The sequence below is a fragment of the Methylocystis sp. genome (assembly GCF_046349115.1).
Taxonomy (GTDB): domain Bacteria; phylum Pseudomonadota; class Alphaproteobacteria; order Rhizobiales; family Beijerinckiaceae; genus Methylocystis.
Map to the genome: position 1 here is coordinate 682,999 of NZ_JAXMCX010000001.1, position 55,492 is coordinate 738,490.

At 63.3% G+C, this 55,492-nt stretch carries 55 protein-coding genes and 1 riboswitch (1 of these 56 cut by a window edge); of the genes, 31 read left to right on the plus strand and 24 right to left on the minus strand.

What is annotated here, in order from left to right:
* A protein-coding gene (gene glyA, locus U1E20_RS03170) for a serine hydroxymethyltransferase (RefSeq protein ID WP_409979131.1) crosses the window boundary here: on the minus strand, positions 1–861 show its 5' portion. 399 nt of this gene lie to the left of the window's left edge; 861 of the gene's 1,260 nt are visible here — the first part of the coding sequence; it begins with the start codon at positions 859–861; its stop codon lies off the left edge, out of view.
* 178 nt (positions 862–1,039) lie between these two features.
* On the opposite strand from glyA, the gene U1E20_RS03175 reads away from it, so the two are divergent.
* Positions 1,040–2,896, plus strand: a complete 1,857-nt coding sequence (locus U1E20_RS03175) for a DUF262 domain-containing protein (protein WP_409979132.1) — start codon at positions 1,040–1,042, stop codon at positions 2,894–2,896.
* Positions 2,897–2,919: 23 nt separating this feature from the next.
* Here the strand turns inward: U1E20_RS03175 and gyrB are convergent, their stop codons facing one another.
* From gyrB to U1E20_RS03195, 4 genes are all read right to left on the minus strand, one after another.
* Positions 2,920–5,352, minus strand: coding sequence for a DNA topoisomerase (ATP-hydrolyzing) subunit B (gene gyrB, locus U1E20_RS03180; protein ID WP_409979133.1), 2,433 nt, complete (start codon positions 5,350–5,352; stop codon positions 2,920–2,922).
* 178 nt (positions 5,353–5,530) lie between these two features.
* The gene (gene recQ / locus U1E20_RS03185) at positions 5,531–7,330 is read right to left on the minus strand and encodes a DNA helicase RecQ (protein WP_409979134.1); all 1,800 of its coding nucleotides are present in this window, start codon (positions 7,328–7,330) and stop codon (positions 5,531–5,533) included.
* 71 nt (positions 7,331–7,401) lie between these two features.
* The gene (gene recF / locus U1E20_RS03190; RefSeq protein ID WP_409979135.1) at positions 7,402–8,550 is read right to left on the minus strand and encodes a DNA replication/repair protein RecF; all 1,149 of its coding nucleotides are present in this window, start codon (positions 8,548–8,550) and stop codon (positions 7,402–7,404) included.
* Between the two features lie 43 nt (positions 8,551–8,593).
* Entirely contained in the window at positions 8,594–9,142 is a 549-nt protein-coding gene (locus U1E20_RS03195) for a DUF3124 domain-containing protein (protein ID WP_409979136.1), read from the minus strand.
* A 255-nt stretch (positions 9,143–9,397) separates the two neighbouring features.
* Here U1E20_RS03195 and coaBC point away from each other — a divergent pair, with 255 nt between their 5' ends.
* The 6 genes from coaBC to dnaA all read left to right on the plus strand — a co-directional run bounded on the left by coaBC (position 9,398) and on the right by dnaA (position 15,201).
* Positions 9,398–10,663 (plus strand): bifunctional phosphopantothenoylcysteine decarboxylase/phosphopantothenate--cysteine ligase CoaBC, encoded by a 1,266-nt coding sequence (gene coaBC / locus U1E20_RS03200; protein WP_409979137.1) that lies wholly within the window; start codon positions 9,398–9,400, stop codon positions 10,661–10,663.
* A complete protein-coding gene (gene dut / locus U1E20_RS03205; protein WP_409979138.1) occupies positions 10,660–11,124 on the plus strand; it encodes a dUTP diphosphatase in 465 nt (154 codons plus the stop codon). The genes coaBC and dut overlap by 4 nt, the downstream gene beginning before the upstream one ends.
* Complete coding sequence (locus U1E20_RS03210) at positions 11,121–11,564, plus strand: RrF2 family transcriptional regulator (protein WP_409979139.1); 444 nt, start codon at positions 11,121–11,123, stop codon at positions 11,562–11,564. Before dut ends, U1E20_RS03210 begins: the two co-directional genes overlap by 4 nt.
* 42 nt (positions 11,565–11,606) lie before the next feature.
* Entirely contained in the window at positions 11,607–12,380 is a 774-nt protein-coding gene (locus U1E20_RS03215) for an enoyl-CoA hydratase (RefSeq protein WP_409979140.1), read from the plus strand.
* Between the two features lie 114 nt (positions 12,381–12,494).
* Positions 12,495–12,767 carry a 30S ribosomal protein S20 gene (gene rpsT / locus U1E20_RS03220; protein ID WP_409979141.1) on the plus strand — a complete coding sequence of 91 codons (273 nt, stop codon included), beginning with the start codon at positions 12,495–12,497 and terminating at the stop codon, positions 12,765–12,767.
* A gap of 931 nt (positions 12,768–13,698) precedes the next feature.
* Entirely contained in the window at positions 13,699–15,201 is a 1,503-nt protein-coding gene (dnaA, locus tag U1E20_RS03225) for a chromosomal replication initiator protein DnaA (protein WP_409979142.1), read from the plus strand.
* Positions 15,202–15,274: 73 nt separating this feature from the next.
* On the opposite strand, the gene U1E20_RS03230 is transcribed toward dnaA, so the two are convergent.
* Positions 15,275–16,360 (minus strand): polyamine ABC transporter substrate-binding protein, encoded by a 1,086-nt coding sequence (locus U1E20_RS03230; RefSeq protein ID WP_409979143.1) that lies wholly within the window; start codon positions 16,358–16,360, stop codon positions 15,275–15,277.
* 101 nt (positions 16,361–16,461) lie between these two features.
* Between U1E20_RS03230 and U1E20_RS03235 the strand changes: the two genes are divergently transcribed.
* Positions 16,462–16,935, plus strand: a complete 474-nt coding sequence (locus U1E20_RS03235) for an MmcB family DNA repair protein (protein WP_409979144.1) — start codon at positions 16,462–16,464, stop codon at positions 16,933–16,935.
* An 8-nt stretch (positions 16,936–16,943) separates the two neighbouring features.
* Here the strand turns inward: U1E20_RS03235 and U1E20_RS03240 are convergent, their stop codons facing one another.
* Genes U1E20_RS03240 through yajC form a run of 7 tightly spaced genes read right to left on the minus strand, consistent with a single transcriptional unit; the run spans position 16,944 to position 23,514 of the window.
* Complete coding sequence (locus U1E20_RS03240) at positions 16,944–17,537, minus strand: ActR/PrrA/RegA family redox response regulator transcription factor (protein WP_409979145.1); 594 nt, start codon at positions 17,535–17,537, stop codon at positions 16,944–16,946.
* Between the two features lie 58 nt (positions 17,538–17,595).
* The gene (locus U1E20_RS03245) at positions 17,596–18,930 is read right to left on the minus strand and encodes an ActS/PrrB/RegB family redox-sensitive histidine kinase (protein WP_409979146.1); all 1,335 of its coding nucleotides are present in this window, start codon (positions 18,928–18,930) and stop codon (positions 17,596–17,598) included.
* Positions 18,931–18,965: 35 nt separating this feature from the next.
* Positions 18,966–19,805 (minus strand): phytoene/squalene synthase family protein, encoded by an 840-nt coding sequence (locus U1E20_RS03250; protein WP_409979147.1) that lies wholly within the window; start codon positions 19,803–19,805, stop codon positions 18,966–18,968.
* A gap of 1 nt (position 19,806) precedes the next feature.
* Positions 19,807–20,184, minus strand: coding sequence for an Mth938-like domain-containing protein (locus tag U1E20_RS03255; RefSeq protein WP_409979148.1), 378 nt, complete (start codon positions 20,182–20,184; stop codon positions 19,807–19,809).
* Positions 20,181–21,257 (minus strand): protein translocase subunit SecF, encoded by a 1,077-nt coding sequence (gene secF, locus U1E20_RS03260; protein ID WP_409979149.1) that lies wholly within the window; start codon positions 21,255–21,257, stop codon positions 20,181–20,183. Before secF ends, U1E20_RS03255 begins: the two co-directional genes overlap by 4 nt.
* A gap of 13 nt (positions 21,258–21,270) precedes the next feature.
* Entirely contained in the window at positions 21,271–22,863 is a 1,593-nt protein-coding gene (secD, locus tag U1E20_RS03265; RefSeq protein WP_409979150.1) for a protein translocase subunit SecD, read from the minus strand.
* A 39-nt stretch (positions 22,864–22,902) separates the two neighbouring features.
* The gene (gene yajC / locus U1E20_RS03270) at positions 22,903–23,514 is read right to left on the minus strand and encodes a preprotein translocase subunit YajC (RefSeq protein ID WP_409979151.1); all 612 of its coding nucleotides are present in this window, start codon (positions 23,512–23,514) and stop codon (positions 22,903–22,905) included.
* Between the two features lie 235 nt (positions 23,515–23,749).
* Between yajC and U1E20_RS03275 the strand changes: the two genes are divergently transcribed.
* Positions 23,750–23,992 (plus strand): hypothetical protein, encoded by a 243-nt coding sequence (locus U1E20_RS03275; RefSeq protein WP_409979152.1) that lies wholly within the window; start codon positions 23,750–23,752, stop codon positions 23,990–23,992.
* A gap of 95 nt (positions 23,993–24,087) precedes the next feature.
* Here the strand turns inward: U1E20_RS03275 and argE are convergent, their stop codons facing one another.
* Positions 24,088–25,245: an acetylornithine deacetylase gene (gene argE / locus U1E20_RS03280; protein WP_409979153.1), complete on the minus strand. Its 1,158-nt coding sequence runs from the start codon at positions 25,243–25,245 to the stop codon at positions 24,088–24,090.
* A gap of 9 nt (positions 25,246–25,254) precedes the next feature.
* Positions 25,255–25,647, minus strand: a complete 393-nt coding sequence (gene apaG / locus U1E20_RS03285; protein ID WP_409979154.1) for a Co2+/Mg2+ efflux protein ApaG — start codon at positions 25,645–25,647, stop codon at positions 25,255–25,257.
* Positions 25,648–25,842: 195 nt separating this feature from the next.
* Between apaG and U1E20_RS03290 the strand changes: the two genes are divergently transcribed.
* From U1E20_RS03290 to U1E20_RS03315, 6 genes are all read left to right on the plus strand, one after another.
* Positions 25,843–26,211: a hypothetical protein gene (locus U1E20_RS03290; protein ID WP_409979155.1), complete on the plus strand. Its 369-nt coding sequence runs from the start codon at positions 25,843–25,845 to the stop codon at positions 26,209–26,211.
* 152 nt (positions 26,212–26,363) lie between these two features.
* The gene (locus U1E20_RS03295) at positions 26,364–28,796 is read left to right on the plus strand and encodes a TonB-dependent receptor family protein (protein WP_409979156.1); all 2,433 of its coding nucleotides are present in this window, start codon (positions 26,364–26,366) and stop codon (positions 28,794–28,796) included.
* 146 nt (positions 28,797–28,942) lie between these two features.
* Positions 28,943–29,308, plus strand: coding sequence for a DUF2946 family protein (locus U1E20_RS03300; RefSeq protein ID WP_409979157.1), 366 nt, complete (start codon positions 28,943–28,945; stop codon positions 29,306–29,308).
* A gap of 115 nt (positions 29,309–29,423) precedes the next feature.
* Positions 29,424–29,654, plus strand: a complete 231-nt coding sequence (locus U1E20_RS03305; RefSeq protein WP_409979158.1) for a hypothetical protein — start codon at positions 29,424–29,426, stop codon at positions 29,652–29,654.
* A 4-nt stretch (positions 29,655–29,658) separates the two neighbouring features.
* Complete coding sequence (locus U1E20_RS03310; protein WP_409979159.1) at positions 29,659–30,066, plus strand: hypothetical protein; 408 nt, start codon at positions 29,659–29,661, stop codon at positions 30,064–30,066.
* 112 nt (positions 30,067–30,178) lie between these two features.
* Positions 30,179–30,316 (plus strand): hypothetical protein, encoded by a 138-nt coding sequence (locus U1E20_RS03315; RefSeq protein ID WP_409979160.1) that lies wholly within the window; start codon positions 30,179–30,181, stop codon positions 30,314–30,316.
* Between the two features lie 2 nt (positions 30,317–30,318).
* Here the strand turns inward: U1E20_RS03315 and U1E20_RS03320 are convergent, their stop codons facing one another.
* Positions 30,319–31,524 carry an O-succinylhomoserine sulfhydrylase gene (locus tag U1E20_RS03320; RefSeq protein ID WP_409979161.1) on the minus strand — a complete coding sequence of 402 codons (1,206 nt, stop codon included), beginning with the start codon at positions 31,522–31,524 and terminating at the stop codon, positions 30,319–30,321.
* A gap of 78 nt (positions 31,525–31,602) precedes the next feature.
* A riboswitch (SAM riboswitch) is annotated at positions 31,603–31,681 on the minus strand.
* A gap of 95 nt (positions 31,682–31,776) precedes the next feature.
* Here U1E20_RS03320 and U1E20_RS03325 point away from each other — a divergent pair.
* The 13 genes from U1E20_RS03325 (at position 31,777) to U1E20_RS03385 (ending at position 43,181) form a co-directional block, all read left to right on the plus strand.
* The gene (locus U1E20_RS03325) at positions 31,777–32,889 is read left to right on the plus strand and encodes a 2'-deoxycytidine 5'-triphosphate deaminase (protein ID WP_409979162.1); all 1,113 of its coding nucleotides are present in this window, start codon (positions 31,777–31,779) and stop codon (positions 32,887–32,889) included.
* Between the two features lie 3 nt (positions 32,890–32,892).
* Positions 32,893–33,891, plus strand: coding sequence for a c-type cytochrome (locus U1E20_RS03330; RefSeq protein ID WP_409979163.1), 999 nt, complete (start codon positions 32,893–32,895; stop codon positions 33,889–33,891).
* Positions 33,892–33,988: 97 nt separating this feature from the next.
* Positions 33,989–35,179: an MFS transporter gene (locus U1E20_RS03335; protein WP_409979164.1), complete on the plus strand. Its 1,191-nt coding sequence runs from the start codon at positions 33,989–33,991 to the stop codon at positions 35,177–35,179.
* Positions 35,180–35,357: 178 nt separating this feature from the next.
* Positions 35,358–36,104 carry an outer membrane protein gene (locus U1E20_RS03340; protein ID WP_409979165.1) on the plus strand — a complete coding sequence of 249 codons (747 nt, stop codon included), beginning with the start codon at positions 35,358–35,360 and terminating at the stop codon, positions 36,102–36,104.
* Positions 36,105–36,393: 289 nt separating this feature from the next.
* Positions 36,394–37,122, plus strand: coding sequence for an outer membrane protein (locus tag U1E20_RS03345; RefSeq protein ID WP_409979166.1), 729 nt, complete (start codon positions 36,394–36,396; stop codon positions 37,120–37,122).
* 160 nt (positions 37,123–37,282) lie between these two features.
* Complete coding sequence (gene sdhC, locus U1E20_RS03350) at positions 37,283–37,690, plus strand: succinate dehydrogenase, cytochrome b556 subunit (protein WP_409979167.1); 408 nt, start codon at positions 37,283–37,285, stop codon at positions 37,688–37,690.
* Positions 37,691–37,703: 13 nt separating this feature from the next.
* Entirely contained in the window at positions 37,704–38,099 is a 396-nt protein-coding gene (gene sdhD, locus U1E20_RS03355) for a succinate dehydrogenase, hydrophobic membrane anchor protein (RefSeq protein WP_409979168.1), read from the plus strand.
* 102 nt (positions 38,100–38,201) lie between these two features.
* On the plus strand, positions 38,202–40,034 hold the full coding sequence (sdhA, locus tag U1E20_RS03360) for a succinate dehydrogenase flavoprotein subunit (protein WP_409979169.1): 1,833 nt from the start codon (positions 38,202–38,204) through the stop codon (positions 40,032–40,034).
* A 162-nt stretch (positions 40,035–40,196) separates the two neighbouring features.
* On the plus strand, positions 40,197–40,439 hold the full coding sequence (locus U1E20_RS03365) for a hypothetical protein (RefSeq protein WP_409979170.1): 243 nt from the start codon (positions 40,197–40,199) through the stop codon (positions 40,437–40,439).
* A complete protein-coding gene (locus U1E20_RS03370; RefSeq protein ID WP_409979171.1) occupies positions 40,433–40,879 on the plus strand; it encodes a type II toxin-antitoxin system VapC family toxin in 447 nt (148 codons plus the stop codon). Before U1E20_RS03365 ends, U1E20_RS03370 begins: the two co-directional genes overlap by 7 nt.
* Before the next feature lie 9 nt (positions 40,880–40,888).
* Positions 40,889–41,677, plus strand: a complete 789-nt coding sequence (locus U1E20_RS03375; RefSeq protein WP_409979172.1) for a succinate dehydrogenase iron-sulfur subunit — start codon at positions 40,889–40,891, stop codon at positions 41,675–41,677.
* 70 nt (positions 41,678–41,747) lie between these two features.
* Positions 41,748–42,110 carry a hypothetical protein gene (locus tag U1E20_RS03380; RefSeq protein ID WP_409979173.1) on the plus strand — a complete coding sequence of 121 codons (363 nt, stop codon included), beginning with the start codon at positions 41,748–41,750 and terminating at the stop codon, positions 42,108–42,110.
* Between the two features lie 36 nt (positions 42,111–42,146).
* Positions 42,147–43,181, plus strand: a complete 1,035-nt coding sequence (locus U1E20_RS03385) for an aspartate-semialdehyde dehydrogenase (RefSeq protein WP_409979174.1) — start codon at positions 42,147–42,149, stop codon at positions 43,179–43,181.
* On the opposite strand, the gene U1E20_RS03390 is transcribed toward U1E20_RS03385, so the two are convergent.
* From U1E20_RS03390 to U1E20_RS03415, 6 genes are all read right to left on the minus strand, one after another.
* On the minus strand, positions 43,178–44,134 hold the full coding sequence (locus tag U1E20_RS03390; protein WP_409979175.1) for a sodium:calcium antiporter: 957 nt from the start codon (positions 44,132–44,134) through the stop codon (positions 43,178–43,180). The genes U1E20_RS03385 and U1E20_RS03390 overlap by 4 nt on opposite strands.
* Before the next feature lie 3 nt (positions 44,135–44,137).
* Positions 44,138–44,968: an outer-membrane lipoprotein carrier protein LolA gene (locus U1E20_RS03395; RefSeq protein ID WP_409979176.1), complete on the minus strand. Its 831-nt coding sequence runs from the start codon at positions 44,966–44,968 to the stop codon at positions 44,138–44,140.
* A gap of 143 nt (positions 44,969–45,111) precedes the next feature.
* Entirely contained in the window at positions 45,112–45,396 is a 285-nt protein-coding gene (locus U1E20_RS03400; protein WP_409979177.1) for a pentapeptide repeat-containing protein, read from the minus strand.
* A complete protein-coding gene (locus U1E20_RS03405) occupies positions 45,393–45,791 on the minus strand; it encodes a hypothetical protein (RefSeq protein ID WP_409979178.1) in 399 nt (132 codons plus the stop codon). Before U1E20_RS03405 ends, U1E20_RS03400 begins: the two co-directional genes overlap by 4 nt.
* Before the next feature lie 6 nt (positions 45,792–45,797).
* Complete coding sequence (locus U1E20_RS03410; protein WP_409979179.1) at positions 45,798–48,263, minus strand: DNA translocase FtsK 4TM domain-containing protein; 2,466 nt, start codon at positions 48,261–48,263, stop codon at positions 45,798–45,800.
* 78 nt (positions 48,264–48,341) lie between these two features.
* A complete protein-coding gene (locus U1E20_RS03415) occupies positions 48,342–49,187 on the minus strand; it encodes a YihY/virulence factor BrkB family protein (RefSeq protein WP_409979180.1) in 846 nt (281 codons plus the stop codon).
* 60 nt (positions 49,188–49,247) lie between these two features.
* Between U1E20_RS03415 and U1E20_RS03420 the strand changes: the two genes are divergently transcribed.
* Positions 49,248–49,658 (plus strand): lysozyme inhibitor LprI family protein, encoded by a 411-nt coding sequence (locus U1E20_RS03420; RefSeq protein WP_409979181.1) that lies wholly within the window; start codon positions 49,248–49,250, stop codon positions 49,656–49,658.
* An 18-nt stretch (positions 49,659–49,676) separates the two neighbouring features.
* On the opposite strand, the gene uvrC is transcribed toward U1E20_RS03420, so the two are convergent.
* Positions 49,677–51,665: an excinuclease ABC subunit UvrC gene (gene uvrC, locus U1E20_RS03425; protein ID WP_409979182.1), complete on the minus strand. Its 1,989-nt coding sequence runs from the start codon at positions 51,663–51,665 to the stop codon at positions 49,677–49,679.
* Between the two features lie 179 nt (positions 51,666–51,844).
* On the opposite strand from uvrC, the gene U1E20_RS03430 reads away from it, so the two are divergent.
* Positions 51,845–52,954: a calcium:proton antiporter gene (locus U1E20_RS03430; RefSeq protein ID WP_409979183.1), complete on the plus strand. Its 1,110-nt coding sequence runs from the start codon at positions 51,845–51,847 to the stop codon at positions 52,952–52,954.
* Between the two features lie 41 nt (positions 52,955–52,995).
* Here U1E20_RS03430 and ung read toward each other — a convergent pair whose 3' ends face one another.
* Positions 52,996–53,664 carry a uracil-DNA glycosylase gene (ung, locus tag U1E20_RS03435; protein WP_409979184.1) on the minus strand — a complete coding sequence of 223 codons (669 nt, stop codon included), beginning with the start codon at positions 53,662–53,664 and terminating at the stop codon, positions 52,996–52,998.
* 403 nt (positions 53,665–54,067) lie between these two features.
* Here ung and U1E20_RS03440 point away from each other — a divergent pair, with 403 nt between their 5' ends.
* Positions 54,068–54,763, plus strand: a complete 696-nt coding sequence (locus U1E20_RS03440; RefSeq protein WP_409979185.1) for a hypothetical protein — start codon at positions 54,068–54,070, stop codon at positions 54,761–54,763.
* Positions 54,764–55,492: the final 729 nt, after the last annotated feature.

A 55,492-nucleotide genomic window follows, 5' to 3' on the forward strand; every position in this document is an offset into this window, starting at 1 on the left:
GAACTCCGGCCGCAGCGCTTCGCCGAGACACGCCGCCTTGCCGGCGACGCCATGCAGCAGAACCGAGCCCTGCACGCCGGGAAAAATGCCGGCGTTGATCCGGCTGCCGAGCGCTTCGTCGTTCCACAGAACCATGCCGCCGCGCGCGCCGCGCAGCGATTTATAGGTCGTGGTCGTCACCACATGCGCGTGGGGCAGGGGATCGGGATAGAGGCCCGTCGCGACGAGGCCGGCAAAATGCGCCATGTCGACGAGAAGATAGGCGCCGACTTCATCGGCGATGGCGCGCAGCGCAGCGAAATCGATCGCGCGCGGATAGGCGGAGCCGCCGGCGATGATCATGCGCGGGCGCTCGCGGCGCGCAAGATCGCGCACTTCGTCGAGATCGATAAGCTCTGTCTCGCGCGAGACGCCATAGGCGACGATTCGATAATCGCGCCCGGTGAGCGTCGCGGGATGACCGTGGCTGATATGGCCGCCGGCGGCGACATTCATGGAGAGAATCGTATCGCCGAGTTTGAGGAGGCCGAGAAAGACCGCGGCATTGGCGTTGGAGCCGGAATGCGGCTGCACATTGGCGAAGCGGCAGTTGAAGAGTTTTGTCGCCCGCTCGACCGCGAGCGCCTCGATGGCGTCAGCGAATTCAGCGCCGCCATAATAGCGCGCATAAGGCAGGCCCTCGACGGTCTTATTGGTGAGGATCGAGCCCTGCGCTTCGAGCACCAGCCGCGAGACGATGTTCTCGGAGGCGATGAGTTCGATGCCGTCCTGCTGCCGCCGCGTTTCGTCAGCGATGGCAGAAGCGAGCTCAGGATCGGCGGAGAGGCCGGAGGTGAAGTAGCAGCTGCGTGCGCCGTTCAATGCGTTAAGCCTTCTTGCTCGCGTTAGAATATTGTGCTTACTACGTTTATCCGTGTCCTAATGCAGTTCAATTCTTGACATCCTCCTCCAAAGTGCGGCCTTAATACGATAGTGTCGAGACGCTTTGATTTTTTACCATCTAGAACGCGTCGTGGACCTATCTCTCGGATTGCGACATATGACCCGCGTTGAATTCGACAGCACTAAGAAGCCGTTAGACGAAATTTTGAAGAAGGCCCGTGACGGGCTGCTTCAACTCCCTGATTTCCAACGCGGATGGGTTTGGGACGAAGAGGGCCTCCGGGGATTGTTAACGTCGGTCTCGCGCTCGTTTCCTGTTGGAGCGATTATGACGTTGCAGACGGGAGGAGAAGTTCACTTCAAGCCTCGGTTGGTTGAAGGTGCTCCGAGTGAAAACGCGAAGGTCATTCCGGATGCGCTTATTCTGGACGGCCAGCAGCGCATCACATCACTTTACCAAACAACGATGAGGCGTGCGGTTGTTGAAACGATTAATGCGAAGAAACAGAAGATTAAGCGCTTCTTTTATATCGACATGGCGAAGTCTCTCGACGAGACAGCAGATCGTGCCAATGCAATCGTCGGCATTCAAGAAAGCAAAGTCGAAACTCGCCACTTTGGCAAGGAAATCATCCGCGATCTGTCGACAGAGGAACGAGAGTTTGCTCAATGCATGTTCCCGACAAACCGCATTTTTGACTCAGATGCTTGGCAGATGGGATTCTTTCAGTATTGGAAAAATGATCTAGTTGAAAAATCAACGCTCTGGTTCAAATTCCAGAACGAGGTGCTCGCCGCCTTCCGGCAGTATCAAATGCCAGTGATACACCTCGGAAACAGCACCAATAGAGAGGCGGTTTGTCTCGTTTTTGAGAAGGTCAACACGGGAGGAAAGAAGCTCGATGCATTTGAGCTTCTGACGGCCATCTATGCGGGTGAAGAGGAAGGCTTCCTCTTGCGGGAACAATGGGCGGCCTGCGCCAAGCGGCTGTCCGATTCGATCGCTTTGCGAGATCATCCACTTACGCGTCTCCAAGCAACTGAATTTTTTCAGGCGCTAGCACTGCTTCATTCACTTGATCGCAGAAAAGTGTATGAAGCGTCGAGGAACGGCGGCGAGTCACCTCCTGTTACCTGCACGCGAGAAACTGTGCTTGGTATCCCGCTTGCCGCATATAAGATGCACGCGACTCGCGTCGAGGATGGCTTTCGAAAGGCCGGAAAATTCCTGTTTAGCCAGCATATTTATTGGTTCAAGGACGTGCCTTACCAATCGCAGATCGTTCCCTTGGCGGCGATCCTTGCGGAGCTCGATGATCGATGGGAGTTCGATGCAGTCCGTACAAAGCTTGCCCAATGGTATTGGTGCGGTGTATTCGGCGAATTGTACGGTGGCGCCATTGAAACACGCTTTGCTAAAGACTTGGTGGATGTCCTGGCCTGGATCGCGGGCGGTGCGGAGCCTTCGACGGTCAAGGACGCAGCTTTCCGCGCGGAACGCTTAGATACAATGACATCGCGCCTTTCAGCTGCATACAAGGGGGTGCATACACTACTGATGCAGAAGGGGGCGCGCGACTTCCGTTCCGGCCAGCCCTTCAACCAGGCAAGCTACTTCGAAGAGTCGGTAGACATCCACCACATCTTCCCGCGCGCTTGGTGCGACAAAGCTATGATAGCCCGTGCTCGCTACGACACAATCATTAACAAGACGCCGCTTAGTTACAAGACCAATCGCGCCATCGGCGGAGACGCTCCGTCTCAATATCTGTCCAACCTCTCAGCGCATGGTGGCGTATCAGACGCTGCGATCGACGATCATCTGCGTTCGCATCTCATCGACCCCCAAACTCTTCGTAACAACGACTTTGACGGGTTTATTTCTGTGCGCCGCGAAGCGCTCCTATCGCTGATCGAGCGTGCAATGGGAAAAACTGCCTATAGGGGAGAACCGACAGACGAACCAGAAGGTGAGATCGTACTCGACGAAGCCGATACGATAGAATTCGCCTGAGTTCACCAAAACACAATTCAAACTCACACATCCAAATTGGCGACGCTGAGCGCATTTTCCTGAATGAATTCGCGTCTCGGCTCCACTACGTCGCCCATCAGCTTGACGAAAATATCGTCGGCTTCCGCCGCCTCCTTCACCTTCACCTGCAACAGCGAGCGCGCCTCGCGGTCGAGCGTCGTCTCCCAGAGCTGTTCGGCGTTCATCTCGCCGAGGCCCTTGTAGCGCTGGAGGGTGAGGCCCTTGCGGCCGATCGTGTTCATCGCCTCGTAAAGCGCGAGAGGTCCGGAGAGCGGCGCTTCGTCGCCGCGCCGGATCAAGGTCGCCGGTCCGGCGAAAACCTCGCGCAGGCTTTCGGCGCGCTCATGGAGCTTGCGCGCCTCGCTTGAATTTAAGAGCGAAGCGTCGAGCGTCACCGCCTGCGTCACGCCGCGCAGGGTGCGCTTGAAGACATAACCGCCGTCGCGAAGCTCGCCTGACCAGCCGCGCTCGGTCTCCTCCGAAATCGCGTCGAGGCGTCGCACGATGTCGTCGGCGTAGCGCTTCGCCGCCGCTTCGTCGGCGTGCGGCGTCAGATCGCCGGCCATCGCCGCCTGTTCGACGACGGCGCGGTCATAGCGCGAATGGAGACTGAGCATCACATTGCGGAAGGCGCGCGCGTCTTCGAGAATGGCGCGCAAATCGGCGCCGGCGCGATCTTCCGCGCCCGCGCGCAGCACCGCGCCGTCGAGCAGGCTTTCGATCAGATAATCCTCAAGTGCGCGCTCGTCTTTCAGATATTGCGTGGACTTGCCGCGCGTCACCTTATAGAGCGGCGCCTGGGCGATGAAGACATGGCCGCGATCGATCAATTCCGGCATCTGCCGATAGAAGAAGGTCAGGATCAGCGTGCGGATATGGGCGCCGTCGACGTCGGCGTCGGTCATGATGATGATCTTATGATAGCGCAGCTTGTCGGCGTTGAATTCGTCGCGGCCGACGCCGGTGCCGAGCGCGGTGATCAGCGTGCCGATCTGCTCCGATGACAGCATCTTGTCGAAACGCGCGCGCTCGACATTGAGGATTTTACCGCGGAGCGGCAAGACGGCCTGGAATTCGCGATTGCGGCCTTGCTTCGCCGTGCCGCCGGCCGAGTCGCCCTCGACGATGAAGAGTTCGGATTTTGCCGGATCGCGCTCCTGGCAATCGGCGAGCTTGCCGGGAAGATTGGCGACATCGAGCGCGCCCTTGCGGCGCGTCAGTTCGCGCGCCTTGCGCGCCGCTTCGCGCGCCGCCGCGGCTTCGCACACTTTGGAGACGACATTCTTGGCTTCGGCGGGATGTTCCTCGAACCATTGGCCGAGCAATTCATTGACGACATTCTCGACCGCCGGACGCACTTCCGAAGAAACCAGCTTGTCCTTGGTCTGCGAGGAGAATTTCGGGTCCGGCACTTTGACCGATAATACGCAGGTCAGGCCCTCGCGGCAGTCGTCGCCGGTGAGATCGACCTTCTCGCGCTTGGCGAGGCCCGAGGATTCGGCGTAGCCGGTGATCTGGCGGGTTAGCGCGGCGCGAAATCCGGCGAGATGCGTGCCGCCGTCGCGCTGCGGAATGTTGTTGGTGAAGGCCAGCACATTCTCGTGATAGCTGTCGTTCCACCACAGCGCGACCTCTACGCTGATCTGTTCGCGCTGGCCATGGATGAGAATCGGCGCCGAGACGAGCGCTGTCTTGGCGCGGTCGAGCCAGCGCACGAAGGCCTCCAACCCGCCCTCGTAGAACAGTTCCTCGCGCTTGACCTCGGCGTGGCGCGCGTCGGTGAGAACGATGCGCACGCCGGAATTGAGAAAGGCGAGTTCGCGCAGACGATGCTCGATCGTCGCATAGTCGAACTCGGTCATCGTGAAGGTCGCGGGGGAGGGCAGAAAGGTCACCTCGGTGCCGCGCTTTGGCGCGCCGTCGACGACAGGCGCGTCGCCGACGACGGCGAGCGGCGCGACCGCGTCGCCATTGGCGAACTCCATGAAATGTTCCTCGCCAGCACGCCAGATGCGCAGCTTCAACCATACGGACAGCGCGTTGACGACGGAAACGCCGACGCCATGCAGGCCGCCGGAAACCTTATAAGAGTTCTGGTCGAACTTTCCGCCGGCGTGGAGCTGCGTCATGATGACTTCGGCGGCCGACACGCCTTCCTCATGATGGATGTCGGTCGGGATGCCGCGGCCGTTGTCATAGACCGTGCAGGAGCCGTCGGCGTTGAGCGTCACGGCGACATCGGTCGCATGGCCGGCAAGCGCCTCGTCGATGGCGTTGTCGACGACCTCATAGACCATGTGGTGGAGGCCGGTGCCGTCATCGGTGTCGCCGATATACATGCCGGGACGCTTGCGGACGGCGTCGAGCCCGCGCAGCACTCTGATGGACTCCGCGCCATATTCCGCGGGGTCGTTCCGTTGGTTTTCGTCGCTCATTTGGCCTGTTCGTGAGGGGGTCGAACGACCCTCGATTCGAGAACGGCTATTTTACCCCGGAACGGTTGCAAAATGCACGGAAATAACTGCGATTTCCCCCGTCCCACAGCCTTTCCGCCGGGAGGCGGGCCGGCGCCGGGTTCCCGGCAAGGCTTATGCCTCCGCTCGGGGAAGGAAGCTAACGCAGCGCCGCCGCGAGCGCCTCCAGAAAAGCGTCGCCGTAACGCGCGATTTTTCTTTCGCCGACGCCGTGCACGGCGAGCATCTCGTCGAGCGTCGCCGGGCGTTTCTCCGCCATGTCGATCAGCGTGCGGTCGGCGAAAATGACATAGGCCGGCACGCCTTCCGCCTGCGCGAGTTCGCGCCGCTTGCGCTTCAGGGCCGCGAGAATGCGATCCGTCGCCTCGTCGAGACTCGCGGCGGCTTCTTGGCGGCGTTCGCGGCGCGTCATCGGATCGCCGCGCAGCATAATCGTCTCGCGGCCGAGAAGAATCTGTTCGCCTTTCTCCGTCAGGGCGAATCCTCCATGCTCAGCGCTCGCGGTCCGCAGCGCGCCGGCGGCGAAGAGCTGACGCATGATCGACGACCATTGCCATTTGGAGAATTCCTTTCCGACGCCGAAGGTCTTGATCGCGTCATGGCCATGCCGGCGCACGGCGTCGCTCGCTTCGCCCCTTAACACGTCGGCGAGATGTCCGGCGCCGAAGCGCTGGCCGGTGCGATAGACAGCGGAAAGCGCCTTTTGCGCGGCGACGCCGCCGTCAAAAACCGCGACCTTGCCCTGGCAGACGTCGCAGCATCCGCAGGGCGACGCCTCTTCGGCGAAATAGGCGAGCAGCGTCTGGCGCCGGCAGCGCGGCGTTTCGCACAGCGTCGCCAGCGCGGAGAAACGCTCATGTTCGATCCGGCGGCGTTCTTCGCCGATCTGCTTTGCGTCGATCTGGCGGCGGCGGAACGCCATGTCGTCGAGCGAATAGAGAGTGAGCGTATCGGCCGGCAGACCGTCGCGGCCGGCGCGGCCGATCTCCTGGTAATAGCTCTCCACCGAAGACGGCATGTCGGCATGGGCGACGAAGCGCACGTCGGGCTTGTTGACGCCCATCCCGAAGGCGATGGTCGCGACGGCGACGACGCCGTCCTCGCGCAGAAAACGGTCGCCATTGCGATTGCGCGCCGTCTGATCCATGCCCGCATGATAGGCGAGCGCGTCGTAACCTTGCTCCTGAAAGTAAGAAGCAAGGTCTTCGGTGCGCTTGCGCGAGGAACAGTAGACGATGCCGCGTTCGCCTTTGTGCTTTTCGAGACAATGCGAGAGCTGGCGCTTCGGCTGGTCCTTCAACTCGAAATTGAGCGCGATGTTCGGCCTGTCGAAGCTGTGCAGAAACACCTGCGGCGGCGATACGAAAAGGCGTCGCGCAATGTCGTCGCGCGTCGCCGCATCGGCCGTGGCGGTGAGGCCGATTACCTGGATATCGCCCAGCGCCTCGGCGGCGCGGCCGATCTCGCGATATTCGGGACGGAAATCATGGCCCCATTCCGAAATGCAATGGGCTTCGTCGATGGCGAGGCGTCGTGCTCCCGCGCGGCGCGCGTCGGCGATGAGTCCGTCCATCAACAGGCGCTCGGGCGAAACATAGAGCAGCCGCAACGCGCCGTCCCGCATGGCCCGGCGGGCGTCGTCATTTTCATCCGGACCGTTCATGGAGTTGAGCGTTGCCGCCGTGACGCCGAGCGAGCGCATCTGCCGCACCTGATCGCGCATCAGCGCGATGAGCGGCGAGACGACCACCGTGAGCGCGTCGTCGATGATCGCCGGGAGCTGATAGCACATCGATTTGCCGCTGCCGGTCGGCATGACCGCAAGCACCGGCCCGCCTGCGAGCACGGCGGCGATGATTTCCGCCTGACCGGGGCGAAAATCGTCATAGCCGAATACGGATTTGAGCAGCGCGCGCGCCTGCGGGGGAAGCATGGCCATGGCGGCGGGATAGCACAGGCGCGGACGCGGCGGCGAACCAGAAGATGCGTCGGAGGATGAGTCTTATAAGCTCATTGGGGGAGAGGCGAAGCTCGCTCCACTTTTCCGGGCGTTACGCGCAATATTTCCGCACTTCCTGGCAATGACGCGAACAGCAGTGGGTCAGCGCCGGTCATCCAGATTTGCCCGCCCAGCGTTTCAAGCTCGTGAAACAGGGCCACGCGCCGCTTGGCGTCGAAATGGGCGGCGACCTCGTCGAGCAGCACCAGCGGCGCCTGGCCGGTCATCGCGGCGACGAGCTTCGCATGCGCCAGCGTCAGGCCCATGAGCAGGGCCTTCTGCTCGCCGGTCGAGCAGGCGCGCGCCGCTTCATTCTTGGGGCCGTGACGGACGGCGAGGTCGCTCGCCTGCGGACCGATCAGCGTGCGCCCCGCGGCGGCGTCGCGGCGACGCGAAGCCGCGAGTTCGTCGCGATACCATTCCTCGACGACGAGCGCCGACTCCTCCGCCAGCCGGCGCTCCAATTCTCCCTCGATCGTCACATTCGCCCAGGGGAAGGGGGAGGCCTCGTCGCGTCCGGACGCAATCAGCGCGGCGAGCCTTGAGACGGTCTCGCGTCGCGCGGCGGCCACGGCGACGCCGAGCGCCGCGATTTCCCGCTCCGCGGCGTCGAGCCAGCGACGGTCGGCGACGCCTTCTTCGAGCAGACGGTTGCGGTTGCGCAGCGCCCGCTCCAGCCGGTTGGCGCGCGCGCCATGCTCGGCGTCGACCCCGAGCGCCAGCCGATCGAGAAAGCGGCGACGGTCGCCTGCCGGACCGGAGAAGAGTCCGTCCATGGCGGGGGTGAGCCAGAGCACCCGCACATAATCCGCAAAGTCCCGCGCCGAAGTCGCCGGCGAGCGGTCGATGCGAAAAAGTCGCTCACCCGCCGGCGTCAACCCATGGCCGAGCTGGGCGACGGCGCCATCGGTTTCGACTTCGATCGACACGGCGAAGCCGCCGGCGCCGCCACGTCGCGCGCATTCGGCGAGTTCGGCGCGGCGCAGCCCGCGGCCCGGCGAGAGCAGCGACAGCGCTTCCAGCAGATTGGTCTTGCCGGCGCCATTCTCGCCAAAGAGGGCGATCATCGCTGACTCGAAGCGGCAGTCGAGCGTCGGATAGGAGCGGAAATCGGCGAGCGTCAGGCGGCGCACGCGCGGCGCGGTCGGAGCGGACGTCATGACGCTGTGGCGTCTGCGCCTGGCGGCGCGGGCGCGCGAGCGATCATTGCGGTCGGGAAACGCGGCGGCCCGGCGAGAGAATGGCGTAGCTGTGGGGTCCGGTGAAGGCTGTCATGATCGCTTCGATCAAGGGGTCGTCCGCGCCATCGACGGTCGACCAATCGACCGTGAAACTCGCGCCGGTTCCGCCGCGAACGTCGTCTTGCGCGATCAGGACCTGCAGCGAGGCGTAAGGCTTCAAATAGACGGGATCGGAAAGGTAGCTTTCGATCAGCTGACCGGCGCCGTTGCGATATTCGATCTTCTCGATCGCGAGAACATTGGTCGCTGACGCATTGTGAATCGACAGCGCGCCGGAAAAGTTCAGCCGCGTCACGCCGCCCTGCCCGAGAAGCGTCGAATGCAGCGGAATGAAACTGCGCCCGCGGACGCCGAGCTTCTCCGCCGGGGCGGATGTCGTGGCGTCAGGGCTGACGACGACCGGCTGAGCGGCGGGCAGCGGCGACCGAGCCGCGCCGTCCGTCGCGACAGCGCCCCAAACCAGAAAGAGCGCGAGAACTCGCAGGGTAGGGCTGAGCGGCTTTGCGCGCATCTTTTCCTTTCGATCTGACGATTGCGGCGACGGCGCACACTATCATCGCTCGGCGAAAGCTCTAATCGAATGTCTTCGGCCGCCCAACCGAACGACGGCGCGAGCGCGACGACGAGTCGCACGGCGGGACCGTCATTGCAAGTTCAGCCCACGCGCGGATGGGTTGCGGCGCGACAATCGATCGCGCGGCCGAAGTCGTTTGGCCTTGCGCATAAAATCTGTATTCTCCCGCCTGCGGCGATCGGAGTTTTTTCAGTGGCGGGCGTGGGTCATGCGCAAAGCCTTGGGGCAAGGCGCATCTTGCTGATCGTCGGCGGCGGAATCGCCGCGTACAAAGCGCTCGATCTCGTGCGTCGCCTGCGCGAGCGCGGCGCTTTTGTTCGGGTCGTCATGACGGCGGCGGCCAAGGAGTTCGTGACGCCGCTGGCCTTTGTCAGCCTAGCCAGTGAAAGAGTTTACGACGACCTGTTCTCCGCAACCGACGAGCAGGAGATGGGCCATATTCAGCTGTCGCGAGACGCGGATCTCATCGTCGTCGCTCCCGCGACGGCGCATCTTCTCGCGCGCGCGGCGCGGGGGCTTTGCGACGATCTCGCGACCACCCTGCTGCTGGCGACCGATAAGCGCGTGCTCTACGCGCCGGCCATGAACGTCCGCATGTGGCTGCACCCCGCGACGCAGCGCAATGTCGGGACCCTGCATGGCGACGGCGCCTGGTTCGTCGGTCCGACTGTCGGCGATATGGCCTGCGGCGAATATGGTCCGGGGCGCATGTGCGAGCCGCTAGAGATCGTCGAAGCGATCGAGACCGCGCTGAAGCATGACACCCGATTGCCTGCGCCCGAAGGGCTTTTGACGCGCGACGGCGCGCTTGAAGGGCTGCGCATCGTGGTGACGTCCGGCCCCACTCATGAAGCGATTGATCCGGTCCGCTACATCGCCAACCGTTCCTCCGGACGGCAGGGCCACGCCATCGCCGCGGCGGCGGCGCGCGCCGGGGCGCGGGTGACGCTGATTTCGGGGCCCGTCGCGCTCGCCGATCCGCCCGGCTGCGAGGTCGTACATATAGAGAGCGCGCGAGACATGATGACGGCCGTGGAGGCGGCGCTGCCGGCGGACATTTTCGTCGCCGCGGCGGCGGTGGCGGATTGGCGCGCAGCGCCGGAGTTTGAAAAGATCAAGAAGAGCGAGCGTGGCGCGCCCTCTCTGTCGCTGATTGAAAATCCCGACATTCTCGCGAGCGTCGCACGCGGTTCGCGGCGTCCGCGTCTCGTCGTCGGCTTTGCCGCCGAAACCAGCGATCTCATTCGGCGCGCGCAGGAGAAGCTCGCCAGGAAAGGATGCGATCTCATCGTCGCCAACGACGTAAGCGAGGGGTCGGGCGTTTTCGGCGGCGCGAGCAATGAGGCGCATCTCATCTCTCGCGCCGGCGTCGAGGACTGGCCGCGGCTGCGCAAGGAAGATGTCGCGGAACGGCTCGTCGCGCGGCTTGCGCAGATGATTGGCGAGACAACGCCATGAAAATAGCGATCCGCCGACTGCCCAACGCCGACGGCCTGCCAACGCCGGCCTATGCGAGCGACGGCGCGGCGGGCATCGATCTCTATGCCGCGCTCGCGCCGGGCCAAAAGCTGGTGCTGGAGCCTGGCGCGCGCGATCTCATCCCAACGGGTCTCTCGATCGCTTTGCCACGGGGTTATGAGGGACAGGTTCGGCCGCGCTCGGGCCTCGCAGCGGCGCAAGGCGTCACCGTGCTCAACGCCCCAGGGACGATCGACAGCGATTATCGGGGCGAGATCAAAGCGATCCTGATCAATCTCGGTTCGCAGGCATTCGAGATCGTCCGCGGCATGCGCATCGCGCAGCTCGTCATCGCGCCGGCGCCGCAGGCGACGCTGGTCGAGGTCGACGATCTCGACGCGACGGAGCGCGGCGACGGCGGCTTCGGCTCGACCGGATTTGGCGGAGAAGGCGCGCGATGAAGCTGCTCTCGCGCTCCGCCCGTTTCGCGCTGATGGCGACGCTCGACGTCGCGCTTTACGCGCGCGGCCGGCCGGTGTCGTCGAAACAGCTCGCCGCGCGTCACGGTCTGCCGCCGCGGCGGTTGGAGACGATCCTTCAGGCTCTGGTGCGGGCCGGGATTCTCAAAAGCGTCAGGGGACCTGCCGGCGGTTACGGGCTGGCGCGTGAGCGACGGCGTCTCTCGGTCGGCGAGATCGTGCGCGTCGCTCTGGTGGTAGAGGAGGAGGCGCCCGATATCGCGCCGCCGCTGCTTGCGGCGGTGTTGGAGCCGGTCATCGCCGAAGCTGAAGAGAGCGCGCTTCGCCGACTGGACGACGTGACGCTCGACGATCTCCATGCTCGCGCGCTCGCGCACGGATTTGGAGAAAGGCCGGACGCGAGCGGCGATTTTGAGATATGAAGCGCGCGATCCGGCGAGGCGCCGGATGGGCAGGAGGCGCGTATGACCTATCAGACGATCGAAGCCGAGACGCAGGGCCGAGTCGGATTGATCCGACTCAATCGTCCCGAAGCGCTCAATGCGCTCAATGCGCGCCTCATCGCCGAGCTTGATGAGGCTCTTTCGGCGTTCGAGTCGAATGACGGCGTCGGCTGCGTCGTTCTGACCGGCTCGGAAAAGGCCTTCGCCGCCGGCGCCGACATCAAGGAAATGCGCGACAAAGAGTTCGTGGACGCCTTTCTCGATGATTTTATTGGCCGATGGGACGTGGTGGCGCGGGCGCGCAAGCCGATCATCGCGGCGGTCGCCGGATTCGCGCTCGGGGGCGGCTGCGAAATCGCAATGATGTGCGACTTCATTCTCGCCGCCGACACGGCGGTCTTCGGCCAGCCGGAAATCAAGCTTGGCGTCATTCCCGGCGCTGGCGGCACCCAGCGGTTGACCCGCGCCGTGGGCAAGGCCAAGGCGATGGAGCTTATTCTCACCGGGCGGATGATGAGCGCGGAGGAAGCGGAGCGCGCCGGCCTGGTCGCGCGGATCGTGCCGGCCGCTGATCTTCTAGCGGAGGCGCTGAAGACCGCCGCGACGATCGCGTCGATGTCGCTTCCCGCTGTGCTTATCGCCAAGGACGCGGTCAATCGCGCCTTCGAGTCGACGCTCGCCGAGGGAATCCGCTACGAGCGGGGCCTCTTCTATTCCCTGTTCGCCACAAGTGATCAAAAGGAAGGCATGAGCGCCTTCGTCGAGAAGCGGAAGCCGGCTTTCGCGAACCGATAGGCGGCCATTGACGACGGACCGCGCCGCGCCTATAAACCCGCCACTTGGCCGCGACTTCGCGGCCCTTTGGTTTTTGGGCGGCTCGACGCCGTCTCTTTCAAGGACACGCAAAACATGGCCAATACGAGTTCGGCCAAAAAAGCCGTTCGCAAGATCGCGCGCCGCACCTCGGTCAATCGGGCGCGCCGCAGCCGCATGCGCACCTTTGTGCGCAAGGTCGAGGAGGCGATCGCTTCGGGCGACGCGGCGGTGGCGGCCGACGCGCTTCAGAACGCGGTGCCGATCGTGATGCGCGCCGCCCAGCGCGGCGTCATTCACAAGAACACGGCCTCGCGTAAGGTTTCTCGGCTGACCGCGCGCGTGAAGGCGCTGGCCGCGCAGGCATAAAGCGCGTCGCCGCGTGATGTGACGGAAACATTTCAAGCCCGGCGCGCGCCGGGCTTTTTTTTGCTCGACTGGCGTCCGCCAAATCGTCGCATGAAGCGCAGATGACACGTTCAAAAAATTTTTTTGCGCCCATAACCTGTGATCATTCAAAATTCTCGCGATTCAATCTCTTGCAATCAAGCTGTCACGAACGGGAAAAACTTCGCCACTTGACACTATTTATAGCGCTATTTTGTCGGGGCGCCGGCGCCCGTCGCGCGAGGTTAACACGCATTTCTCAAGCGAAATTTTAACGGCCGCGAATCATCGGCTTATAGCCAAATGCGACAAAATATTTGTGGCGCTCCGCCGGAAAACTGCAAACAATATGACAGTTGTCGTCATAAGCGTCGTTGCGCGTGATCGCGCTGACGTGTAGCCTTGGAGGGTCGAACGAAAGGCGGTCGGCGTCGGTTTTTTCAGCGGCGCGCAGCAGTGAGGGGAACGATCTGCGTTTCCTGGCGCGGATGGGCCGTAAAGCGAGACGTGTTTCCGCCTTCCAGCCGTTCGGTTGAATTCAAAGTGATCAGTTCGCAAGAGCGTAGCGTTCGGTCCGTTTCCTGCGACGCGCATCAATCCGGGATTGTGCAATCCCGGAGTAGGGAGACTTTGTCATGGCGAAGGGGCGGTTGGCCGAGACAGTCCAGGGAGTGCGCAGCGACAACGATCGTTTCATTGTGCGATCGTTCGCGGCGCATTGTTCGAGTTTTATGCTTGAGGCCGACCTTGGAAGATGCGCAAGGCTCGCGATAGGGCCGCCTTCGACATTTTTGATTTAGCGCCCTTCGCGGCGACGACTACTCGATCAAAACAGGTTCCTTCGATCAGCGCCTGCGGCGAGTTTTCGCCGGGGTTTCCTTTCTTGGCGCTCGTTTCGGAAAAAAGGTCTGATATGTCCGATCACACAGAAACATTGGCAAGCAGCGAAGTATCCGCCGAGGATCGCTCCAAATGGGACCGAGTTCGACATAGGCTGAGAACCGATCTTGGCGACGCTGTGTACAATTCCTGGTTCACCCGACTGGAACTCGAACGCATCGACGGCGGCGCGCTGCATCTGACGGTGCCCACCAAATTTCTCAAGAGCTGGATGCAGTCGCACTACGCGCCGCGGATCAGGGCGCGCGTGGCGAGCGAATTTTCAAAAGTGGAGCGTGTGGTGATCGACGTGCGCTCGCCGATGCGCAAGCTTCGGTCGCGAGAGGACGGCGCGGATCATGGTACGCCCGGCGCGCCGCACTTCGTCGAGCGCGCGACCGCGCCTCTCGCGCCGGCTCTCGAAATGACCCATGAAGCCGCTGGGCGGCGTACCGCCCGCGCGGCCGCGTCTCGTCACGAGTCCGACCCATTCGTCGGCTCGCCGCTTGATCGTCGGCTGTGCTTCTCGACCTTTCTGGTCGGTCCGTCGAACCAGCTCGCCTATGCGGCCGCCTGTCGCGTCGCCGAGGCGCGCGCCGGGGATCTTCCGCTGTTTAACCCGCTCTACGCCCATGCGGCGGTCGGGCTTGGCAAGACGCATCTCCTGCAGGCGCTTGCGCATGCGTCGAACGACAATCGCCGCCACACGATCTATCTGACGGCGGAGCGCTTCATGAGCGGCTTCGTTTCTTCGCTGACCGCTCAGACATCGCTGGCGTTCAAGGAGAAGCTGCGCGGAATCGACATGCTGATCATCGATGACGTGCAGTTCCTGCAAGGCAAATCGATCCAGCAGGAATTCTGCCATACGCTGAATGCGCTGATCGACGCCGGCCGTCAGGTCGTCGTCGCCGCCGACCGTCCGCCGTCGGAGCTCGACACCCTCGACGAGCGCGTGCTGTCGCGGTTCAAAGGCGGACTATGCGTTGACATTGGGCCGCTCGACGAAGCCCTGCGCATCAAGCTTCTCACGGCGCGCATCGCCGCCGCGCGGGAATCTCAACCCAATTTCAACGTGCCGCCCGAGGTTATCTCCTGCGTCGCGCGCATGATCGTGACCAACGGCCGCGATCTTGAGGGCGCGGTCAATCGGCTGCTGGCCCACGCCACGCTGACCGGCGCGCCGCTGACCGTCGAGACCGCGGAGGCCGCCATTCGCGATCTCGTGCGCGCGCAGGATCCAAGGCGCGTCAAGATCGACGACATCCAGAAGCTCGTGGCCAGCCATTACAATATTTCGCGCGCCGACATTCTGTCGTCCCGGCGCACCGCCAATGTGGTGCGGCCTCGGCAGATCGCCATGTATTTGTCGAAAGTGCTGACGCTGCGCTCATTGCCGGAGATCGGCCGCCGGTTCGGCGGGCGCGATCACACGACGGTGCTGCACGCGGTGCGCAAGATCGAGGAGCTTGCCGCCAAGGACAAGGGGCTCGCCGAGGTCATCGAGCTCCTGAAGCGGATATTGAGCGAGCAGTGAACCGCGGGACGCGTGGGCGCTTGCCCGCGCGTGGTCCGCCGGTCTCGGGTCCGATCGGCGCGAAAAAATCGGCTCACCGTCCGGTCTTCACCGTCGTCCACATTCTGGTGATCATTTTCTGAACCGCCTGATCGGGCGCCGTGACGGTAAACAGGCGTCGCATCGTGGGGTCGCTGGGATAGACCGAGGGATCGTTCGCCACCGCCTTGTCGATCAGCGGTCGCGACGGCGCGACGCCATTGGCGAAATTCGTGGCGACGGAATTGCGCGCCGCAATGTCGGGGCGAAGCAGATAGTCGATGAAGAGATAGGCTTCGTCGAGATGCCGCGCATCCTTCGGGATCGCCAGATTGTCGAGCGAGAGGAGCGAACCTTCGCTCGGTATCACATAGGCGATGTCGACGTCGGCGCCGGCCTCGCGGGCGCGATTGCGCGCCTGCAGACTATCGCCTGACCAGCCGATGGCGAGGCAGATGTCGCCGTTCGCCAATGCATTGATATATTCGGACGAGTGAAATTTCTTCACATAGCGGCGCAGGCTCGTCAGCAGGTCGGCGGCGCGCTTGAGGTCCTTGGGGTTTTTCGAATTGGGATCGAGCTTTAAGTAATTGAGCGCGATCGCGAACATGTCTTCCGGGCTGTCGAGCATATAGACGCCGCAGTCGGCCAGCTTTTTCAAGGCTTCCGGCCGTAGAACCTGATCCCAACTCGTGATCGGCTTGCCGAGCCGTTCCTTGATCTTGGCGACGTCATAAGCGACGCCCGTCGTGTACCACATATAGTTGATGGCGTGCTGATTGCCCGGATCGAAACGCGCCAGCCGATTGTCGATCTCCGGCCAGATGTTGCGCGCATTGACCAGCTTGCGCCGGTCAATCGGCTGCAGCACGCCCGCCGCGATTTCCCGCTGCAGGAATGTCGCCGAGGGCACGACGACGTCATAGCCGGTGTCGCCGGCGAGAAGCCGCGCCTCGAGCATCTCATTCGAGTCATAGGTGTCGTAAACGACCTTGACGCCCGTCTCCCGGGTAAAGTCTTCGAGCACGCTTGGATCGACGTAATCGCTCCAGTTGAAAACATTGACGACGCGCTCGCCGCCCAGCGCGGGCGTGGCCGCGGCGAGAAGCGCGAGGAAGCATGCGAGGAGAAGCCGTTTCATGCGACAAGCCGTGTGGTGGATCAATCGAGCGAACCTAACATGGTTGCGCGGGCTTTGGCGACGCGCCAAGCTGGGCGGGAGACGGGCTCGCAAGGAATTGCATGACGGCTTTTTCCGCAGACCGCGCGACGGCGCTCGAAGGGCGACCCGACGCCACCAAACGCGTGGCGCGCGGCGCGCGGCGCTATCTGCAGGCCTGCGGCTTCTCGGTTGTCTGCGAAGCGCCTTTGCCGAATGGGCGGCGCGCCGATCTCATCGCTCTCGCGTCTGACGGCGCCCTGCGCATCGTCGAGGTTAAGTCGAGCTACGCCGATTTTCGCGCCGATCTTAAATGGCCGCAGTATCGCGGCTTTTGCGACCGCTTCTATTTCGCGATTCCCGCATCGCTGGATCCCGAATTATTTCCCCAGGACGCCGGCCTGATTATCGCCGACGCGCATGGGGCGTTGCTCGCCCGTGAAGCCCCGGCGGCGGCGCTCGCGCCCGCACGGCGCCGCGCGATGCTGTTGCGCTTCGCGACGCTGGCGGCGAACCGCTATTGCGCGCTGGCCTTCGGCGACCGTCTGGCGGATTGAAGCCAGGGTTACCGGGGCGCGCGTTTGGCGAGAATGCGCTGCAGGGTGCGGCGATGCATGTTGAGCCGTCGCGCCGTTTCCGAAACATTGCGGTCGCAGGATTCGAAGACGCGCTGAATATGCTCCCAGCGGACCCGGTCGGCCGACATGGGATTTTCCTGCGCGTCCGGCTTGTCGAGCTGAGTCGCCATCAGCGCGTGATAGATTTCGTCGGCGTCGGCGGGTTTTGCCAGATAATCGAAGGCGCCGAGCTTAACCGCGGTGACGGCGGTGGCGATGTTGCCATAGCCGGTGAGAATGATGCCGCGCGCGTCAGGTCGCGAGGCCTTCAGCTTCGATATGACGTCGAGACCGTTGCCGTCGTTGAGCCGCATGTCGATGATGGCGAAAGCCGGCGGGTTCGACTCGAGCGCGGCGAGGCCCTCTGCAACCGTTTCGCATGGCGTCACGATGAAGCCCCGCGCCTCCATCGCGCGCGTGAGCCTTCCGAGAAACGGCTTGTCGTCATCCAGAATGAGCAATGAACGCTCATGCGGCAGAGCGGCAATCTGCTCGGCCTCCGAAACGCCTTCTCGATCCGACTTCAATTCTTCGGCCGACATCGCGCGTATCCACCCGTGATTTTTGTCAAACCTAGCTTATCGGCGGCTTGGCGTCGATCTATTTGTCCTGCTCTACAAGCTTGGCCCTGGCGGCGGCCGGCTCGAGCGCGGTCCGCGGCCAAGTGATCTTGATGATGGCTCCGGTTCTCGGCGGCGAAACATTTGTCGTTTCGACGACGGCGCCCGAACGTTCCAGGAGCGTCTTGGCGATGAAAAGACCGAGCCCCAGTCCCGAGTCAGGGTCGCTCTTGGTGCGCCGTTCCGTGGGTCGGCCTCTTAAGTAAGGGTCGCCGAGCCGGTCGAGAATATCGGGTGAAAAGCCGGGACCGTCGTCCTGGATCCAGATTGTGACGTAGCTTGGACTCCACCAAGCGTCGATCTTTACCCGCGAATCGGCGAAATCCATGGCGTTTTCGACAAGGTTGCCGAGCCCATAGAGGATGGCCGGATTGCGCGCGAGCACTGGCGCGTCGGGCGGACCGTGTTTGGAAACCTCGATCTCGACGCCGCTTTCGCGCTGCGGCTCGACCACTTCCTGAATCAGCGTGTCGATCGAGAGCAGATTCATGACGGCGCTCTGATCCGTCGCGCCAAGCGAGGCGAGCTTGCCGAGGATTTCCCGGCAACGCGCCGCTTCCTGGGCGAGGAGCGCAAGATCGTCGCGCAGCGCCGGCGCGTTCTCCGGCGCCGACTTCAGCAATTCCTTGATGATCAGCGTGATGGTCGCGAGCGGCGTGCCGAGTTCGTGCGCCGCCGCGGCGGCGAGGCCGTCGAGCTGCGAGAGATGCTGTTCGCGTTCGAGCACCAGTTCGGTCGCCGCGAGCGCATCCGCCAACAGCCGCGCTTCATCGGACACCCGAGCGGCGTAAATGCCGATGAAGGCCGCGCTGAGCGCCAGGGCGGCCCAGATGCCGGCGCGGTAGAGGAGCGGGAAGGTCAGCTTTTCGTTGGGATACCAAGGCAGCGGATAATATTCGACGGCGAGCACCGTCGCGACCGCGATCATGACGATCCCAAGCAGCAGCGTCAGATTGCTCGGCAGCGACACCGAGGAAATGATCACCGGCGTGAGGAACAGCATCGCGAAACTGTTGGTCAGACCGCCGGTGAGATAGAGCAGAAAACCAAGCTGGATGATGTCGTAGCCGAGAAGCACGGCGGCCTCGACGTCGCCAAGGCGGAAACTGCGCGGCGTGCCATACCGCATGCCGACGTTGAGCGTCGCCGACGCCGCGATGAAGACGAAGCAAAGGCCGACCGGAAAATCGAATCCGAGAACGAAATAGACGCCGAGACAGGCCGCCGTCTGGCCGGCGATCGCGACCCAGCGCAGCACCAGCAGCGTCTCCATTCGCAGGCGCCGGGCGTCATATTCATATTCTACGGTGGTCATTTCGGTAATTCCTGAGCGCAGTATTCCATTGGGTATCACAATCCGACGCCGCGCGACGCGCGCCAGATGCGCCATTGTCGGCGCAACGGCGAGGGTTCGCCAGCCGGGCGATCAGGATGGTACTCGCTTCGCGCCAGCCGCTCCAAATAGAGCGGCGTTACGGCCGCCGGAAGCAGGGCGGCGTGGACGGGGCCTAGATCAAGGGCCAGTCGTCGTGCTGCGTCATAGTGAGACTGCGCCAGCTTGCTCATTGCCTTTATCGCGGAGCGAAGCGCTGTGCGTTCGCTCGCCGTGTCGCCTGCTTTGGCGAATGCCTCGTCCGGCAAGAATTTCCGCTGACCGGAAGTTTCGGCGATGGCGCGCGCGATTCGCGTTAAGCCGAGCGCGACGCCCGCCTCGTCGAAAACGCGCGCCGACGGCGCTTGAAGATTTGCGCCGAGAATGCGCGCCGCCCAGCGCATCGGGGCCGAGGCGGTGACGCGGCAATAGTCTTCAAGCGCCGACCAGCTCGGCATCCGATCGTCATAGAGATCGAAAACATGCGCTTCCGCCAGCGCGATGAATTCGTCGCGGGGCAGGGCGAAAAGCTCGATCGTGTCGATGAGCGCGTCGGCGATCGGATTGGCGCGCGCGCCTCCGCCCGGCGTGGCGGCGCCCTCTAGCGCGTCGATCCACCATTGCAGCCGCATCTCGCCCAGCAATGGTTGCGTGACCTTGCCGCTGACGTCGGCGGCTTCCTGGGCGAAAGCGTAGAGGGCGTGAATATGTTTGCGCGCGTCCGGCGGCGCGAAGAGACAGGCGAGCCACAGGTCGCGGTCGCGCGACCTCAGCAGCTCTTCGCACTGCGCATAATTCTCCTCTGAGGCGGCGATCATGTCACACGGCGATCAGCAGCGCGCCGACCCGGCGATCCTCGTCGACGAGCATATTGTATGTGCGCACGGCGGCGCCCGTCGCCATGGTTTCGCAACCCACTCCCGCCGCGCGCAGCTTGGCGCGCAAGGCGGTCGCCAGCGGCAGCAGATCCTGCCCAGTACCGACGACAAAAACGTCAAGCCCGCCGCTTTCGGATAGCGCCCGATCGATCGTCGATTCGTCGATTTCCGCGGCGGCGCCTAGCGGCACGGCGCTCACGCCGGAGGGCAGGGCGAGAATGGAGCCTTTGTGGGACATATCGGCGAAGCGAAAGCCGCCGCCGCCATAATCGTCGATCTTGTGTCGGCCGGGGACATAGCCCCCGTCGCGAGCGGTCAAGCCGGCCTCGTCTTCGCCCGCTTGCCGGCCGCTTTCCGAGCCGGCGCGGGAGTCTTTTCCGGCGCCGCCGGCGGCGTCGTCGGCGCGGTGCCGGACGCCTCGGTCGCCTCGTCTTGCACGGGCGCAGTTTCTGCCTTGCGCTCGGTTTCGTGCTTCTGCCTGGACGCCTTGTCGGCGTCTTCATTGCGCAGGCCGAGATAGATCAGCATGGGCGAGCAGATGAAGATCGACGAATAGGTCGCGACGAAAATGCCCCAGATCATCGCAATCGAAAAGGAGCGGATCACCTGGCCGCCGAAGGCGACGAGCGCGAACAGAGCGAGCATCACCGTGGTCGCGGTCATGATCGTGCGCGGCAGCACGGCGTTGATCGACATGTCGACCATCTGAGCCGTCGCCATTTTCTTGTATTTGCGCATGTTTTCGCGAATGCGGTCGAGCACCACCACGGTCTCGTTCAAGGAATAGCCGACGATGGTCAAAATCGCGGCGATCGAGGTGGTGTTGAATTCGAGCTGGGTGATCGAGAAGAAGCCGACGGTGAGCAGCAAATCGTGCATCGTCGCGATCACCGCGCCGATCGCGAACTGCCATTCGAAGCGGAACCACAGATAGCTCAGTACCGCGATGATCGAGAGCACGACGCCCAGCGTTCCCGACTGCACCAGTTCATTCGAAACGCGCGGGCCGACGACTTCGACGCGCCGCAGATCGTAATAGGAGTCCACGGCGCCGCGCACCCGCTCGACCGCCGCCTGCTGGGCGACGTCGCCGCCGGGCTGCAATCCGAATCGCAAGGTGGCGTCAGCCGGATTGCCGAAGGCCTGCACTTCGATGTCGCCGAGATGGAGGCCCTCGCCGATCGTCCGCAGCGTGCCGACTTCCGCGGCGCCCGACTTCGCCCGCAGTTCGATTACCGTGCCGCCGGCGAAGTCGATGCCGAAATTCATGCCCTTGAAGACGAAGAGGGCGACCGCGATCAGCGACAGCAGAGCCGAGAAGGGATAGCTCACGCGGCGGAACCGCATGAACGGGAATTTGGTGTTCTCCGGGGCGAGGCGCAGAAGTTTCATTAAGGTCGCCCCTTCAGATCGGCAGTTTCGTCGGCCGCGCGTAATGATACCAGACGGCGATCATCATGCGCGTCATGGTCACAGCGGTGACGATGGTCGTCAAAATGCCGAGCGCGAGCGACACGGCGAAACCGCGCACCGGCCCCGAGCCAAGAAAATAAAGGATGGCCGCGGCGACGAACATGGTGACGTTCGAATCGACGATCGTCGCGAAGGCGCGGGTGAAGCCGGCGTCGAGCGAGGCAAGGATCGACCGTCCAGCGTGATTTTCCTCGCGGATGCGCTCGTAGATCAGCACGTTAGAGTCGACCGCCATGCCGATCGTCAGCACGATGCCGGCGATGCCGGGCAGCGTCAGCGTCGCGCCAAGCAGCACGAGGCCGGCGAAAATGAAGGCGATATGCACGAACAGCGCGAGATTGGCGAAGACGCCGAAGACGCCATAGGTGACGAGCATATAGATGACGACGAGTCCCGCGCCGACATAGGCGGCGCGTTTGCCGGCGTCGATCGAATCCTGGCCGAGGCCGGGGCCGACGGTGCGCTCCTCGACGATGTTGAGCTTCGCCGGCAGCGCGCCGGCGCGCAACAGGATCGCGAGATTATTCGCCTGTTCGACCGTGAAGCGCCCGGAAATCTGGCCCGAGCCGCCGGTGATCGGGGTCAGGATTCGCGGCGCGGAAATCACCTTATTGTCGAGCACGATCGCAAACAGCCGTCCGACGTTTTTCGAGGTGACTTCGCCGAAGGACTGGGCGCCGCGAATATTGAAGCGGAAATTGACGACAGGCTCGCCGCTTCTTTGCTGGTCGAAGCCGGGCTGCGCGTCGGTGAGGTCTTCGCCCTTGACCATTACCTGCTTTTCAACCGCGATCTTGCCTTCCTGCTCGACCTGATCGAGTTCCTCGGTTTCCGACGGGTTCTGGCCGGGTTCGGCGACGAGGCGGAATTCGAGCTTGGCGGTCTTGCCAAGAATTTCCTTGAGCGTTTCCGGGTCCTGGAGGCCCGGCACCTGCACCAGCACGCGGTCGTCGCCCTGCCGTTGGATGCTGGGTTCGCGCGTGCCGAGCGCGTCGACGCGCCGGCGAATGACCTCGATCGATTGCTCGACCGCCTTGCGCGACTTGTCGATGATGCCCGCGTCGGTAAGGGTCACGCGGATGAGTCCGTCGGGCGACGTTTCGACGTCGAGGGGCGACGGCCCGCCCAAGAGGGCGTTGCTGAAGCCGTTGCGCAACTGGCGCAGCTTGGGGAGAATCTTCTCGCGGTCGGCTTCGTCCGCCACGCGCACCTGCACGCCGCGCGCGGTCGCGCCGATGCCGCCGGTGATCGCGACCTTTTCCTCGCGCAGAATGCGGCGCACGTCGTCGCGCAGATTCTTGATCTGCGTGGCGATCAAATCCGCCTGATCGACTTCGAGCATCACATGCGAGCCGCCCTGCAAATCGAGGCCGAGCACGATGGTCGGCGGCACCAGCCACGAAGGCAGCCGCGATTTCAGCTCTTCATAATGCGACGCCGACAACATGCTCGGCGCGACGACTAGCACCGCGGCGAGAGTCATCGCGACAATGGCGAAGAATTTCCAGGTCGAGAATCGCAGCATCGTCCTGCTATTGGCTAGGGGATCGAAAGGACGGCGGCGTCAGCTCTGCGAGCTGGTTTTGGCGTCGCCGGCCTTGCCGTCGCCCGCCTTTGGCTCGCTGGTCTTGGGCTCGCCCGCCTTGGCCTCGCTCGACTTGGCCGACCTTCCGGCGCCTTTGGCGGGTCCGGACGGTTTGGCCGGCGGCGGCTCCTCCTTCACCGGCTCGCCCTTGGCGCGCACCTCGGCGATGGCGGTCCGCAGCATGCGCACCCGCACATTGGGCGCGAGCTCGACTTCGACTTCAGCGTCGTCGATCGCTTTCGTCACCTTGGCGACGAAGCCGCTGGTGGTGACGAGCGTGTCGCCGCGCCGCACATTGCGCAATTGCGCGATCGCGTCCTTTTCGCGCCGCGAGCGCGGGCGAATGACGAGTATATACACGATGCCCATCACCACGAAGATGGGAATGAGCTGCCCGAGCATTTCCGGCAGAGTCGGCGGCTGAGCCGTCTCTGGCTTGGATTCGGCCAACTGCCCGGTTTGGGTCGAGGCGGGCGGATGCGGCGGCGTCGGCGCGGCCGGGGCGCTCGGCTCGGCCGGCGGCGCGGCGGGGGCTTCGGCGGCGGGCGGTGACGGCTGGGCTTGCGCCAAAGCGTCAGGGATCAGCTTCATCGCGATATCTCTTTAAAAGGCTCGATGGCTCGAAGCCCGGCGCGCATGTTCGTTCCTAAAGCGCCGGAATGGGCGCGGACTATAGCCACTCACTTCGCGAAAGCAATGCCGACGCGCCGGCGTTCAACAACAGGCGCGCGCGCCGCCCAATGTGTGGCCGCGCACGGTCCATCGCCGCCACAGAGCGTAGTCGATCATCGGCGCCTCAGGGCGTCAGTGTCTTAGGAGAAAAGTCATGTTGAAGAAAGTTGCATGCGCCGCGCTGCTGGCGGGCGCGCTCTTCGCCTCTTCGCCTGCGACCGCGGGCGGCTGGCATGGCGGCGGCCACGGCTGGCATGGCGGTTGGCACGGCGGCCACGGTTGGCACGGCGGCTGGCATGGCCGCGGCTGGTATGGGCCTTGGGGTTGGGGCGGCGGCTGGGGCGGCGGCGGCGCCTGCTGGCGGTGGTGGTATGGCCAATGGCATTGGGTCTGCTGATCGTCCCGGTGACCCGTCGAGCTATTTCGGTCTCTCAGGCGCTCATCGCCGGGGAGACCGTTTCCGCCCTCAGCAGATGCGATACTGTCGCTCATTCATGGTTGCAGCTCCCGCGTGAGCCCGCGCAGAAACTCCAAACAGGCGGCTAGTTCGGCGATGTCGATATATTCGTCGGGCTGGTGCGCCTGGTCGATGCGGCCGGGGCCGCAGACGACCGCCGCCACTCCGGCCCGCTGAAACTGGCCCGCTTCGGTCGCATAGGGCACCGCGATCGTCGCATTGCGCCTGGCGAGCCGCAGCGCCAGGGTCTCGGCCTCCGAACCCGGCTGCGGCGCGAGGCCAGGAACCTCGTTTTCCATCGTCGTCTCAATTCCGGCGTCGGGAAAGCCGACGAAGACGGTTCGCCTCAGCCCGTCGCAATAGGCCTCCAGCCGATCCCGGACGATTTTCGACGGCGCGCCGGGCAATCCTCGAACCTCCCACAGGAATTCGCAATCCTTGGCGACGATGTTGCGCGCCGTTCCGCCATGAATGACGCCGACGTGAATGGTGGAGAAGGGCGGATCGAAGCGCCCGCCGGGGTCGCCGTCGGCGCGCAACGCCTCGCCGATTCGATCGAGTTCGCAGACCAGCTTGCAGGCGAGATGGACCGCGCTGACGCCGCGATTGAGATTGGCCGAATGGATTTCGAAACCGCGCACCCGAGTCACAAAAGTGCTCACGCTCTTATGGGCGTCGGCGACCTCCATCGACGTCGGCTCGCCGACGATGACCGCTGACGGACGCGGGAGGCCGGCGCCGAAGCGCGCGATTACGTCAAGCGGCCCGAGACAGGTGGTCTCCTCGTCATAACTCAACAGGATATGGATCGGGCGGGACAGCCGCGCCGCCTTGAACGCCGGAATCATCGCCAGACAGGCGGCGTCGAAGCCCTTCATGTCGACCGCGCCGCGCCCATAGAGGCGGGTCGCGTCCCGACGCAGCGTGAAGGGATCGGCGCTCCACGCCTGTCCGACGACCGGCACGACATCGGTGTGGCCGGACAGCAGCACGCCGCCGTCGACGTCTGGGCCGATGGTGACGAAAAGCGCCGCCTTGTCGCCGGCCGCGTTCGGCGCGCGCACGTAACGCACATCCAGGTCGCGCAGATAGGATTCGACGAAATCGATCAGCGGAAGATTGGATTTGGAGCTGACCGTGTCGAACGCGACCAAATGGGAGAGCAGGTCGATCGCATCCTCAACGCGGTCCATCTCGCCCGCCTAGTTCAGCGTCGGTCGCGACAGCGGACTGTCGAGCGAGAAGGCGGGCACTTCGACGTCGAAGGTTTCGCCGGCGTCGGTGACCATCCGATAGCTGCCCTGCATCATCCCCGAGGGCGTGGTGAGCGGGCAGCCGGAGGCGTAGCGAAAGGTTTCGCCCGGCTCCAGCACCGGCTGTTCGCCGACCACGCCCGGTCCGCGCACCTCCTCGCGGCGCCCGTTCGCGTCGATAATGATCCAGTGACGCGACAGGAGTTGCACCCGAGTGCGCCCGAGATTGGCGATTTCGATCGTATAGGACCAGACATAGCGATCCTGGTCGGGGTCCGAGCGGTCCGGCAGAAAGTCGGGCAGCGCGGTTATCTGTATGTCTCTGGTGATGGCGATATACATGGGCCCAAGATTAGTGCGCGCGTCGGAAAAGGGGAATGCCTTTGATTAGGCATTTGGTTGCATAGAAGCGCGGCGCGGCCGCCGACTGTTGCGGAATTGATACAATCACTGCTTTTTAGCGCTTTGGGTTGTGCCGCGACTTTTCAGGCCGCAATTCATTGTAAATACTGAAAAGTCACATTGGGCGCTATAAAAATGCGGTTTACGACGCTTCGCACGCTGATGCTTGTGCTGGCGATGGTCACGCAGACCTTCGCAGGCGGATTCGCATTGGCGCGCGCTGCGGCGATCTCTCCCGAAGAGACGCTTACGGCCCAGTGTCACCAGTTGCGCGCCGGCGAAAGTTCCACGCCGGATGACAAGACTGGGCGCGGACACCACTGCCTTTCCTGTCTATTGTGCAGCGAACCGCCGCCGGCCTGGGTTTCAGTCGTCAATTATCAAATCGTCGCGCCCAGCGATCTTGCGCTGATCGAGACCTTCACAGGCGCAGCGCCGCCGCAGCCCTTCGGGCGGCCGTCGCGGGCGCATTCCGCGCGGGCGCCTCCCTTGTCGCGCGCCTGATTGGGCTGGACGCGCGCCAGGCGCGCCGTCCGAGTCCAGCGTCCGCCGCGCAATAGCGGCTTCCACCCTCTTCGTTCGAGCGCGCAGCGTTCAATGCCGCGGCTCGCCTCACGTCACGCGTCGATTCGCGTCGGCGCCAAGGAACGCATGTCATGAACCGTCGTTTTCATCTCCTCGGAGGAGCATCCTTCTCCGTGCTCAGCGTGCTTGTCACATCAAATGCCGACGCGCAGCAGGCGCTCCCCACCATCGATGTCGGCGGCGCGCGGGCCGCCGTGCGTCGCGGCCCGGCGGGCCACACCGCCGGCGGACCGGGACGCGTCACCACCGCGACGCCCACGCCGGGGCCCGCCCAACCCGCGGCGCCGGGATTTAGCCCGCGCAAGCTGGCGCTGCCTGTTTATCGCGATCCCACCGGCCAGACCTTCACGACGATCCAAGGCAAGAATTTTGACAACATGCCGCTCCTCTCGGTTCGGGAGATGCTGCAATACAGCCCCGGCGTCTCCTTCAAACAGGGCAACGGACCGCGCGATATCGTGATCTCGATCCGCGGCTCTTCGGCGCGCAACGGCTTCGGGGTTCGCAACATCGTAATTCTCGAAGACGGATTCTCCGTCACCCAGCCCGACGGCCTGTCGCGCACTGACCTGACCGATCCGCATGCCTACGCGGCGATCGATGTCTATCGCGGCCCCTCGTCCGCCCTGTTCGGCAACTTCGCCAATGGCGGCGCAATCAACTTCCGGACTCGCAGCGGCGCCGAAATCGACGGGGTTCAGATCGGCAGCGAATTCGGATCGTACGGATATCTCAATAATTTCACTTCCATCGGCAAAAAAGTCGGCAACGTCGATATCGCGATTTTCGCCAGCGACGTGCGCGGCGACGGCTGGACGCTTCACAATCGCTATGACACGCAGACCGTGAACGCCACGATGCGATGGCAGGTGACTCCCGACGACCTTCTCACCTTCAAATTCATTCATAATCAGCTTTATGCCGATCTGTCGTCGCGGCTGTCGCTCAATCAATATTATCTCAATCCTTATCAAAGCGGTTGTTATGCGCTGACGCAACTCGGAGCGACGGATCCGCTCGGATATTTAAATCGATCCTTGTGTGGAAGTTCGGGCGTCCCGCTTACCGGCCTAAACGGAACCAGCGGGCCATTTGTCCAAACGACCGGCTATCTGGCCGGCTTCAACCGCGATGACCGTCGCGACGTGCTCGGCCTGCGTTGGGAACATAATTTCGACGCCAACACTTTTTGGCGCACGCAGGTCATTTATGACGACAAAAACATTTCGCAGCCGACCGGCAACACCGCGGCCTTGCAGGACGAGCCGGCCGTCAACGCCACGACCGACATTACCCGGCTCGGTTCGCTCGCCGGCTTCGAAGCGAGACATTTCGCCGGCCTCTACTTCAATCGGACGCGCTATACGAGCTACACCAACAACACGCTGCCGATCGGAAACGGCGCGACCGGCGCGATTCAGGCGAAGCAGAATGCGATGATGCAGAATCTTGGCGCGCGCGGCCGGGAGGAGGTCGCGCTTTCACGGGACGTAACGCTCGTGCTCGGCCTTGCCACCGAAACGACCAAGATCGCCGCGGTTCAGGAGCAGTTCACCTATAGGAACTCGCTCGGCAGTTCGAATTTCGCGCAAATCGCGACTTGGCAGGGCATTCCCGTCAACAAGACCTATTGGAACGTCGGACCTGAAGCGTCCGTCACTTGGCGGGTGTGGCCCGAGTTCCTGACGCATTTCCGTGCATCGAGCGGCTATGGCACGCCCAATCCAGGACAGCTCTTCGTCAATTCGCAGGGTCGCCCCGGCGCGAACACGGACCTAAAGACTCAGCGCAATAATGGCATCGATATCGGTTTCGACTGGCGGCCGAACGAAACCCTGCTCTTCAGCCTCACCGGCTTTCACGAGTGGTATCAGAACGAGCAGATTTCTCAGAGCCCCGGCGCCGGGCTGCTCAACTTTACCTTCAACGCGCCAGGGTCGGTGCATCGCGGCTTTGAATCGCTCGCCGACTGGCGCCCCTTCGACGGCTGGAAGGTGCTGGCGAATTACACCTACAACAATCAGATATTCACCAATTTCAACGAGCAGCTGTCGGCTGGCGGCGTGAACGGCTACTTCAATCGCGCCGGCAACAAAATCCCCAATGTCGCGCCGCACACGGCGACGGGGCGGCTCGGTTACGATCAACCCTATGGCGATTACAAGGGATTCGGCGCGTTCGTCGAATATGTCTATCAAAGCTCTTATTTTCTCGACAATGGCAACGTTCTCACCATACCGAGCTATGGTCTTGTCAACGCCAATGTTCATTTCGACAGGGATCTTGAATTTTGGCCGGTCAAGAATTTCTCGGCCTATTTCGAGGTCCGAAACATCTTCGACAAAAACTGGGTGGCTTCGGCCAACAACGTCACCAATACGGTGGCGCTGGTGAACGGCCTCGTCGTGCAAAACGGATATGCCCAGCTCGCGCAAAACGCCACGGGTTCGATCTACGCCGGCAATCCGCGACTCTTTCAGGGAGGGGTGAAGTTCAAATTTTAATGAAGTCGGCGCCAGCGACCGCTGAGACGCTTTGCCGCAGCGAGTTGGCCGCGCCAAGATTAACTTGTCGCGGCCCTCGCTTTTTGCTTACATCAGCGTGCGCCTGTGAAATCCGCCGGCGCGCCGAATTCAGGGCATAAGACATTATGCGTCGCAACTGGCTGACAGTTCTGCTGTTCGCGCTCGCGCTGACCGTTCAGGCCTTTGCGCCTGCGGCGGCGCATGTCGCGTCGCGGATGGGCGCCGGCGACGCCGTCAAGGAATTTTGCTTTACCGACGTCGCCTCAGGCGACCAGTCGCAGGCTCCCGGCCATGTCAAAGGCCAGAGGGACGCCTGTCTGTTCTGTCAAAACCATTGCGATGGGGTCGCGCCGCTGGCGGCGCGGACCATTCATATTGGCAAGGCGCCCGTCCAATGGACAGCGCTTGATTGGACGGTGGCGGACCGCGCCCTGCCGACTTCCCCCCAGGATTATTCACGACAGGCGCGAGCGCCTCCCGCCAACTCCTGAATCCTTCGCACGCTGACGCGCCGTTTCGCGCGCCTCGCCCGGAATCCGGGCGCGCGCGGCGTCGGGCGCAGCTTAAGGACAACGCCGCGGCAAGCGGCGGATCGGGAGCAAGCCCATGTTTCGTAAACGAAAGCCGAGCGGCCGGGAAAGCGTCGTCGCCGGCGCGACGCTTGAATCTCTGAATAAGCGCGAACGCCCGCAATCGGGTCATGCGCCCGGCATGGCGGCGCTCGCCGCCCGCACGCCGGCGAGGCCTCAGTCGCATGGCAATGACCAGCGCGTCATTCGCCTCATCGACCTCGAACGCCGCGCGAGATTTTCGCGGCCGTTGACCGACGCGATCTGAATCGATGCGCCCGTCGGCGTCCAATTTCGCTTCGTCGCTTCGCTCGGGCGTTCGACCTGGCGCGACGCTGCTGCTTTTGGCGGCGTCGCTCTGGGCCGTCGCGCCGCTGGCGCGCGGCGTCGCCCAATCTGGCGTCGGCGGCCGTCTTCTCGCGCAATTCTTTATCTGTTTCGCGTCGGGGTCCTCCCAACCCGACGCGCTGCCGGGGCAGCCGGGCCCCAAAGACGATCGCTCCGCCTGTATCCTCTGCCAGGCGTTTTGCAGCGGTCTCGCGCCTCTCGCGGCGCGGCCCGGCCCGTTCGGCGCGACGCCCGTCCCGAGCTTCAGGCTCGTGTGGACGGTGGCGGACCGCGTCGCGCCGACGCCCCGACCCGACCCGGCGAACCGCCAGCGCGCGCCGCCGGCGGCCTGAGCGCTGCGTCGCGAAACGGCCTGCGTCGGCGTCGACCTCTTCTCACGTCGCCGCCGCGGGCCGCCGCCTGGATTTCTGTGCATGCCGTAAGGAATGCTTTGGGGGCTTGCCAATGAACGAACTGATCACTGGCGTCGTGCTTGAGACGCTTAGCGCCATAATCGCCGCATCCTATTTCGTCGCCGAATGCGCGATGCAGGAGGCGAAAATTCCCGTCCGTCAGGAGAGGCGGAAGAGCGTGCGGCGGTAGCGTCAGGCGCGCGCGGCGGCCCATAGGCCGCGCGCGAGATCGTCGATGAGATCGTCGGCGTCCTCGAGGCCGACCGAAAGACGCAGCATCCCGTCGCCGATGCCGAGCGCCGCCCGCGCTTCCGGCGTCAGCCGCTGATGGGTGGTTGTCGCCGGATGGGTGACGAGGCTCTTCGCGTCGCCGAGATTGTTCGAGATCTTGATGATTTCGAGCGCATTGGCGAGCCGGAAGGCGGCGGCCTTTCCGCCCGCCATGTCGAAACTCGTCAGCGTGCCGCCGCCCGACATTTGACGGCGCGCCAGCTCGGCCTGCGGATGATCGGCGCGGAACGGGTAGAGGACGCGCCCGACGGCTTTTTCCCCCGCCAGAAAGTCGGCGATTTTGGCGGCGCTCGCGGTCTGCTGGGCGACGCGCAGCGGCAGGGTCTCCAGACCCTTCAGCATCACCCAGGCGTTGAAGGGCGACATCGCCGGTCCGGTCTGGCGCAGAAAATTATGGACGCTCTCCTCGATCAACGCCTTCGAGGCGAGAATCACGCCGCCAAGACAACGGCCCTGGCCGTCGATATGCTTGGTCGCCGAATACACGACCACGTCGGCGCCGAAATCGAACGGCTTCTGCAGGAGCGGCGTCGCGAAGACATTATCGACGACGAGCTTGGCGCCGGCGTCATGCGCGAGGTCGGCGATTGCCTTCAGGTCATAAACTTCGAGGCCGGGATTGGTCGGGCTCTCCAGAAAGAACAGCTTGGTCTCCGGCCGGATAGCCTTTTTCCATTGCTCAAGGTCGGCGCCGTCGACGAGCGTCGACGGGATTCCCAAGCGGGGGAGCAAATCCTCGACGACATAGAGGCAGGAGCCGAACAGCGCCCGCGCCGAGACCACATGGTCGCCGGCTTTGAGCTGCGCGAGCATGCTTGCGGTCACCGCCGCCATGCCGCTCGCCGTCGCGCGGGCGGCCTCGGCGCCTTCGAGCAGGCACATGCGCTGCTCGAACATCGCCACGGTCGGATTCGAAAAGCGCGAATAGATGAAGCCCGGATCGTCGCCCTTGAAGCGCGCCTCGGCCGCCTCCATCGTCGGATAGGCGAAGCTCTGCGTCAGGAAGAGCGCCTCCGACAATTCGCCGAAAGCGGAGCGCTGCGTCCCGCCATGAACGAGTTGCGTCGCTGGTTTGAGCGGCCTGCGCGGCGGGGCGTCTGCGGACATTGCTTCTCCCTTGGGCGCAGTCGCGCCAATTTCCTGTTGCGCAACGAATTGCGCCGCTGCGCAAAAAAAGCAGGGTTTCCTCGGGGAGACCCGGCCTTTTAGCGCGTTGTTTTTCGTGGCGGCAAGCCGGCCGGCTCAAATAACCACGTCGGCCTATAGAGGGCAGAGGAGCGTGAGCTGTCAACAGCCCCGTCTTGAAAGGCGATGCGATTTAGCGCTTATGCGAACCCAAAATCCGCTTCACCGAAAGCGATGAGCGACAAAATGGGCGGCGTGCTTTCCAGCCGGCAGATCGAGGCGATGGTCGAGGCCGGCCAGATCAGCCTCGCGGCGCCCTTGGCGCATGGCCAGATTCAGCCGGCGAGCCTCGATCTGCGGCTCGGCCCCAAGGCCTATCGCGTCCGCGCGAGCTTTTTGCCGGGCAAAGGCCGCAGCGTCGACGAACTGCTCTCAGCGCTGAAATATGACGAGATGTCGCTTGAGGGCGACGGCGCGGTGCTGGAGCGCGGTTGCTTTTACGTCGTGCCGCTGCTGGAGAGTCTGGCGCTCGACGATTCTATCGTCGGCGCCGCCAATCCGAAAAGCTCGACCGGCCGTCTCGACATTTTCACCCGGCTGATCACGGACCGCGGCGATCGCTTCGACGAGGTCGCCGCCGGCTATTGTGGGCCGCTCTATGCCGAAGTCTCGCCGCGCAGCTTTTCGGTCCGCGCGCGCATGGGATCGCGACTGAACCAGCTGCGGTTTCGCGCGCATGCGCGAGGCGCGTCGGCCGGCGCAGCGCTTGGCGACGCCGAACTCGCCGAGCTGCATCGCAGATCGCCGCTGGTCGACGGGCCGCTCAATCTGCGTGACGGCGTCGTGCTGCGCGTCGCGCTCGACGCCGGGGCCTTCGGCGGCATCGTCGGCTATCGGGCCCAAAAGCACACCGACGTGATCGACGTCGATCGGATCGGCGCCTATCACATCGACGATTACTGGGAGCGGCTGCCAGCGCGCGATGGCCGGCTGATCCTCGATCCGGGCGATTTCTACATTCTCGCCTCGCATGAGCGACTGGCGATTCCGCCCGATCTCGCCGCCGAAATGGCGCCGATGGACGCGGCGATCGGCGAGTTTCGGGTGCATTACGCCGGCTTCTTCGATCCGGGCTTCGGCGCCGGGCCGGACGGGCGGCCGGGCGCCCGCGCGGTCCTCGAAGTGCGCTCGCGGGAAGTGCCCTTCATTTTGGAGGATGGCCAGTTCATCGGCCGCCTTGTCTATGAACGCATGGCCGAAACGCCCCAGGCGCTTTACGGCCAGAGCGGCGTGTCCAATTATCAGGGGCAGGGGCTCAAGCTGTCGAAACATTTTATTGCGGAGTGATGCATGCGCAACGCGCTGGTTGGAGGCGCATTTTGCGCACTCTTGTTCGCCGTTTCCGCCGCTGCGGAAGAACTCGGCGCGTCGAGCCCGAAATTTTGGTCGGTTCCGAGCGTAGACGCCTTGCCCTACGACGCCCGCAGTCGGCTGATCCGTCACGGGCGCGATCTCATCACCGCGACCTATTCCCATATCGGGCCTGACATGCCGAACCGCGCGCAGCGCTTTTCGGGGAACAATCTCGCCTGCGGCAATTGCCATCTCGACGCGGGGGTGAAGAAATTCGGCCTGCCGCTCTTCGGCCTCTCGGCTGATTTTCCCGCTTACAGCGCCCGCGCCGGCGCCGAAATCACGCTGCAGGAACGCATCAATTCCTGCATGACGCGCAGCATGAACGGGCGCCCGCTGCCGGCCTCTTCCGAGCCGATGCGCGCCATTGTCGCCTATATCCAGTTTCTGTCGCAGGGCGTCGCCAAGGGCGAAAAGCTCTCAGGGCTCGGCGCCGGGACCATGCCGGAGCTCGACCGCGCCGCCGATCCGGCGAAGGGGCGCGACATTTATCAGGCGCGCTGCATCGGCTGCCATAACATTGATGCCGCCGGCGTGCAGAACAGCCTGCCGGGGCTCGGCGCCGGCTACGCCTTTCCGCCGCTTTGGGGCTCCGACAGTTTCAACGACGGCGCCGGCATGGCGCGGCTGATCACGGCGGCGAATTTCATCCATTCGAACATGCCGGACGGCGTCGATTATCTGCACCCTCGGCTCTCGCCCGAAGAGGCCTGGGACGTCGCGGCGCTGATGATCTCGAAGCCGAGGCCGCAGCGCGCCGGGCTGGACAAGGATTTTCCCGACCTGTTGAAAAAGCCGATCGACGCCGCTTACGGCCCCTATGCCGACGGCTTTTCAGAAGAGCAGCATAAGTATGGGCCCTATGCGCCGATCCGAGCAAAGTTGCAGGAGATCGAAAAGGCGAAGGGCGAGGTGAGAAATCCCAATGTGAAATAATTGCGAGACGGAGACAAAGCTTTTATCGGACCCATCCGGTCGCCGCCGGCGACCGCCCTTTCCTCATCGGATGAGCGCGCGCGAGCCGAATGCAATCATGAACGACTTCAGCGCCCGCTCACGTCTGCGTGCGATACCGTCCGGCGTCTGGGCGCTCGGGATCGTCTCGCTGCTCATGGATTTCTCTTCCGAGATGATTCACGCGCTGCTGCCGATCTATCTCGTCGGCGCGATGGGCGCCTCGATGGCTGAAGTCGGCGTCATCGAGGGCGTCGCCGAGGCCACCGCCTCGATCGTCAAGATTTTTTCCGGAGCGCTTTCGGACTGGTTCGGGCGGCGCAAGCAGCTGGCGATCATCGGCTACGGGCTTGCGGCGCTGACTAAGCCGATGTTTCCGCTCGCGCCCAATATCGGCTGGGTGATGGCGGCGCGCTTCATCGATCGCGTCGGCAAGGGCGTCCGAGGGGCGCCGCGCGACGCTCTCGTCGCCGATCTTGCGCCGGCGCCGGTGCGCGGCGCGGCCTTCGGCCTTCGCCAGTCGCTCGATACGGTCGGCGCCTTTCTCGGGCCGGCCGTCGCCGTCGCCGCCATGTGGCTTTCCGCCAACAGCATCACGCTGGTGTTTTGGCTCGCGACGATCCCGGCGGCGCTCGCCGTCGCGGTTCTGGCGTTTGGGGTAAGCGAACCGCAATCCTCCCGCCCGCCGCGGCCCGCGCGCTTTCCGCTGCATATCGAGGAAATCCGCCGGCTTGGCGGACCGTTCTGGGTCATTGTGGCGATCGGCGTCGTCTTCAGCCTGGCGCGCTTTTCCGAGGCTTTCCTCATCCTCAAGGCGCGCGCCGTCGGCCTGCCGGAGGCGCTCGCGCCGCTGGCGCTCGTCGCGATGAATGTGGTCTATGCCGGGGCTTCCTACCCGGTCGGCGTTTTTTCCGATCGCGGCGACCGCAGGACGCCGTTGATCGCCGGCCTTGTCGCTCTGATCGCCGCCGACGCCGCGCTCGCCAGCGCCGAACATCTGCCGCTGGTATGGCTCGGCGTGGCGCTCTGGGGCCTGCACATGGGCCTCACCCAGGGCCTGCTCGCTGCGCTCGTCGCCGATGTCGCGCCGGCGGCGCTGCGGGGCTCAGCATTCGGGGTGTTCAACCTTACGAGCGGCGTCGCGCTGCTCGCGGCGAGCGCCGGGGCCGGCGCGCTGTGGGACTCGTTTGGTCCCGCCGCCGCCTTCTGGGCCGGCGCGCTTTGCGCGTCGCTGGCGCTCGCGGGCCTGATAGCGGCGCGTCGACGCTAAATATTGTTGCGCCTATGCAACAGGCTGGATCAAACTCATTATGAACGACGTTCAGCCGACGGAATCACGAGCAATCGCGTCTCGGAGAGAGTAAGGGATCGCTTATCCGCCGATTACTGAAGTTAAATTCTGGGGGTGGGGCGTCCCGGTCTTCGAATACGTATCGATGAGGTTCGCGATGAAAAAAATTATTCTTGGGTTCGCAGCAGCGCTGCTCTGCGCCGCTTCCGCCAGCGCCGCGGACCTTCCTTCCCGCAAGGCGCCGCCGCTTCCGCCGCCCCCGCCGCCGCTGTTTAGCTGGACCGGGGTCTATGTCGGTCTCAATCTTGGCGGCGGCTGGCTCGACAATTATAACCGTCAGGGGTGGGGAAGCACCTTTAGTGGCGTCGGCTGGTGGCCGACCTATGTCTATAATGGCAACAATTCGAGCGGCGGCGTCATCGGCGGCGGACAGATCGGCTACAACTACCAGGTGACGCCGCTTTTCGTCGTCGGCGTTGAGACGGACATCCAGGGCACGAGCATCGGCGGCAGCAGCGCGACCGGCGGTTGGTGGTTTGGCGGCGCGACGCGCAGCGTCAGCTGGTTCGGCACGGTGCGCGGCCGGGTCGGAATCTCGCTGTTCAAGCCGGAGCTGCTGTTCTACGGCACGGGCGGCTTCGCTTACGGAGACCTCAAGCTGAACCTCCCCATTTTCAACGGCTTCCGCCAGACTGCGACTGGTTGGACCGCCGGCGGCGGCGTGGAATACGCCTTCCTCCCGAATTGGTCGGCGAAGCTCGAATATCTTTACACCAATATCGGCGCGAATTATTCGGGCTGGCCTTCCGCGCAGCATCGCGCGCATATCCAGACGATCCGCGCCGGCCTGAACTGGCGCTTCGGTTGGCTTGCGCCGCCCGCGCCCGTGCTGGCGAAATACTGAACGCCGTCAAATTTTTAAAACGTGCAAAAGCCCCGGCGACGGGGCTTTTGTTTTTGTGACGGCGTAGCGCCAGTCCATGGCGCGCTTTCGCGCATTTTCGGCGCTGAAACATTCGAGGAGCGGCGTGAGCCGGAAGTTAAGATTTCGCGCCGAAAATCCGGCCCGTTAACCGACGGCTAAGCATATCGATTAATCATTGAAATCAATGCATTATTCCTCCGCAATTGCGCCATGGTTGGCCATTCATTTTTAGACCCGGCGGGGCGTTGGCGTTTAAGGATCGGGTCTAATGAAAAAACGAGTGTTCGGCCTCGCCGTCGCGGCGTCTCTGGCCGTTATGTCCGCATCGGCTGCGGATCTGCCTTCCCGCAACGGTCCGCCGCCGGTCTATATTCCGCCTCCGCCTCCGCCGGTTTTGACCTGGACCGGCCTTTATGTCGGCCTCAATCTCGGCGGGGGATGGCTCGATCAATACAGCCATGCAAACTGGCTGGCGCCATTGTCGACCGCGCCCAGTACTGGCGGCGTCGTCGGCGGCGCGCAGATCGGCTACAATTATCAATTCACGCCGCTCTTCGTCGCCGGTCTCGAAACTGATTTCCAGGGATCGAGCGTCGGCTCCGCCGACATGCCGTTTAGCGCCTCGCGCAGCGTCGGCTGGTTCGGCACGGTGCGCGGGCGCGCCGGCGCGTCGCTCATGAATTCGCAGCTGCTGCTCTATGGAACCGGCGGCTTCGCCTATGGCGACCTCAGTCTCAACTACGGTTGGCTCGGCTCTCAGACGCGCACCGGAACCGGCTGGACCGCCGGCGGCGGGCTCGAATACGCCTTCCTGCCGAATTGGTCGGCCAAGGTCGAATATCTTTATACGAACATCGGCGCGAATTACGGCCCGACATTCGCCGGACCCTTCGTCATCGAAACTGAGCAAAGCGCCCATCTCAATACGGTGCGCGCCGGCGTCAATTACCGATTCAACTGGATGTTTGCGCCCGGACCTGCGGCGGGGCCCTACTAAACGCGAACGCTGCATGGCGCGAGCGGCTGAAGCCCCGGTGACGGGGCTTTTGCATGTCTGGGGCGGCGTTGTCCGCTCATGGTTGCGGCGCTGCAACAATTGAATTATCTGCTTGGAAGCGTTCCGAGAAGTATATCGGCCGCATGCGAGAGGGTTCCATATGGCCGACGCCGACACAGACAGGCTCGCCGCGCGGCGGCCGCTGTCGCCCCATCTGACCATCTTCAAGCCGATCCTGACGATGATGATGTCGATCGCCCATCGCATCACCGGCGCCGGGCTTTACGCCGGCATGGCGCTGCTGACGTTTTTCCTGCTCGGCGCCGCGATCGGCGGCGACGCATTTCCCGCGGTATCCTGGATCGCGTCGGGATTCATCGGCAATCTCATCATCTTGATGATCGTTTGGGCGATCTTCCATCATCTGCTTGGCGGCGTGCGTCACGCGTTCTGGGATCGCGGCCTGTATATGGACCCGCGGGGACGCGAGCTGATGGCGCAAGGGACGCTCGTCGGCGGAATCCTGCTGACGCTGCTCCTCTACATCATCAAGACGCTGGCGAACTGAGCGGAGCGAACTCATGACGGTCGCGACAAGATTCAAGAGCGGTCGAACCGGGTCCGGCGAGGCCTATGTCGCCGACCACAGCGGTTCGCCTCACGCGCGGTTCATGCGCCTGACCGCCTATGCGCTCATGCCGCTCGGCGTGATGAGCGCTTGGTGGATTCTCGGTCTTGCGGGCAAATCGCTGGACGGCGTGCGCGCCGAGATCGGCAGACCGTTGCCCGCGCACGTGCTTCTCGCTTTCGGCGTCGTCGGCATGCTCCACGCCCGCAAGGGCATGGACGACATCATCGAGGACTATGTGCACGACGATGCGTTGAAAGCGCAGGCGCTCGTCGCCAACCTGTGGGCGTCGCGCGCGATCGCGGCGCTCTGGGCCTTCGCCATCCTACTCATCGCCGCCCCAAAATAGTCGGAGCGCCGGCGACAGCGTTTGTTCTGTATCAATGAACCCGCCCGGCAACATCGACCCGAAACTGCGTCCGATCGAACGAAATCTTGAGAAGGCTTGACGATGGTTGCAAATGGTCCTGCATCAAATGTGTCGATTGGCGGCCGGGCGTATCCGATCGTCGATCACACCTTTGACGTGGTCGTCGTCGGCGCCGGCGGATCGGGGCTTCGCGCCGTCGTCGGCTGCGCCGAGGCGGGACTGAACGTCGCCTGCGTCACCAAGGTCTTTCCAACCCGTTCGCACACGGTGGCGGCGCAGGGCGGAATCGCCGCCGCGCTCGGCAATATGGGGCCGGATAATTGGCAATGGCACATGTACGACACCGTCAAGGGCTCCGACTGGCTCGGCGACCAGGACGCGATCGAATATATGTGCCGCAACGCGCCGCCCGCCGTTTATGAATTGGAGCATTGGGGCGTTCCCTTCTCGCGCACGAGCGAAGGAACGATCTATCAGCGGCCGTTCGGCGGCATGACCACCGATTTCGGCAAGGGGCCGCCGGCGCAGCGCACCTGCGCGGCCGCCGATCGCACCGGCCACGCCATGCTCCATACGATGTATGGGCAGGCGCTGAAGCTCAACACCAAATTCTTCGTCGAGTTCTTTGCGATCGATCTGATCATGGATCAGGACGGCGCCTGCCGCGGCGTCGTGTGCCTGAAGATCGACGACGGAACCATCCATCGCTTTCGCGCCGCGCTCACCGTGCTCGCGACCGGCGGCTATGGCCGCGCCTATCTTTCAGCGACCTCGGCGCATACTTGCACCGGCGACGGCAACGCCATGGTGCTGCGCGCGGGATTGCCGCTGCAGGACATGGAGTTCGTGCAGTTTCATCCGACCGGCATCTACGGCGCCGGCTGCCTGATTACCGAAGGCGCGCGCGGCGAGGGCGGCTATCTGACCAACAGCGAAGGCGAGCGCTTCATGGAGCGCTACGCGCCGTCAGTGAAGGATCTCGCGCCGCGCGACATGGTTTCGCGCGCCATCACCGTCGAGGTGCGCGAGGGCCGCGGCGTCGGCAAGAATCGCGATCACGCCTATCTCCATCTCGAACATCTCGATCCGCAGATTTTGCATGAGCGACTGCCGGGCATTTCGGAAAGCGCCAAAATCTTCGCGGGCGTCGACGTGACGCGGCAGCCGATCCCGATCATTCCGACCGTGCATTACAATATGGGCGGCATACCGACGAATTTTCACGGCGAGGCGCTGCATAAGCGCGACGGCAATCCCGACGAAGTGGTGCCGGGCCTGATGGCGCTTGGCGAAGCAGCCTGCGTCTCGGTGCATGGCGCCAATCGGTTGGGCTCCAACTCGCTCATCGATCTCGTCGTCTTTGGCCGCGCCGCGGCGCTGCGCGCCGCCGAACTGATCAAGCCGAATGATACGCAGCCGGAACTGTCGGCGGACTCGGCCGATCTCGCGCTGTCGCGGCTCGACTTCTTCCGCAACGCCAATGGCGGATCGTCAACCGCGACATTGCGCGATCGGATGCAGCGAACGATGCAGTCGCATTGCGCCGTCTATCGCACCGGCGAGGTTCTCGCCGAGGGCGTCGAACAGATCAATGCCGTCTGGCGTGACGGCGCCGACGTCAAGATCGCCGATCGTTCGCTGATCTGGAACTCCGATCTGATCGAGACGCTGGAATATGACAATCTCATCGTGCAGGCGGTGACGACGATGGAGAGCGCCGCCAACCGCACCGAGTCGCGCGGCGCCCATGCCCGCGAGGATTTCCCGAACCGCGACGACAAGAATTGGATGAAACATACGCTGGCGACGATCGATCGCGAGAAAAAGACCGCGTCGATCGACTACCGCCCGGTGCACAGCTACACGATGACCAACGAAGTGGCCTATATTGAGCCGAAGGCGCGGGTGTATTGAGACAATGGGAACGCGAGATTGTATGTTGGAGAAGCGATAGCGGGTCGATGGATGCGCAGCGCCGCTTCGGCGCCCCTTTGCGCCCGCACGGTCGTAACTTATGTCGGCAATTGAAAGCGACCGCGTGAGGGCCGCTGGGACTGCTTGTAGGGACGTGCGGCCATGAACGCGATCACGATCAAAAGCATTAGCGCCGAGGCCGCCGCGCGCATCGAGGAACTCGCCGCAATCCATCATCGTACCATAGAAGAGGAAGCGGCTGATATTCTTGAGAGAGCGGTAGGCAAACTCCCTGACCGCGCCGCCCGACTTGTCGCTGTTGACCGCATTGCCGCAATGACGCCAAACGATGTGGAGCAGACCGACAGCACCGCGATCATTCGTGAGGCTCGCGACCAGTGGTAGTCGTCATCGACGCCAGCGTAGCGGTGAAATGGTATGTTGCTGAGGCTTGGCGCAATGAAGCGCGGAACGTGTTGGCGACCGCCGCGGAACTGATCGCGCTCGACTTCATTCTCACCGAGGTAGCGAACGCTCTGCGGCGAAAGGTGACAGAAGGGACGGTGACAAAGGAGCAGGCGTTGAACGCCCTGGATGATCTTCCTGCTTCCTTTTCCAGGCTCATTCATGCCGAACAGACTCTGCGCGCCGCTTTCGACTTGGCGTTACGGCTTAGTCATCCTCTCCCGGATTGCGTCTATCTTGCATGCGCGGTTCTGAATGGCGCGAGTCTGGTGACGGACGACCGAAAATTCCTTGAAAAGGTTGTCGCCAACGGGCATCGAAATCGCATCGTACTTCTCGCTGACTGGCCCATGGGCGAGACGGGCAAGCAAGGAGCGTAGGATCGGAAAATGGTCGAATTCGCGCTACCCAAGAACTCCGTCGTCGGCGAAGGCAAGACCTGGCCGAAGCCCGAGGGCGCCGAGCGCCTGCGCGAACTGCGCATCTATCGGTGGAATCCCGAGGACGGCGCCAATCCGCGGCTCGACACTTTTTTCATCGACGCTGACGACTGCGGACCGATGGTGCTTGACGCGCTGATCTGGATCAAGAACAGGATCGATCCGACGCTGACCTTCCGCCGCTCCTGCCGCGAGGGAATTTGCGGCTCATGCTCGATGAACATCGACGGATTGAACACGCTCGCCTGCACCAAGGGCATGGAAGACATCGAGGGCGCGATCAAAATTTATCCGCTGCCGCATATGGCGGTGGTCAAGGACCTCGTGCCCGATCTGACGATCTTCTACGAGCAGCATGCGGCGATCGAGCCCTGGCTGAGGGCCGGGCCCGACCCCGAGAAGGAGCGGCTGCAGTCGCCGGAACAGCGGGCCAAGCTCGACGGGCTCTATGAGTGCATCCTCTGCGCCTGCTGCTCGACCGCCTGTCCGAGCTATTGGTGGAATTCCGACCGTTTTCTGGGTCCGGCGGCGCTGCTGCAAGCTTTTCGCTGGGTGCAGGACTCGCGCGACGAAGCGACGAAGGATCGCGTCTCCTATGTCGACGACGTGTTCCGTCTCTATCGCTGCCACACGATCATGAATTGCACCCAGGTCTGCCCGAAGTCGCTGTCTCCGGCGAAGGCGATCGCGGAACTGAAAAACATCGCGATCGCCCAGGACGAGGCGCAATCTCGCTGAGCCAGGGCCGCCTTGATCCCGCCGCCTGGCAGGTTTAGGACGGATTCAAACGTCTATGGAGAGTTGCGCCATGTCGACCAGCGCTCGTCTTAGTTTCGGCCCGCTTGTTCTCGCCGCTTTTCTCGCCACGGCGGGCGGCGGCGTCGCTTCGGCCCAGCAGCTCGACCCGAGCGCGCTCGACACGTCCGGCGCCGTCTCGACTGCGCCGAAGGCTAAAAAAGCGAAAGCGCAGCAGTCGCCGCGCGCCGGCGCCCAGCAATCGCAGCAGCAGGGCGGCGGCGGCAACCGCCAGTTCGGCGAGCTTGAGGGCTGGTCGCCCGGCAAGGCGCCGCCAGGAAAAGAAAAGGAAGCCGAAACGCCGAGTTCGCCGAGCGGCAAAATGCCCGTTGGCGTGTCCCCTTCCGGGAACATGTCGGTCGGCCTTCCTTTCTAAAGCGAGAAACGCCGGGTCGCCGGCTGGAGTTTGAAGATGGCGTATAAGGTCGCGGTCGTCGGCGCTACGGGCAACGTGGGCCGCGAGATGTTGGATATTCTCGCCGAGCGCCGTTTCCCGGTTTCGGAGGTCGTCGCGCTGGCCTCGTCGCGCTCAATCGGCGCGGAGGTCTCTTTTGGCGACCGGACGCTGAAGTGCAAGGCGCTCGATACTTACGATTTCTCCGACGTCGACATTTGCCTGATGTCGGCGGGGGGCTCGGTCGCCAAGGAATGGGCGCCGAGAATCGGCGCGCAGGGCTGCGTCGTCATCGACAATTCCTCGGCCTGGCGCATGGACCCCGACGTGCCGCTCGTCGTGCCGGAAGTGAATGCGGCGGCTGCGGCGGGCTTCGCCAAGAAGAACATCATCGCCAATCCCAATTGCTCGACCGCCCAGCTCGTCGTGGCGTTAAAGCCGTTGCACGACGCGGCGACGATCAAGCGCGTCGTCGTCTCGACCTATCAATCGGTCTCCGGCGCCGGCAAGGAGGGCATGGACGAGCTCTTCGCGCAGACGCGCTCGGTATTCGTCTCCGACCCCATCGCTGCGAAGAAATTCCCCAAGCGCATCGCCTTCAACCTCATTCCGCACATCGACGTCTTCATGGAGGACGGCTTCACCAAGGAAGAGTGGAAGATGGTGGCGGAGACCAAGAAGATTCTCGATCCCAAGATCAAGCTCGTCGCCACCTGTGTGCGCGTGCCCGTCTTCATCGGCCATTCGGAGGCGGTGAACATCGAATTCGAGAAGCCGATTTCAGCCGACGAAGCGCGCGATATCCTGCGTGAAGCGCCGGGCGTGCTGGTCATCGACAAGCGCGAAGCCGGCGGCTACATCACGCCGCATGAGGCGGCGGGCGAAGACGCGACCTATATTTCGCGCATTCGCGAAGACCCGACCGTCGACAATGGTCTCGTGCTCTGGTGCGTCTCCGACAATCTGCGCAAGGGCGCCGCGCTCAACGCCGTGCAGATCGCCGAAACGCTGCTGAACCGCAAGCTCATCGCGCCAAAGAGGAAGGCGGCCTAACTTCCGTCGGCGATCACCGCCGCGAGATAGGCCGCATAGACGGCGAGCAGCGCGACGCCGCGCCACGGACGGTAGACGCCGTTGCGTGGCGGATAGGCCAGGGCGAGCGCGATAATTCCCGCGACCAGCGCCGGCGCGGCCTCCATTTCGGACGTCTGGATCGGCGTGATCGCGGCGGCGACGCCGATGATGAACAGACCGTTGAAAATATTGCTGCCGAGCAGGGCGCCGAAACCGACGTCGTCCTGACGCCGGATGCGCGCGATCAGCGCGGTGGCGAGTTCCGGCGTCGACGTGCCGACCGCCACCAGCGTGGCGCCGATGATGAAATCGCTCAGCCCAAATCGCCGGGCGATTTCGCTCGCGCCAAATACAATCAGGCTTCCGGCCGCGACCAGCAGCCCCAATCCGACCAGCGTGTCGAACAAGGCGCGCAGGAAGCCGGAAGATTCATCTAGCGGCGCGGTCGCCGCGCGCCGCTGCGCGATCGCCTCCAGTGTGATTTTCACGAACCATAAGGCGAAGCCGGTCAGGAGGACCGCGGCTTCAGCCCGGGACAGCGATCCGTCGATCAGCATGACGCAGAGGACCGCCGGCGCCGCAGCGGCGACCCAGAAGTCCCGCGTCACTCGGGCGCGGATGACGGCGAGCGGCCCGAACAGCAACGCCACGCCGAAGATCAGCGCGATATTGGCGACATTGCTGCCGAGTCCGTCGCCAAGCGAGAGTTCGGGCTCGCCGGCCAGCGCCGACTGTATCGCGACGGTCAACTCGGGGCTTGAGGTGGCGAAGGCGGCGATCGTGGCGGCGATGACGCTTGGCGTCACGCGCGCCCATCTGGCGATTCCGACCGTGCCGCTGACGAAAAGCTCTCCGCCGCCGGCCGCGCAGGCGAGACCCAGCGCGAGCGCAAGATAGGGGAGCGCGGTGAAAATCGCGTCCGTCGACGGCACGGCCTATTTGTTGATCTTGAACAGCGCGGCGTCCGGAATCTTCGCCTGATCGATATTGAAGATCGAGATCAGGGTCTCGTAGCCTTGCGGGTCCTTCACCTGCCACTGCTTCAATTTGAAGGTCTTGGGATCGAAGATCAGGCGCACATGCGAGGTGCCGCCGAAGGTCGCCTTGTCCTCGATGAAGACGGTGACGCCCGAATCCTCGATCTTCACATCCTCGACGGTCACGTCCTTTTCGAGATCGATCTTGTCCTTCATCAGGAATTTGAGCGGGGTCTGGGTGATGAAATAGAGATCCTGCGTGCCGAGCTTGCGGTCGCGCACCGCGACCTGCGCGCCGTCGGCGACGACTTCCATCGTCGCGGGCTGGGCATATTCGAAACGCACGCGGCCGGCGCGCTGCACATGGAGCCGACCCTCCGAGCGCTTGCCGTCGCCGCCGATCTGCACGAAATCGGCGGTCATCACCGGCGAAGCATTGAAGAACGCATTGGCGCGTTTAAGCGCCTCGGCGCGGGTGAGGGATGGCTCGGTCGGCGCGGGCGTCGGCGCGATAGTCGCTCCGGCCACGGCGGGGGCCTGCGCGGCCGGCTTCGCTCCTTTCGGGGCGGCTGGATCGGCAGGTTTCGTCTCGGCCGACTTGGACTTGTTTTCCGAGGGCTTGGCTTCGCCAGCCTTGGACTCGGCTGGAGACGTTTCGACGGACTTGCTTTCGCCGGCCGCGACGGACTCTGCCTGAGCGGGCCTCTGACCGCGGACGACATTGGCGGCGGCGGCCGGGAAGGCCAAGGAAAGCGCGGCGATCAGTGCGGCGACGGAGGCGTTTTTCACGGCAAGTTCCGACATGAGAGAGGCTGGTTGCCGTCTTGCTAGCATAAATTGGCGGAATTGGGGGCGGAAGAACGTCTGCGGAGACTAAGCCATTGCAGCGCTTGGCAAGTGCGGCGCTTGGCAAGTGGATTTGCGGGCCGCCGCTATTCTGCGAGTTCAGCCGGAAGGATCGTCCGATCGTCGATGATCGCTCGTTCGAGCTGCGAGCGCCTAAGATTGCGCGCACCGGTAAGGTCCGCCCCCTTGAGATTGGTTCCGTCGAGTATGGCGTCTTGCAGGTTCGCGCCACGAAAATTGACGTTTGCACAATCCGCGCCGCTCAGATTGGCGCCTTTCAGATTGGCGTTGCTCAGGTCGGTTCGACGAATGAAGGCGCCGCTCAGATCAATCTTGAACGTCTCGCCATCTGCTCGGACTGCCGCCGTCATTTCGAAGTTCCTGTCCGGCTCTGCACCAGCCGGATGATTTCGCGGACATCGGCGGGCGGCTCGGCGTCTCCGTAATCTACTGGATTTTCCTTGAGATATATAGTCAGCAATTGCACGATTGGCTGCGACCAATCAGGAAAATCTTGACAAATTAGTCTCAAAGCAAAAATAGCGCCCAGCCTGATTTCAAGCTTCTCATCGCCTAATTGTCCGACCGATCTATTCACGAGTTCGGCGACGTGTCCCCTGCGCGTCAGCTCGGTTAGGCGGGTCTGAGCTTCAGCCTGTCGATTGGCCACGGTCACGCGCTTCCAACCGAGATAAAGGCCGAAGGCGCCGCCAACGAACAGTCCGAGATTGCGAACGATGTCCGTTAGCTCGACCCACCATTGCATTTACTTTTACTCCGCCGCCTCGATATCATAGGCGCCGCGATCGATCCCGCCCCCCACCAATATCTCGCGTTTTCCCGCATGGTTCGGGGCGCTCACCACGCCTTCCTGCTCCATGCGCTCGACGAGCGAGGCGGCCTTGTTGTAGCCGACCGAGAGGCGGCGCTGGATGTAGCTCGTCGAGCATTTCTTGTCGCGCAGCACGATATTGACGGCGCGGTCGTAAAGATCGCCGCCTTCCTCGGCGTCCATCGAGCCGGGCAGGGGCGCTTCGCCCTCCTCGCCGGCGTCGTCCTCTGAGGTGATGGCGTCGAGATATTGCGGCGCGCCCTGCGTCTTGACATGGGCGACGATGTCCTCGACCTCGCGATCCGACACGAACGGCCCGTGGACGCGCGAGATGCGCCCGCCGCCGGCCATGTAGAGCATGTCGCCCTGGCCGAGCAGCTGCTCGGCGCCCTGCTCGCCGAGAATGGTGCGGCTGTCGATTTTCGAGGTCACCTGGAAGGAGATGCGCGTCGGGAAATTCGCCTTGATCGTGCCGGTGATCACGTCGACCGAGGGACGCTGCGTCGCCATGATGAGATGAATGCCGGCGGCGCGCGCCATTTGCGCGAGGCGCTGGATCGCACCCTCGATATCCTTGCCGGCGACGAGCATGAGATCGGCCATCTCGTCGACGATGACGACGATATAGGGCAGCGTCGTCAGCGACATTTCTTCGTGCTCGAAAATCGCCTCGCCGGTCTCGCGGTCGAAACCCGTCTGCACGGTGCGGGTGATCGTCTCGCCCTTCTTTTGCGCCTCGGCGACGCGGGCGTTGTAGCCGTCGATGTTGCGCACGCCGAGCTTCGACATTTTCTTGTAGCGGTCCTCCATCTCGCGCACCGCCCATTTGAGCGCCACCACCGCCTTTTTCGGGTCGGTGACGACGGGGGTGAGGAGATGGGGAATGTTGTCGTAGACGGAGAGCTCCAGCATTTTCGGATCGACCATGATCAGCCGGCATTCTTCGGGCTTTAGCCGATAGAGCAGCGACAGGATCATGGTGTTGATCGCGACCGATTTGCCGGAGCCGGTAGTGCCGGCGACCAGCAAGTGCGGCATGCGCGCCAGATCGACGATCACCGGCTCGCCGCCGATGGTCTTGCCGAGCGCGATGGCAAGCTTGTGATTGGAGCGGGCGAAATCCTCGCAGGCGACGAGTTCGCGCAGCAGCACCATCTCGCGACGCTGGTTGGGGAGTTCGATGCCGATGGCGTTGCGGCCGGAAACCACCGCGACGCGGGCGGAAACCGCCGACATCGAGCGGGCGATGTCGTCGGCGAGGCCGATGACGCGCGAACTCTTGATGCCGGGCGCCGGCTCCAGCTCATAGAGCGTGACCACCGGCCCGGGGCGCACATTGATGATGTCGCCCTTGACGGAAAAATCCTCGAGGACTCCCTCAAGCAGGCGCGCATTCTGCTCCAGCGCCTCCTGCGAGAGCTTCACGCCATTCGCCTGTTTCTTCGGCTCGGCGAGCAGGCTGAGCGCCGGCGGCTCGTAGCGCGCGTTGAAACTGGGCTGAGCGGCGCGGGTCGGCGCCCGCGTCCTTCGGGGCGCCGGCGGCGCAATCGTGTCGGGTTCGTCGAGATCGCGGGCGCGCGGCGGCGCATGCGCCGGATAGAGGTCCATCTCCTCGAAGGTCGGTTCGACGCGCGGGTAGCTGGGCGGCGGCGGCCTCTCGGTCGTGCGCGGGCCGCGCCGGAGCCTCCCGGCCGCGCGCGCCGCCCAGGCCTTCAGCGCCAGCCCGAAATGGATCAGCGCGCCGAGCGAGATCAGCGCGAAGCCCGGCTCGCCGCCATCGTCTTCGTCATCGTCGGCGCCGGGACGAATGCTCGCGTCGTCTTCGGAAGATCGGCTACGCATGTCGGCTTCGGACTCGAAGCCGAGGCCCGCGGCGCCGGTGACGGCGAGGATCGCGATAAGAGCGGCCCCGGCGCCGAACGCCGCCATCATCACGCCCGAGCCGGCGAAAATCGTGCGCGGAACGGCGAGTATGGCGTCGCCGGCGACGCCGCCGAGGCCGGTGGGCAGCGGCCAGCGATCGGTCGCGGGCAGAAGCGAAGCGGTCGCGGCGGTGGCGAAGACGCCCACGGTCCACAGGCCGATGCGCAACAGCGCGCGGCCGATCCGGCGACGCCGGATGAGGCGCAGGCCCTGGGTCGCGATCGGCACGATCGCCGCGATGGCGCCGAAGCCGACAAGCTGCATCAGCAGGTCGGACACAACCGCGCCCGGCGGCCCCAGCAGATTGCGGACATGGCCCGACGTCGCGTGGTTGAAGGAGGGATCGCGGGCCGACCAGCTGACGAGCGACAGAGTCAGCGCGGCGGCGGTCACGATAAGCAGCGCGCCGAGAAGCTCGGCCAGCCGCCGCGCCGCGAATTCGCGAAGCTGCTCGGTGAAGTGACCGGATGCATGGCTGCGCATGTGAGGAGAAGCCCCGCTTGATCGCGAGCCCGTGGCGCGCGGATGCGGGCAGCCTAGAAAACCTCGGTTAAGGCGCACTTAACCCTGCCTTTTTGTGGCCTCGCGGTTCGTCGCCACCGTCTGATTGAGTTCGGCGCCATAGATGAAGATCGCCGCCAGGAGCTGGAGAAAGACGATGGCGATCATGATCGAGGCGAGGCCCGCATAGGTCGAAATATAGCTGCCGGCGAATCTTGCGAGATAATTGCCGAAGCCGACGCCGAAGGCGAGGGACGCGAGCAGCGTCAGCGCCAGGCCGGGCGCGATGAACGCCGTGGCGCGCCGCGTCGCCGGCAAATATTTGTGGGCCGCGAAAAGCGCAATGGCGAGAACGGCGGTGGTGACGCCATAGCGCACCGGTTCAAAGAGCGGCTGCAATTCCTCGACCACAAGAGGAATGTATTGCTGGGCGATCGCGCGCGCCAGCGGCGCGAGCACCAGAAGAAGCGCGATGGCGAGCAGCGAAGCGGCGCCGAGAAATACGAACAGGATCGACTCGAGGCGAAGCAACCACCAGGGACGCTGCTCGGGCGAGTTATAGGCGCGGTTCAGCGCGACGCGCAGCGCTTCGACGCCGGTCGACGAGAAATAGATCGCGAAGACGGCGCCGAGGGTCAGAAGACCGCCATGCGGCTGCGTCAGCACATTGCGGATTTCACTCGAAATCGGCGCCGCGACGCTCGCCGGCCAAGCCCTGAACAGAAGCTTTCGGGCGGCGTCCGCTTCCGCCTCCAGCCCGAAAAAACCGGCAAGCGCGGTCAGAAAAATGAGGAAGGGAAACAGCGACGTAAGGATCGACAGCGCGATATAGCTCGCCATCGCCCAACCATCGTCCTGGTTGAACTTCTGATAGGCGTCGTAAAGGATTCGCGGAAAGTTTCGCATGCCAACCCATGATAGCGTGCTAGTTTCGAATAGCGATGCGGCAAGGAAGAGAATTCGTCGATGAGGACATTCTGCGTGCGATGGTCGGCGATCGGCGCGGCCTTTGTGGTTCTGACGCTTTGGCCGAGCTTCGCACTCGCCAAGCCATGCGGCGGCCGCGGTTCTCAGACCGATCTCAATCTGTGCGAGGGCGACAATTTCAAGCAGGCCGACGCGAAACTCAACGCCGTCTATGGCAAGCTGATGAAAAAGATCAGCACGGACGGACAGTCAAAACTGCGAGAGGCGCAAAATTCCTGGATCGCCTACCGCGACGCGCAATGCGCCTTCGAGACTCTCGGGACAATCGACGGCAGCATTCACAGCATGGTCGTGGCGCAATGTCTTGCCGATCTGACCGAACAGCAGACGAAACGGCTGGAGCATCAGTTCAATTGCGAGGAAGGCGACGTTTCCTGCGGCGGGCAGTAGGGCGCGACTTCGGGAAAACTATTCGCGCTGGAAATGCTCATACACCAGCCGCGCCGTCGCCTTGTTGACGCCGGGCACTTTCTCGAGGTCTGACAGCGCCGCGCGGGCGACGGCCTTGGCGGAGCCGAAGGCGAGCAGTAGCGCGCGCTTGCGCGACGGCCCGACGCCGGCGATTTCGTCGAGCGGATTTTTGGTGAATTCCTTTTTTCGCCGCGCGCGATGCGTGCCGATCGCGAAACGATGCGCTTCGTCGCGCAGCCGCTGGACGAAATAGAGCGCCGGATCATGCGGCGGCAGGCGAAACGGCTCTCGCCTTTCGACGAAGAATGTCTCGCGCCCGGCGTTGCGGTCGGCGCCCTTGGCGATCGAGGCGATCGCGACGCCTTCGACATCGAGACCGCGCAAGACGTCCCGCGCGACCTCGAACTGGCCGCGACCGCCGTCGATCAGAATGAGGTCGGGCTTCGACGGGAACGCGTCGCTGTCCTGATCCTTTTCGCTATCCTTGGCCAGCCGTGCGAAGCGGCGTGTCAGCACTTCACGCATCATGCCGAAATCGTCGCCGGGCGTGATGTCGGCGCTTTTGATGTTGAAGGTGCGGTAGTGCGCCTTCATGAAGCCTGCGGGCCCGGCGACGATCATCGCGCCAATCGCCTGCGCGCCGCCGATGTGCGAATTGTCGTAGACTTCGATGCGCCGCGGGGCTGGTGCGAGACCGAAGGCCTCGCCGAGCGCCGCGAGCAGGCGGTGCTGGCTCGCGTCCTCGGCGAGCTTGCGGCCGAGCGCTTGGCGCGCATTGTGGAGCGCATGGTCGACGAGTTCACGCTTCTCGCCGCGCTGGGGCGCGAGCAATTCCACACGGCGACCGAGCCGCGCGGTCAGCGCCTCTTCGAGGAGCGCGCCGTCTTCGATTGCGTGAGAAAGAAAGACGCTGCGCGCCGAAGGATGTTCCTGATAGAACTGCGCGAGAAAAGCATCGAGGACTTCCGCCTCTGAAAGCGTCGCGTCGGCGCGCGGGAAGTAGGAGCGATTGCCCCAGTTCTGATAGGCGCGAAAGAAGAACGCTTCGATGCAGAAGCGTCCGGCGTCCTTGGCGATGGCGAAGACGTCCGCTTCCTCGACGCTGCGCGGATTGATTCCCTGCGCGCCCTGAACCGCGGAGAGCGCCGAGATGCGGTCGCGCAGTCGCGCCGCGCGTTCGAACTCCAGCCGTTCGGCGGCTTCGGTCATCTCGCGCGCCAGCTGTTCGCGCACATTGCGACTCTTGCCCGAAAGAAAATCCCGCGCCTCGCGCACCAGTTCGGCGTAATCCTCGATCGAGATTTCGCCGGTGCAGGGGCCGGAGCAGCGCTTGATCTGATAGAGCAGGCAAGGCCGCGTGCGATTGTCATAGAAGCTTTGCGCGCAGGAGCGCAGGAGGAAGGCGCGCTCCAGCGCGTTGAGCGCGCGATTGACCGCCCAGACGCTGGCGAAAGGCCCGAAATAATCGCCCTTGCGCGCGCGCGCGCCGCGGTGCTTCAAAATCTGCGGCGCGTCATGGTCCTTGGCGATCAGAATATAGGGGAAGGATTTATCGTCGCGCATCAGCACGTTGAAGCGCGGCTTCAACTGCTTGATGAGATTGGCTTCGAGCAGCAGCGCGTCGGTTTCGGTCTCGACCGAGATAAACATCATCGAGGCCGTCGCCGAGATCATCCGCGCGATGCGGTTCACATGACCGGCGAGGCGGGTGTAGCTCGCGACCCGCTTGCGCACGTTCTTCGCTTTGCCGACGTAAAGCACTTCGCCGTTTTCGGCGATCATGCGATAGACGCCGGGCCCATTGGGCGCGTGGCGCCAATGTTTCTTGATGACGTCGACGCCGCGCTTGACGCTTTCGGGAGTCTGGGGCGCGTCGTCCGACTCCTCGCTTGGCTCCGCCTCCGCCGGCGCAGTCGCCTCGGCCGCGTCGAAGGCGTCGTCTTCGTCGGGCGGAAGATCGCGCGGATTTGTAAGCTGGGGCGTCATCGATCTAGATTTATTCGCCGCAAGCGGCGAAGGAAAGAGTCGCTCGATGGGCGCGGCCGAAGCAAAGAGCTGTGCAGAATCTCGACGTGCCCAGAATTTTCGCGGAGCCACTGCTTGCGCGCGCCGGACCGTCCCGTCAAAGTCCGGCAAAGCTTGGGCTGCGACGAATTGGGGGCGGTATGCAGGCGGCGAGGGTCACTGTTGGCGCGGTGCTTTTTCCGGCGCTGGCGCTTGGGCTGGCCGCCGTCCTTATGCTCGGCGAGCTTTGGATCGCGCGGATTCCGGCCTCCATTGATTTCGTTCCGCCCACTCTTGCCGCGATCTTGTTGATCGGGGCCGTCTTCGCCGCTCTGCAGCATGCCGAAATTCTTGGCGCCAAGACTGGCGAGCCCTTTGGCACGCTGGCGCTCACCATCGCGGTGACGATTATCGAGGTCGCGATCATGGCCTCGATGATTGAACATGGCCACGAAGATCCGACCGAAGCGCGCGAGGCGGTCTTCTCCGCGATCATGATCGTCTGCAACGGTCTTGTCGGCCTCTGCCTGCTGCTCGGCGGTTTTCGCCACCACGAGCAGGAAATCCAGCCGATGGCGACAAGCGCCTATCTCGCCATCCTCATCGCTCTATCGGTGCTCACGCTCATTCTGCCCGATTATACGACCTCAAGCTACGGACCGACTCTCTCCACAAGTCAGCTGATTTTCGTCAGCATTCTATCGGTGCTGCTCTACAGCGCGTTTCTCTTCATTCAGACGGTGCGGCACCGATCCTATTTTATCGACGTGCATGTCGCCGCCGAGGGACATGGCGCGGCGAAGCCCTCGCGCCTCATGACGATTGTCGCGCTCGTGGGGCTTGGCGCCAGCCTGCTTGGCGTCTCGCTGCTCGCGGAGCGCGTCGTTCCCGGCCTTGAAGAAGCGCTTCGCTGGCTTGGCGTCGATGACGTGAACCGAGTGACCGGCGCCGCTGTCGCGATGCTGGTCCTGCTTCCCGAATCGATGAATTCGGTCCGCGCGGCGACGCGCAACGCGCTGCAGACGAGCCTGAATGGCGCGCTTGGCTCGGTCGTCGCGACGATCGGGCTTACGGTTCCGGCGGTAGCGATCTTGAGCCTCGCGACCGGCCGGGAGATTATGTTCGGTCTTGATAAGCGCGACGCCATGCTGCTGTTGCTGACCTTGCTGCTCAGCGTGGTGAGCTTTGGCGCCGGCCGAACCAATCTCCTGACCGGCCTTGTGCATCTTGTCGTTTTCGCGACATATGTTTTTCTATTGTTTGTGCCGTAGCCTCGCGCCAGAGGCGCCCAATGACGTTGCGCTCTCGAAACTCACCAATCGATCGGCGTCTGGCCGTGGCTGACCAGATAGTCGTTTGCTTTTGAAAAATGTCTGCAGCCGAAAAATCCGTTGTGCGCCGATAGCGGCGACGGATGCGCGCATTCGAGCACCAGATGTTTGCGTCGGTCGATCCCCGCGCCCTTGCGCCGCGCATAAGAGCCCCAGAGCATGAAGACGACGCCGTCGCGTTCGCGCGACAGCGCATGGATCGCCGCATCGGTGAATTGCTCCCAGCCCTTGTTCTGATGCGAGCCGGCGGCGTTTTCGCGCACGGTGAGCGTGGCGTTGAGCAGCAGCACGCCCTGCCGCGCCCAGCGCGACAAGTCGGGGTCGCGCGAAACCTTATGGCCGAGATCGGCCTCGATTTCCTTGAAAATGTTTTGGAGCGAAGGCGGCGGCGGCGTATTCGCGCCGACGGCGAAACAGAGCCCATTCGCCTGTCCGACCCCGTGATAGGGGTCCTGTCCGAGAATGACGACCTTTGCCTTATCGAATGGACATTCGTCGAAGGCGCGAAAAATCTGCGACGCCGGCGGAAAAATACTGCGCGCGGCATATTCGCCGCGCACGAATTCGCGCAGCTCGGCGAAATAGGGCTGTTCGAATTCCCGCGCGAGATGTTTTTTCCAGCTATCCTCGATGCGAACGGGCTTGGTCACTGCGCTTTACTTTGTGGCTTGCATTCGGCCGCTACGACGTTCAAATGACAAATTTGCGCGTCGAAAACCGACGATGCGCATGGACGGGGCAAGGAAATCGGCGGCGCGCCGATGTCGAGACTAAGGTTACGACGTGGTCGCCAGATTTCAAACGCTCCGTCGCGCCGCGAGAAGGGTTTACCGGCGAATTGTCCCGGATTCGCTGCAGCGGAAGATGGGGCGCTACGAACGAAAAATCGACTTTGATCCGCAATTCTATCGTCGCGACAATCCGGAGCTCGCGGCTTACTCGGACAGCGCGCTCTTCCGGCACTTCATCGAATTCGGACAGAACGAAGGAAGACCGGGAAGCAGGCGCGCGAGGAAGACGGATTTTACCGAACTAGTCGCCGCTGAAGAAAGCGTGCTTGAAATCGGGCCCTTTACCAATCCAACCATCGTTGGAGAGAATGTCAAATATTTTGATTTGTTCGACTCGACCGCGCTGGCCCGGCGCGCGTCCGCCCTCGGATATGTTCAAAGCTTGACGCCGGACATCCACTTCGTGTCAAGCGAGGGTGACCTATCCGTTGTGACGGAGAAATTCTCCTGCGCGTTCAGCTCGCATTGCATCGAGCACCAGCCTGATTTGATCCGGCACTTCAGACAGGTCGAGACCCTGCTCAAGCGTTCGGGCAAATATTATCTGGTCGTGCCCGACAAGCGATATTGTTTCGATTGCGTTTTCGACGAAACCCGTGTCGAAGAGATCGAGCAGGCGCACAAGGAAAGGCGCAGGCGACACACCCTAAAATCCATCATCGAACACCGCGCGTTTGTTTCGCATAATGACTCCATCCGACATTGGGCCGGGGATCACGGCGTCGTGCATGACGAAAGCGCAAGGAGGCGCTTGATCGGCGTCGCCGAAAAGGAATTCGCGTTGGCTGATGGCGCTTACATCGACGTTCACGCCTGGCGCTTTACGCCCTATTCATTCCTCCACATTTTGGAGAGCCTCTTCGATTTAAACTATATAACGATGAAGCCGATCAGGGTGTACAACACCCGCCTTGGACAATTGGAATTCTGCGCGATTCTGAAAAAGCAAGACGAGTGACGTTTACGCAGTTTGAGTCCGCGTCGCCTCTACATGCCCGCATCGAGCGATCGAAGATCAGTTCCTCGGCGCGGCGGTCCTGGAGCGCAACATCCTTAATGTTGCCGCGCCCCCCAGGCCGGTTCGCGCGCGGTCGATCGTCGTCGGCGCGCAAATTCGTTTCGGACGAATTACCCTGGTTCGGCATACAGCGCCGCTCGAATTCGCGAGCAAGACGCATGTTTTGACTCACCAAGATGCGGGCGCGCTTGGGGATCCGCCGAGCATAGACGACGGCGGCCGTGATGCGCCGTTGCGCGGTCTCACCATCCGCTACTGGACCGGGGCCTGCCGACTATCATCCGTCGCGACGATCGAAAGCGCCTTGATTGCTCGATCGATTTTCGCGAGCAGACCCATCCCTCCGAAACTCGCGATCAGAGTCGTCAGGACCTTATGGCCGCAAAGACGATACATTTCGATAATTTCTGGGTTGGCTGAAGGTCCCGGAACTTCTTTCTTATTGAGGAACGCCAAGGAAACGGTGAGCCAGGGTGTGGACATGAAGCACCTTTGAATAAATCGGTTTTCGAAAAAGACGGTCAGCGCTCAAACAAAAAAACAGCACTCAAACAAGAAAACATTCCAATCGAATAGCTCAAATGATTGACCAAAATCGGAAGGCTGTCAATTGTGCGAAGCCGCAAGGTTCGCGTCGCCGATCGTGCGTGACGGCGCGAACGTTCCGTG

What these genes read in the sequence shown, in the direction of transcription:
- U1E20_RS03175 (WP_409979132.1), top strand. Translation starts at nt 1,040, where the DNA reads ATGACCCGCGTTGAATTCGACAGCACTAAGAAGCCGTTAGACGAAATT.
- gyrB (WP_409979133.1), bottom strand. Translation starts at nt 5,352, where the DNA reads ATGAGCGACGAAAACCAACGGAACGACCCCGCGGAATATGGCGCGGAG.
- recQ (WP_409979134.1), bottom strand. Translation starts at nt 7,330, where the DNA reads ATGGCCATGCTTCCCCCGCAGGCGCGCGCGCTGCTCAAATCCGTATTC.
- recF (WP_409979135.1), bottom strand. Translation starts at nt 8,550, where the DNA reads ATGACGTCCGCTCCGACCGCGCCGCGCGTGCGCCGCCTGACGCTCGCC.
- U1E20_RS03195 (WP_409979136.1), bottom strand. Translation starts at nt 9,142, where the DNA reads ATGCGCGCAAAGCCGCTCAGCCCTACCCTGCGAGTTCTCGCGCTCTTT.
- dut (WP_409979138.1), top strand. Translation starts at nt 10,660, where the DNA reads ATGAAAATAGCGATCCGCCGACTGCCCAACGCCGACGGCCTGCCAACG.
- U1E20_RS03210 (WP_409979139.1), top strand. Translation starts at nt 11,121, where the DNA reads ATGAAGCTGCTCTCGCGCTCCGCCCGTTTCGCGCTGATGGCGACGCTC.
- U1E20_RS03215 (WP_409979140.1), top strand. Translation starts at nt 11,607, where the DNA reads ATGACCTATCAGACGATCGAAGCCGAGACGCAGGGCCGAGTCGGATTG.
- rpsT (WP_409979141.1), top strand. Translation starts at nt 12,495, where the DNA reads ATGGCCAATACGAGTTCGGCCAAAAAAGCCGTTCGCAAGATCGCGCGC.
- dnaA (WP_409979142.1), top strand. Translation starts at nt 13,699, where the DNA reads ATGTCCGATCACACAGAAACATTGGCAAGCAGCGAAGTATCCGCCGAG.
- U1E20_RS03230 (WP_409979143.1), bottom strand. Translation starts at nt 16,360, where the DNA reads ATGAAACGGCTTCTCCTCGCATGCTTCCTCGCGCTTCTCGCCGCGGCC.
- U1E20_RS03235 (WP_409979144.1), top strand. Translation starts at nt 16,462, where the DNA reads ATGACGGCTTTTTCCGCAGACCGCGCGACGGCGCTCGAAGGGCGACCC.
- U1E20_RS03240 (WP_409979145.1), bottom strand. Translation starts at nt 17,537, where the DNA reads ATGTCGGCCGAAGAATTGAAGTCGGATCGAGAAGGCGTTTCGGAGGCC.
- U1E20_RS03245 (WP_409979146.1), bottom strand. Translation starts at nt 18,930, where the DNA reads ATGACCACCGTAGAATATGAATATGACGCCCGGCGCCTGCGAATGGAG.
- U1E20_RS03250 (WP_409979147.1), bottom strand. Translation starts at nt 19,805, where the DNA reads ATGATCGCCGCCTCAGAGGAGAATTATGCGCAGTGCGAAGAGCTGCTG.
- secF (WP_409979149.1), bottom strand. Translation starts at nt 21,257, where the DNA reads ATGAAACTTCTGCGCCTCGCCCCGGAGAACACCAAATTCCCGTTCATG.
- secD (WP_409979150.1), bottom strand. Translation starts at nt 22,863, where the DNA reads ATGCTGCGATTCTCGACCTGGAAATTCTTCGCCATTGTCGCGATGACT.
- yajC (WP_409979151.1), bottom strand. Translation starts at nt 23,514, where the DNA reads ATGAAGCTGATCCCTGACGCTTTGGCGCAAGCCCAGCCGTCACCGCCC.
- U1E20_RS03275 (WP_409979152.1), top strand. Translation starts at nt 23,750, where the DNA reads ATGTTGAAGAAAGTTGCATGCGCCGCGCTGCTGGCGGGCGCGCTCTTC.
- argE (WP_409979153.1), bottom strand. Translation starts at nt 25,245, where the DNA reads ATGGACCGCGTTGAGGATGCGATCGACCTGCTCTCCCATTTGGTCGCG.
- apaG (WP_409979154.1), bottom strand. Translation starts at nt 25,647, where the DNA reads ATGTATATCGCCATCACCAGAGACATACAGATAACCGCGCTGCCCGAC.
- U1E20_RS03290 (WP_409979155.1), top strand. Translation starts at nt 25,843, where the DNA reads ATGCGGTTTACGACGCTTCGCACGCTGATGCTTGTGCTGGCGATGGTC.
- U1E20_RS03295 (WP_409979156.1), top strand. Translation starts at nt 26,364, where the DNA reads ATGAACCGTCGTTTTCATCTCCTCGGAGGAGCATCCTTCTCCGTGCTC.
- U1E20_RS03300 (WP_409979157.1), top strand. Translation starts at nt 28,943, where the DNA reads ATGCGTCGCAACTGGCTGACAGTTCTGCTGTTCGCGCTCGCGCTGACC.
- U1E20_RS03305 (WP_409979158.1), top strand. Translation starts at nt 29,424, where the DNA reads ATGTTTCGTAAACGAAAGCCGAGCGGCCGGGAAAGCGTCGTCGCCGGC.
- U1E20_RS03310 (WP_409979159.1), top strand. Translation starts at nt 29,659, where the DNA reads ATGCGCCCGTCGGCGTCCAATTTCGCTTCGTCGCTTCGCTCGGGCGTT.
- U1E20_RS03315 (WP_409979160.1), top strand. Translation starts at nt 30,179, where the DNA reads ATGAACGAACTGATCACTGGCGTCGTGCTTGAGACGCTTAGCGCCATA.
- U1E20_RS03320 (WP_409979161.1), bottom strand. Translation starts at nt 31,524, where the DNA reads ATGTCCGCAGACGCCCCGCCGCGCAGGCCGCTCAAACCAGCGACGCAA.
- U1E20_RS03325 (WP_409979162.1), top strand. Translation starts at nt 31,777, where the DNA reads ATGAGCGACAAAATGGGCGGCGTGCTTTCCAGCCGGCAGATCGAGGCG.
- U1E20_RS03330 (WP_409979163.1), top strand. Translation starts at nt 32,893, where the DNA reads ATGCGCAACGCGCTGGTTGGAGGCGCATTTTGCGCACTCTTGTTCGCC.
- U1E20_RS03335 (WP_409979164.1), top strand. Translation starts at nt 33,989, where the DNA reads ATGAACGACTTCAGCGCCCGCTCACGTCTGCGTGCGATACCGTCCGGC.
- U1E20_RS03340 (WP_409979165.1), top strand. Translation starts at nt 35,358, where the DNA reads ATGAAAAAAATTATTCTTGGGTTCGCAGCAGCGCTGCTCTGCGCCGCT.
- U1E20_RS03345 (WP_409979166.1), top strand. Translation starts at nt 36,394, where the DNA reads ATGAAAAAACGAGTGTTCGGCCTCGCCGTCGCGGCGTCTCTGGCCGTT.
- sdhC (WP_409979167.1), top strand. Translation starts at nt 37,283, where the DNA reads ATGGCCGACGCCGACACAGACAGGCTCGCCGCGCGGCGGCCGCTGTCG.
- sdhD (WP_409979168.1), top strand. Translation starts at nt 37,704, where the DNA reads ATGACGGTCGCGACAAGATTCAAGAGCGGTCGAACCGGGTCCGGCGAG.
- sdhA (WP_409979169.1), top strand. Translation starts at nt 38,202, where the DNA reads ATGGTTGCAAATGGTCCTGCATCAAATGTGTCGATTGGCGGCCGGGCG.
- U1E20_RS03365 (WP_409979170.1), top strand. Translation starts at nt 40,197, where the DNA reads ATGAACGCGATCACGATCAAAAGCATTAGCGCCGAGGCCGCCGCGCGC.
- U1E20_RS03375 (WP_409979172.1), top strand. Translation starts at nt 40,889, where the DNA reads ATGGTCGAATTCGCGCTACCCAAGAACTCCGTCGTCGGCGAAGGCAAG.
- U1E20_RS03380 (WP_409979173.1), top strand. Translation starts at nt 41,748, where the DNA reads ATGTCGACCAGCGCTCGTCTTAGTTTCGGCCCGCTTGTTCTCGCCGCT.
- U1E20_RS03385 (WP_409979174.1), top strand. Translation starts at nt 42,147, where the DNA reads ATGGCGTATAAGGTCGCGGTCGTCGGCGCTACGGGCAACGTGGGCCGC.
- U1E20_RS03400 (WP_409979177.1), bottom strand. Translation starts at nt 45,396, where the DNA reads ATGACGGCGGCAGTCCGAGCAGATGGCGAGACGTTCAAGATTGATCTG.
- U1E20_RS03405 (WP_409979178.1), bottom strand. Translation starts at nt 45,791, where the DNA reads ATGCAATGGTGGGTCGAGCTAACGGACATCGTTCGCAATCTCGGACTG.
- U1E20_RS03410 (WP_409979179.1), bottom strand. Translation starts at nt 48,263, where the DNA reads ATGCGCAGCCATGCATCCGGTCACTTCACCGAGCAGCTTCGCGAATTC.
- U1E20_RS03415 (WP_409979180.1), bottom strand. Translation starts at nt 49,187, where the DNA reads ATGCGAAACTTTCCGCGAATCCTTTACGACGCCTATCAGAAGTTCAAC.
- U1E20_RS03420 (WP_409979181.1), top strand. Translation starts at nt 49,248, where the DNA reads ATGAGGACATTCTGCGTGCGATGGTCGGCGATCGGCGCGGCCTTTGTG.
- uvrC (WP_409979182.1), bottom strand. Translation starts at nt 51,665, where the DNA reads ATGACGCCCCAGCTTACAAATCCGCGCGATCTTCCGCCCGACGAAGAC.
- U1E20_RS03430 (WP_409979183.1), top strand. Translation starts at nt 51,845, where the DNA reads ATGCAGGCGGCGAGGGTCACTGTTGGCGCGGTGCTTTTTCCGGCGCTG.